Source organism: Halomonas sp. LMYGS-3 (genome assembly GCF_059509875.1).
In genome coordinates this window covers 55,474-98,475 of the sequence record NZ_JCAKFQ010000015.1, presented here as the reverse complement: position 1 = coordinate 98,475, position 43,002 = coordinate 55,474, and the positions used below count along the sequence as shown (strand labels likewise).

Genomic DNA, 43,002 nt, shown 5'->3' with positions numbered 1-43,002 from the left:
CGGTTGCTCCCCACCCCGCCTCGCGGCGACGCAGTTACCTTCGGCTACGGGGTCATGGCTTACCCCGGTGCGGACTCTCACCGCACTGTGTGCACGCCTTCACGGGCGCACTGGGAGCCACGCTCCGCGGGGCGATGCGGCGCGAAGCGGCGCTGAGCGGCTGTCGGCCATGCTGGCGGCTACCGCCAAGGCGCCTGGCGGCGCCAATCGCGCAGAAGATCTGCGCCCACAGGGCGGGCATCGGTTACGGCACCACGATGACCGGGACGGGGATACGGGCGAGCAGCTCCGGGTCCTGCTCGGCGAGGCGAGCAAGCTCGGGGCGGCGCAGCAGCAGCGCCCCGCTGCGCGCGCGGTAGAGGTGACGCTCCAGGGCGGTGGCGCCCAGGGCCGGCAAGGCCTCCACCCCGTCGAACAGCGGCACCAGTGCCGTCAGGTTGGCATCCTGAGCAGGAGAGTCCGACGCCGACATCAGCCGCAGGGGGCCACGGCTGGGCGGCAGGCGCTCGTCCCAGATGACCACGGTACAGGGGGCCTCCAGGATCAGCGCACGGCTCGTGGACCCCAGCCGCACCCCCCACTGGCCCGAGAGCCCGGCCTTGCCCAGCACCAACACGTCGCCGGGGCCGGCGAGCGCCAGCGCCTCACTGGTCACCCGGCCGCGGCTGACCTGCAGGCGATGGCGCACCTCGCGCCCGGCCACGGCGTCGGCCAGGGCCCGGCTGGCGCGCTGCACCTGACGCGCCAGGCTCAGCTCCAGCGCCTCCGGCGACAGCGGCCGGGCGAGACCCGATTGGGCCCCCACCTCACAGGAGAAGGGAAAGGCAGCGCTGTGCAGCAGGTCGAGGTCCTCGACAAACAGCGCCACCAGCTCGGCCTGGCGGCTGGCGGCGAGCTCCACCGCGGCGGTGAGCGCCGCCAGGCTCTGGCGCGAGGCATCCAGCAATGCCAGCACCCGCGCCGCCGCCGGCAGCCCGCCAGGCACCTCGGGAGGCATGCTAGTCTCATCGCTCATCATCGCTCTCCTCACCATTTCCGTTGCCACCCTCGTCCTTCGCCACCTCGGCCTTGTCGCCCTCCTGCTTGCCCCGGGCGGCCTTGACCGCCCGACGGAAGGCCGCCAGCCGCGCCTGCACGTGGCCGTTCAGGCTCGCAGCGGGGAAGTCGCCGTGCTCGTCGGCCTCGCCGAGTTCGAGACCGGTGAGCAGCGCCAGCGCCTCGTCCACATGGTGCATCGCATAGACGCGGAAACGTCCCGCCGCCATGGCCTCGCGTACCTTATCGTTGAGCATCAGGTGCTCGACATTGGCGGCCGGCAGGATCACCCCCTGGCCGCTCAGCTCGCCCCGGGCCCGGCAGACATCGAAGAACCCCTCGACCTTCTCGTTGACGCCGCCCACCGCCTGCACCTCGCCGTGCTGGTTGATGGAGCCGGTCACCGCCAGCGACTGGTCGAGCGGCACCCCGCCGATGGCCGACACCAGCGCGCACACCTCGGCCACCGACGCGCTGTCGCCCTCGATGCCGCCGTAGGACTGCTCGAAGGCGAGGCTCGCCGAGAGCGAGAGCGGGCGATCCAGCGCATAGCGATTGGCCAGGTAACGCGACAGGATCATCACCGCCTTGGAGTGGATGCGGCCACCGAGGCGCGACTCGCGCTCGATGTCCACCACCTGGCCGCTGCCGGGGCGCGCGGTGGCGGTGATGCGGGTCGGCTGGCCGAAGGCGAAGTCGCCGAGCTGCAGCACCGAGAGGCCGTTGACTTGCCCCGTCACGCGGCCCTCGGTGGCGATCATGTGGGTGCCGCGGGTGATCTGCTCGTGGCTGCGCTCGCGAATCCGTCCGGCCCGCCACAGTTGCTGCGCCACCGCCTTGTCGACCTGGGCCCGGGAGATCACCGTGACGCCGTCCTCGCCGGCCCAGTGGTCGGCCTCGAGCAGCAGGTCGTGGAGATCACGGTGGCGGGCGGTGAGCTTGCGCTGGTCGTCGGCAAGGCGGCTGGCGCGCTCGATCACCGCCGCCACCCCGCTGCGGTCGAGGGGGCGCAGCGCGGCCTCGCGCGCCAGGGTGGCGATCATCCGCGCATAGAACTCGTGGTGAGCCTCGTCGCGGTCGAGGTCGTCCTCGAGGTCGGCCTGCACCTTGAACAGCTCGAGGAACTCCGGGTCGTGTTCGCACAGCAGGTAGTAGAGCAGCCGCTCGCCGAGCAACACGATCTTGATGTCCAGCGGGATCGGCTCCGGCTCCAGGGTGACGGTGCTGATCAGCCCGTAGGCCTGCTCCAGCGATTCGGTGCGGATCTCGCCGGCACGCAGGATGCGCTTCAGCGTCTCCCAGGCACCGGGCTGGGTCAGCACACCGCGCGCGTCGAGCACCAGGTAGCCGCCATTGGCGCGATGCAGCGCGCCGGCCCGGATCAGCGAGAAGTCGGTGAGCAGGGTGCCGTTGTGCACATGGTGCTCGATACGTCCCACCAGGTGCTGGTGGCTGGGCAGGTCCTGGTACATCACCGGCGCGCCTTCGCTGTCGGCGTTGTCGACCAGCAGGTTGATCTGGAAGCGGCTGAACACCGCCTCGGGCGGAATGTCCGGTTCCTCGGCGTGGAAGGAGTCCACGTGCAGCAGGGTCGCCTCGCGGATCGCCACCAGATGGTCCAGTACTCCCTGCTCGTCGGCGTAGCGCTCCTCGAGCTCGGCCAGCGGCGTGCCGATCACCGACTGCAGCATCTCCTCGTTGAGCGCCCTGACCTGGTCGCGCAGTTCCTTGGCCAGCCGCGGCATCTGGCGGATCGCCTGGGTCAGCTTGCGCTGCAGGATCTCCACCGTGCGCTCGATGCGCTCGCGATCGTCCTTGGGCAGTGCCTCGTAGTTCTTCGGTGACATCATCTTGTCGCCGTCGGCCGGGGCGAAGGTGAAGCCGTTGGGGGTCGAGAGCAGGATGATGTCGTGCTCGCGGGCCTCGCGACGAACCGCCTCCACGGCGTCATTCTGGCGCTCGCCCATGGCCTGCTTCAGCTCGTGCAGGCGGTTCTGGTACTCCTCGCCCTCGAACACGGCGGGAATCGCCCGCCGCAGCTCGTCCACCAGCGCCTCGATGTCGGTGCGCAGCTGCCGGCCCAGCCCCGGCGGCAGCGCCAGCTGGCGGGGCTGGGCCGGGTCGTCGAAGTTGTAGAGGTAGCACCAGTCCGGCGGCGGCGCCTCGTCCCGCGAACGCTCGGTCAGAAAGCGTCCCACCAGCGAGTGCTTGCCATGGCCCGGCTGGCCAAGCACGAACAAATTGAAACCGTCGCTTCTGATCGCCGTGCCGAAGCTCAGGGCATCCCGCGCCCGGTCATGGCCACTGAGCAGATCCAGCGACTCCAGCTCGCTGGTCACGTCGAAGGCGAAGGCCTCTTCCGGGCAGGTCCGGTACACCTGCGCCACCCCCAGGGGTTCCACCATGGCATTTCTCCCGTGCAGTCACCGCCAGTATGGAAGATCGTGGCCCGAACCGCCTGATATGGATCAAGGTGCCCCCCCCGGCCCCGGCTCCTCCGAGGGTGCTATGCTGCAATCAGACACGGCTCACCCAGGAATAGCGAAGGATCGCCATGCCCTGCACTATCCGTCATCTGCTCAATGTCACCGAACACGGCCGGGGCAATACGCCACTGGTGATGGTCCACGGCTTCGGTTGTGACCAGACTGTCTGGAGCCGGATCGTGCCCGCCTTCGAAGCCGACTTCCGCGTCATCCTGTTCGACCTGGCCGGCTTCGGCGCTTCCGACCGCCGCGCCTTCGAGCCCGGGCGCCACGCCCGCCCCCGGGGCCATGCCGAGGACCTGGTCGCCCTGTGCGACGCCCTCGAGCTCGAGGACGCCCTGCTGCTCGGCCACTCCATCGGCGGCACCATCGGCCTGATGGCGTCCATCGACCGTCCCCGCGCCTTCCGCCGGCTGTTCCTGCTCTGCAGCTCGGCCCGCTACCTCGACGACCCGCCCGACTACCGCGGCGGGTACCGCCCCGAGGAGCTCGACGCCCTGCTGGCGCTGATGGAACAGAACTACCTGGACTGGGCCAACAGCCTCTCGACGGTGGCCCTGGGCGATGCCGCCACCCCGAGCTGGCACCACGACCTGCAGCAGCGCCTGCTGGCCGTCGACCGCACGGTGCTGCGCCCCCTGGCCCGCGCCGTCTTCCTCGACGACATCCGCCACCTGCTGCCCCGCGTGCCAGTGCCCAGCGTGGTCCTGCAGACGACCCGTGACGCCATCGTGCCGCTCGCCGCCGCCGAGTACCTGCAGCACCACCTGCCGGAGAGCGAACTGGAGCTGCTCGACTGTGCCGGCCACTACCCGCAACTCACCGACCCCGAGCGGCTGGCCCAGGCGCTGAAGTCCCGCCTGCCCTCGCCGACGGCCCGCTGACCCTGGTGCCCAATGATGCCCCACAAGGACGACCTCGCCCACTGGTGGAACCTCTCCCCCGACGGCCAGCTGGTGATCGACGCCGCCGGCCGTATCCTGGCGATCAACCGCACCTTCGCCGGCTGGTACGGGCAGCGTGCCGAGTCGCTGCTCGACCGCCCCGCCAGCGAGCTGCTCACCCCCTCGGCGCGAGTGATCTACCTCGGCCTGCTCGCCTTCCGCCTGGCCAACCGGGGCCACGCCGACGAGATCCACCTCGAGCTCGACCTGCCCGACGCAGTGCCGCTGCCGGTGGTGTGCAGCGCCACCACCCTGGCATACCAGGGCGCCCCGCTCACCCTGCTCGCCCTGACACCGATCCCGCGCAAGCATCGGCTCGAACGCGAGCTGGTCGCGGCGCACCAGGCCACCGAGCGCGCCCTGCGCGAGAAGGACGCCATCATCGCCGAACTCGAGACCCTCAAGGACCTGCTCGAAGGGCGCCGCGCCGAACTGGAGTGGCTCGACCGGCGGGCCACCACCGACCCGCTCACCGGCCTGCCCGACCGGCGCCGTCTCGACGACACCCTCGACCTGCTCTTCGCCGCCACCGAGCGCAACAGCACCGCCAGCGCCTTCACCCTGGCACTGCTCGACATCGACCACTTCGCGACGATCCACGCTCGCCATGGCCGCCCCCACGGCGACCGGATCCTCGAGGCCTTCGCCGACCTGCTGCGCGCCACCCTGCGCCGCGACGACCTCGCCGCCCGCGCCGGCGACGGTGCCTTCGTCCTGCTGATGCCCCACTCCGGGCCAGCTGCCGCCCGCAATGCCATGGAACGGCTGCGCCGGGCCGTCGAACGCCATCCCTGGTCGCCCGCCCCCGTCACCCTGAGCATCGGCCTGGCCGGTTACCGGCCCGGCGACACCGCCCGAACCCTCTACCTGCGCGCCGACCACGCCCTCGACACCGCCCGGCACGACGGCCGCAACCGGGTCTGTGAATGACGGGAGTCGGGCCGACCGCCGACGCCTTGGAGTCTGCCCCATAGGGGCGGGCCTCGGCGCTTTTATTCAGCGAACATGCCGTCATCATCGATAAGTTCGGCGGGATCCTCCTGGGCCAACCCACTGAGGGGGAGTCGCCCCGCCGCCCGCGGTCACCAGCCGTTGGTCTAGCCACGGATCAGGCTGGCGCCGCGCGGCACATGGTGGCGCGCGCAGCTCGCCGCACGGGCCGGGCGGCGGCTGGTGGCCCGGGCGGCGGTCGTGGTACCAGATCCGGCACTCCCCCGGCGGCGGCAAGTGCCCCTAGGGGATGCCGGCATCCGGCGCGTAGTAGCCGCCGTCACGGTGGCCGGGATAGGGCGGGCCATCCACTACCACACAGCCACCGAGACCGAGCAGGCCGACGCCCAGCACCAGGCCGCCCAGTCGCTTGATCGAGTGAAAGCTCATCGCCGTGTTCCTCTGTAGTGCGCCATGGCGCACAGGATAACAACCATCGCCACCGGCAAGGCCCCTCGCTCAATGCAGGATATCGCGCAGCACCCAGTCATCGAAGTGCCTGGCGATGCCGGGGGCCTGTGCCTGCCCCTGCCCGCGCCGGGGTTGGGGCGGCCAGTCCAGGGCGAACCGCTCGATCGAAAAGTCGGGGTAGCCGCAAAGGCACAACGGGAATAGCCGACCTTACGGTCTACCTATCCAGCCACCAAGATAATCGAGCCAGAAACTCATGGCGAAACCACTGATCAGGAGCGTATCCAGCAAGGTGGCCATCAGCTTGGCCTTGAAGCTGCGAATGTCCTCGTAGCCCACATTCTCTGCCTTATCAGGCGAGACTCGCCAGCGATAGCGGCACCACTGGAGTTCGATGAAATATCTCGGCAAGGAGACGAAGATCACACCGATCAATGTCACGAACAGTGCAGACACCCATAGATTGTTCGTCTCTCCTAGAGGCGAGGCGCTCCAGAGCAGGATGTTTATCATGTAGCAGAAGGTGAGCAGCTTGGCCAGAATGTAGGCCTCTGTGAAGGAGGCCAACCTGACCCTCAGGCATTCGAACTTTACATACTCGGCTGTTTCGGTGGTATCCAGCAGTCTGCCGATGACGAAAATGGACGAGAAGGCCATCATATAGAACATGATACTCAGCAAGGTGACGATGAGAAGCAGGAAATTCAGCAGGAAATAATAAACACCCAGCCCCTGCATGATTCTGACGCCCTCTGCCGTTCTTTCCACAAACCAGTAATCCACCGGCACCCTGACGGTATCATTGATCTCGTAGATGTAGTTCGAGATCGCAAACAGCGCGATAGCCAGAATCATGAAGCACAGTAGAAAGATCCGTACAAGTGACGACCTGTTGTTCTCGGCCTCGTTTCCCGTGAGGCTCTGCTTGCACTTGCCCACGTCGGCGGCGCCCTTCACCACCACGATCCACAACCAGACCCCCAGGCCGACATATGCCGGGCATACCAACGCATAGAGAAGCAGGTTGACCCAATCCCGGGAGAAATAGATGACATCCTCCCGCCCACCCGCAAAGGTACCCACCTGATAAGTCCAGACGGCAGGCACCACCAGGCACAGGGCAAAGGTACAGAGGGCGGCCACGGCACCGGCCTGCCATCCGAGCTGGCCCGTGGTACTCCGGCTCAGCCCTGCGGGTACATCGGGCGCAATGTCGACGAACACAAACCGAAGCACACGCTTCAGATGCCGAGCTCCCCAGAGTTCCGAAGCAGCGAGGAGATGCGCAAACACCCATACCCTGGGTTCTTCCGGAATGATCTTTTCTGGTTCTTCTCCTTTCATCACCACCCCGGTTCCCGTCGAGCCAAATGCCGGCGCCCCTTCTCGACAGGCCCGGTACCAGAACGAATTCTGGCTCAAACCTCGCCGGCATAACCGGCACGCAACGCTGGCCACCCAGTGCTCGGCAATAAGGACACCCGAATCTCTTATCACTTAGGATAGGCCAGTAATGGGCTGTCAGAACATACGGACCATCCTGGGGTGGTCGAGGCTGCCCGCAATGCCATGGAACGGCTACGCCGGGCCATCCCACGCCATCCAGGTCGACCTGGAGCCTGACCTCCGGCAATTCCCGAATATTTCTCGGCGATGGCAGCACGTTAGGGATAAGGAACAATATCCCACCCCTATAAGGCCAGCCCTCGGCGGTATTGAATCCGCTCGCCCCGTGCACAATGACAAGCCTGGCAACTCGGCCGGGGGCTGACCAAGGCAGGGTTAGGAGTGATCCTCGCCGGCACGGTAGAGGTTCTGGATGCTGGAGAAATCCAGGCCGCCGTTGCCCTGGGCGCTGTGCAGGGCGAAGAGGTTGCGCGCTTGGGAGCCCATGGGCACGGTCGACTTCGACCCCAGTGCCAGCTCCCAGGCGAGGCCGAGGTCCTTGGCCATCAGGTCGGTGAGGAAGCCGCCCTGGTAGTCGCGGGAGGCCGCCGAGCCTTCCATCACGCCGGGCCAGGGGTTGTAGACATTGAGCGCCCAGTTGCCGCCGCTGCTCTGCTTCATGATCTCGGAGAGCACCGCGGGGTCGAGGCCGTTCCTGACGCCCAGCGCCAGGGCCTCGGCCGTCCCCGACATCAGGATGCCGAGCAGCATGTTGTTGCAGATCTTGGCCACTTGGCCCGCGCCGACCTCACCGGCATGAAAGATGTTCTTGCCCATGCCCTCGAGCACCGGCTTGGCCTGCTCGAAGCCGGTATCACTGCCGCCGACGATAAAGGTCAGGGTGCCGGCCTTGGCGCCGCCCACGCCGCCGGAGACCGGAGCGTCGAGATAGGTCAGGCCCCGCTCGGCGGCGGCGGTCCCCACGATCCGGGCATCCTCGGGCGAGATGGTCGAGGCGTCGATGATCAGCGGCCTGGCCTCGAGTGCATCGAGCAGGCCCGCGGCCCCGTCGCGCCCCAGGTAGAGGCCCTTCACATGGGCCCCGGCCGGTAGCATGGAGATGACCACCTCGGCGCCCCGGGTGGCGGCGGCGGCGCTCTCGGCGCGTGTCGCGCCCTCGGCTTCCAGGGCCTGGGTGGCGCTCTCGACCAGGTCGAAGACACAGACCCGATGGCCGGCCTTGACCAGGTTGCTGGCCATGGGCGCCCCCATGTTGCCGAGGCCGATAAAGGCGATGTTCATTGGCGTTGCTCCCGTGTTCGTCGTGGCTTGTTCATTATTCATTGTAGGGGTCGAGCCGTGTGTCAGCCGACACGATGCCCCATGCCGAGATCGCGCAGCGGATGCGCCTCGTCGGACCACAGCGGCGTCATCAGCGCCAGGATATCCGCCTCGGGGACGCTGGCCGTATCCGCATGCCGCCAGCGGGGCCTCTTGTCCTTGTCGATCAGCAGGGCGCGCACGCCTTCGACGAGTTCGCCCCGACGGCAGCACTGCACCGAGAGGCTGAGTTCATCACGGAAGGCATCGGCCAGGCTGGTGTGAGCGTGCCGCTCGAGCATGCGCCACACCAGCTGGGCGCTCATCGGACAGCCCGCCGCGAGCCGAGCCCGGTTGGCGGCAAGCCAGGCGTCGTCGGTCTCGTCGCGCAGGATGCGCCGGACGGCGGTGGCGGCGTCCACCCGGCCGACCAGCGACTGCACGTGGTCCCGGTGCGGCCATACCTGCCCCGCGGGGGCCCGGCTGCGATCCTCCATGTCGTTGAGCACCACCTGGACGCCGGCACGCAGGTCGCGGGGTGTACGCTGGCCGTAGTCGGCCTCCTCGAGGGCACCGAGCAGTGCCTCGCGACGCTCGCGGGGGATAAAGCGATCGGCCAGGCCCAGGTCGAGGGCATCGCGGGCATTGAGCTGGGCACCGGTGAGCCCCAGGTAGGCCCCCACCCCGGACGGCATGCGGCCCAGGAACCAGCTGGCGCCGATGTCGGGGTATAGCCCGATGGTGATCTCGGGCATGGCGATGCGGGTGGTCTCGGTGACCAGCCGCGGGGAACCACCCGCCATCAGGCCGAGCCCGCCGCCCATGACGATGCCGTCGCCCCACACCAGTAGCGGTTTGGGGTAGGTGTGGATGCGGTAGTCGAGACGGTACTCGGCGCTGAAGTAGGTCTCGGCGAAGACGCTGTCGCGGCCCGCGCCGCGATTCTCGCCCTCCTCGGTCATCGAGCGGTAGAGGGCGACGACGTCGCCGCCGGCGCAGAAGGCCTTGTCGCCGGCCCCCTCGAGCCACACCGCCACCACGCTGCGATCCACCGCCCAGGCCTCGAGCTTGGCCTCGAGCTGACGGATCATCTCCAGCGACAGCGCGTTGAGGGACTTCGGGGCGTTGAGGGTGGCGACCCCGATGCACCCACCGTCCCGGGTCGGCAGCTCGTCGAAGAGCACTGCTAGATCCGACATCGAACGTTCTCCTGTTGGCTATTGAAGCGACTCGACCACCCCATCGGCCAGCAGCCGGCGGGCGACGATGACACGCATGATCTCGTTGGTCCCCTCGAGGATCTGGTGCACCCGAGTGTCGCGCACCATGCGTTCCAGGGGAAACTCCTTGAGGTAGCCGTAGCCGCCGTGGAGCTGCAGGGCCTCGTTGCAGACGGTGAACCCCATGTCGGTGGCGAAGCGCTTGGCCATGGCACAGTGGGCGGTGGCCTCGGGGTCGCCCTGGTCGAGGCGCCAGGCCGCCTGGCGCACCATCAGCCGCGCCGCGACGAGTTCGGTGGCCATGTCGGCGAGCTTGAACTGCAGCGCCTGGAAGCTCGACAGCTCGCGGCCGAACTGCTTGCGCTCACCGAGGTAGTTACGAGCCAGGGTGAGTGCCTGCTGGGCCGCCCCCAGCGAGCAGCTGGCGATGTTGAGGCGGCCGCCGTCGAGCCCCTTCATGGCCAGCTTGAAGCCTTCGCCCTCCGCGCCCAGGCGGTTGCCCACCGGCACGCGCACGCCGTCGAAGCTGACCAGGCGGGTCGGCTGGCTCTTCCAGCCCATCTTCTCCTCGTTCTTGCCGTAGCCGATGCCCTCGGCATCGGCCGGCACCAGGATCGCCGAGATCCCCCCCGCCCCGCTGTCGGGCTCGCCGGTACGCGCCATCACCACCAGCACGTCGTTGGCGCCGGCGCCGGAGATGAACATCTTGGAGCCGCTGATGACGTACTCGTCGCCGTCCCTCACCGCCTTGGTGCGCAGGCTGGCGGCATCGGAGCCCGCACCCGGCTCGGTGAGGCAGTAGCAGCCCAGGCACTCGCCGGCGACCAGACGGTCGACCCACTGTTCGCGCAGGGCCGCGTTACCCCAGCTGGCGACCATCCAGGCGACCATGTTGTGGATGGTAAGATAGGCGGTGGTAGAGATGCAGCCCTGGGAGAGTTGCTCGAAGATCAGCGAGGCATCGAGCCGCGAGAGCCCCAGGCCCCCGCGTTCCTCGGGAATGTAGATGCCGAGGAACCCCGCCTCACCGGCCCGACGAATGACATCGATGGGGAAGTGGGAGGTCGCGTCCCACTCGGCGGCGTGATCGGCCATCTCGGCCCTGGCGAAGTTGGCGGCCGCCTGGGTCAGCGCCTTCTGATCATCGGTCAGGGAAAAGTCCATGGAGGTATCCTCGTCTCGGCAATGAGTGGTTGGCGTGCGTGCCGGCCTGGTACCAACCTAGCACTTGCTAGGTTTTATCACACATCACCCCTTGGTCGACAAGCACTTTACGTTAACGTAAACCTCGGCTAGTGTTGCGAGTACGCGGCGGCCATCGCGACACGACCCGCCCAGCATAAGGAAGACGCCCATGAACAAGCGCACATCGGACCCTACGGATCCCGCCAACGTCGGCCTGCCTCGGCAGTGTCGTACTTTTACGATCGGCGAGCTGGCCCGGATGTTCGAGGTGACGCCACGCACCATCCGCTTCTACGAGCAGGAGGGCCTGCTGGCACCGGAGCGCCGTGGCCAGACCCGCATCTATCACGAGAAGGATCGAGTGCGTCTCAAGCTCACCCTGCGCGGCAAGCGGCTGGGCTTCTCGCTGGCCGAGATCCGTGAGGTGGTGGAGATGTACGACGCCATGCCCGACGGTAACGCGCGCCAGCTCAAGCGCCTGCTCGAGATCCTGGCCGACAAGCGGGCCAACCTGGAGCGCCAACTCGAGGACATCCGCCTGATGCACCGCGAGCTCGACGACGTCGAGAGCCGTGCCCGAGAGGTCCTGGCCAGCCTGGAGACGGCGTCGGTCGAACGCTAGCGGAGCGCCTGCCATCCCTTTGCAACACCACTTGCAACAACAAGAGACGGGTAACATGACACGCCAACACACTCCGATCAGTTATGTCAGCGGCATCAGCGACACGCCCCTGAAGGGCCAGACCATCGGCGACTGCTTCGACGACACCGTCGCCCGCGTCCCCGATCGTGACGCCCTGCTCAGCCTGCACCAGGGCCTGCGCTACACCTGGGCCGAGTTGCAACTGGCAGTGGATCAGGCGGCCCGCGCCCTGCTGGCAGTCGGCGTGAGCAAGGGTGAACGGGTCGGCATCTGGTCGCCCAACTGCGCCGAGTGGACCATCACCCAGTTCGCCACGGCCAAGATCGGCGCCATCCTGGTCAACATCAACCCCAGCTACCGCACCCACGAGCTCGAATACGCCCTCAAGCAGTCCGGTACCTCCACCCTGATCCTGCAGGGCGCCTTCAAGAGCTCCGACTATGTGGCGACCCTGGCGGAGCTGGCCCCGGAGCTCAATAAAGAGCTGGCCCCGGAGCTCAATAAAGAGCTGGCTCCGGAGCTCAAGGACGAGAAGGCCCCAGGCACCCTCTCCTGTGCCAGGCTGCCCGAGCTGAAGCGGGTGGTCTGCCTCGACGCCGACCGCGCGCTGCCCGGCATGCTCAGCTGGCAGGGGCTGCTGGCCTACGCCGGCAAGGTCTCCGCCGAGCGGCTGGCCGAGCTCCAGGCGACCCTGCAGTTCGACGAGCCGATCAATATCCAGTACACCTCCGGCACCACCGGCGCCCCCAAGGGTGCGACGCTGTCGCACCACAATATCCTCAACAACGGCTTCTTCGTCGCCCGCACCATGGGCTTCAGCGAGCAGGACCGCCTGGTGATCCCGGTACCGCTCTATCACTGTTTCGGCATGGTGATGGGCAACCTCGGCTGCATGACCCACGGCGCCACCATGATCTATCCCGGTGACGGTTTCGACCCGGAGGCGACCCTGCGCGCCGTGGCCGAGGAGCGCGCCACCGCCCTGTACGGCGTGCCGACCATGTTCATCGCCGAGCTCGAGCACCCCGACTTCGCAAGCTACGACCTCTCCAGCCTGCGCACCGGCATCATGGCCGGCTCGATCTGCCCCATCGAGGTGATGCGCAAGGTGATCGAGCGCATGCACATGCAGGAGGTCACCATCTGCTACGGCATGACCGAGACCAGCCCGGTAAGCTTCCAGACCCAGACCGACGCGCCGCTCGAGAAGCGCGTGACCACGGTGGGCACCATCCATCCCCACCTGGAGGTCAAGTTGGTCAGCCCCGAGACCGGCGCCGTGGTGCCCCGTGGCGAGACCGGCGAACTGTGCACGCGCGGCTACAGCGTGATGCTCGGCTACTGGGAGAACGAGGAGGCGACCGCCAAGTCGATCGACGGCGCCGGCTGGATGCACACCGGCGACCTGGCGACCATGGACGACGAGGGCTACGTGGCCATCGTCGGCCGCATCAAGGACATGATCATCCGCGGCGGCGAGAACATCTATCCCCGCGAGATCGAGGACTTCCTCTATACCCACCCGGCGATCTCCGACGTCCAGGTAATCGGCGTGCCCGACGAGAAGTACGGCGAGGAGGTGATGGCCTGGGTCAAGCTGAGCGAAGGCGAGTCGCTCACCGCCGACGAGCTCAAGGCTTTCTGCAAGGGCAAGATCGCTCACTACAAGGTGCCGCGCTACGTGAAGTTCGTCGACGAGTTCCCGATGACGGTCACCGGCAAGATCCAGAAGTTCAAGATGCGCGAGGAAGCCACCCATGAGTTGGGGCTCTGACCGGGGCTACGCCCCGGAGCCCCGAAGGGGCGGTCACAACCCCTTCGGGGCGAAGATCCCCGGGGCGTTGCGCCAGTAGCCCTTGTAGTCCATGCCGAAGCCGAAGACATAGCGGTCGACCACTTCCAGGCTGCAGTAGTCGGCCTTGAGCCCGGGCACCGCCTTGCGTTCGTGCTGCTTGTCGACCAGTACCGCGGTGGCGATGCTCGCCGCCCCCGCCTCGCGGCAGTAGTCGAGGATGGCGGCGAGCGTCGCGCCCTCGTCGAGGATGTCGTCGACGATCACCACGTGACGACCGGCCATGGGCACCTCCGGCGAGACGCGCCAGAACAGCTCGCCGCCGCGAATGCCGCCGCGGTAGCGGGTGGCGTGCAGGTAGTCGACCTCGAGCGGGAAGCCGAGCCGGGTCAGCAGGTGGCCAGTGGTGATCAGGCCGCCGTTCATCACGCAGCAGAAGACCGGTAGCTTGTCGCCGAGGTCGCGGGTGATCTCGTCGGCCATGCGGTCCAGGGCGCGCTCGACCTCCTCCTGGGAGATCAGACAGTCGGCGTTGTCCATGACGTCGCGCATGTCGGCCAGCGACGGGTGGAAATCGGCGTCGAGTTTGGGCATCGGATATCGGCTCGCAGTCGGCTTGTAAGGGTAGAACGTGTCGGGAGAAAACGAGAGGCGAACGGCCTCAATGGGACGCCATGGCCTCGAGGCGGGCATGCACACGGCGCCAGCGGGAGAGCGCCCCCAGGGCGGCGAGATCGGGTCGGGCGCGGCCGTAGCGCAGCTTCATCACGCGCCGTGCGACCTGCCCCTGGCAGGCGTCGAGCACCTCCAGCGCCGCGGCGCGGTCGTTGCACACCAGCAGCATGTCGCAGCCGGCCTCCAGGGCCGCCCGGGCCCGCTCGGCGGGGGAGCCGGCCGTTCGGGCGCCGGCCATGCTCAGGTCGTCGGAGAAGATCACGCCCTTGAAGCCCAGGCTCTCGCGCAGCATCCCCAGCCAGGCGCGGGAGAAACCAGCCGGGCGCGGGTCGAAGGCGGGATAGACCACATGGGCCGGCATCACGGCGTCGAGTCGTGACGCCAGGGCGGCGAACGGGATCAGGTCGTGGCCACGCAGCTCGGCGAGCGGCCGTTCGTCGCTGGGCAATGCATGGTGGGAGTCGGCCACTACTCCGCCATGGCCGGGGAAATGCTTGGCCACCGCCACCATGCCGGCCTCGTGCAGGCCGTCGACGAAGGCCCCGCCCATCGCCGCCACAGCCTGGGGGTCGGCGGAGAAACTGCGGTCGCCGATCACCGTGGAGCGCCCGCTGTCCACATCCAGCACCGGGGCGAAGCTGAGGTCGAGGCCACAGGCCGCCATCTCCATGCCCAGCAGCCAGCCGGCGTCCTGGCAGAGCCGCACGGTGACCTCGGGCAGCGCGGGAAAGTCGCGCCCCAGCCGTCCCATGGCGGGCAGCCGGGTGACGCCCTCGCGCAGGCGCTGCACACGGCCGCCCTCCTGATCGATGGCCAGCAGCAGCTCGGGCCGGACCCGGCGGATCTCGCTGCACAGCGCGCGCACCTGGTCGGCCGACTCGGTGTTGCGGGCGAACAGGATCACGCCGCCGACCTCGGGGCGGGCGAGCAGCTTGCGCTCGTCACGCGTCAGGTGAGGCCCTTCCAGATCCAGCATCACCGGGCCGAGGGTCTGGGTCATCGTCATGCTCCTTGACGTGGAAGGGGGCAGATTCTAGAACAAAGTCGCCCGCCGGGACAGCCGAGCGGGTGGCTCAGCCAAGGGGATGGCAGGCCGACTTCCTCATCGACTTGTACCCGGCGCCCCTCGCCATGTCCTGCGGCGATTGCCCTGGAGGCTCCGCTCAGTCGTGGAGCCAGACCGGTGTGCCGGGGACGGCCAGCGCGAAGACGGCCAGCAGGTCGGCGTCGCGCAGGCGGATGCAGCCATGAGAGCGGGGCTCGCCCATCGGCTGGTCGGGCGGCGTGCCATGCAGATAGATATAGCGGCGCTGGGAGTCGACGTCACCCCCACGGTTGTGGCCGGGCTCGAGGCCGCACAGCCAGAGGATACGGGTCAGGATCCAGTCGCGGCCAGGGTAGGCGGCGGCCAGCGCCGGGGAGAACACCTCGCCGGTGGGGCGACGGCCACGGAACACCGCGCCGGGCGGCTGGCCGTCGCCGATGGCGGCCCGCACGTAGTGCCAGCCCAGCGGGGTCTGGCCGCTGCCATCGCGCTGGCCGGTGCCGGCCACCCCGGTGGAGACCGGGTAGACGCCGCGCGACTCCCGCCCCCGCCACACCACCAGCCGCTGGGCGGCGGTGTCGATCTCGAGCCAGCACTCCCGCTCGGGCGGCAGCGCGTCGAGCCGCGGGGTACGCATCAGCTCGCCTCGGCCCTGGACTGGGCGAGCTCGGGCAGCGGCGCATTCATCGCCGAGACCACCACGGGGCGCAGGCGTCGGATCAGGTCGCGCACCGAGACATGCTCGCCGTAGTCCTTCTCGGCGATGTCGCGCAGCGCATCCAGCCCCGAGAGGGTGAAGATCACGGTGCCCAGCACGAAGTGCAGGCGCCAGAAGCGTTCGGCATCCGGCAGCTCCGGGGTGGCCAGGCGCACCAGCTCGGTGAAGCGGGTGAAGACGCTACCGTATTCCTCCTGGATATGGCGGCGCAGGTGCCCCTGGGCCTGGCTGTAGGCGAGCCCGAGCAGCCGCATGAACACCTTGAGGCTGTTGCGCTCGGCCGGCACCTCGAGCACGGTGCGGGCCATGGTCTCGAGCAGTGCCTCGAGGGGGATCACCTGCCCGGCGTAGCGGGCCTCGAGCTCGTCCAGGGCGAGGTGGAAGCGCTCGGTGAAGGGGTCCAGATAGCGTGAGAAGACCGCCTGGATCAACGACTTCTTGGAGCCGAAATGGTAGTTGACCGCCGCCAGGTTGACCCTGGCCTTGCTGGTGATGTTGCGCAGCGACGTTTCGGCGAAGCCGCGCTCGGCGAACAGTACCTCGGCGGTATCGAGGATCCGCGTGACGGTATCGGTCTGGGCCATGAGCGATGACACCTGGTTGGAAACAGTTGTTTTAAACGTGACAGGATTGTACGTCAGCCGAGCCCCCCCCCTCAATCCTAAACCGACGACCGGTGTTTCAAACGCGCGCCCGGCATGTCGGGCTTTTACTGGATGAACTTCCATGCTGTATACTTGACCAATGAATGGGCGATCCGGAGTCCCGCTCGCCCCCCACCGCCACACCGGAGGCCGTATGACACGCCCCCTGACCCCGCGCCAGCAGAACGTCCACGACTTCATCGTCAAGACCATCAACGAGCTGGGCTACCCGCCGACCCGTGCCGAGATCGCCCGTGCCCTGGGGTTCCGCTCCCCCAATGCCGCCGAGGAGCACCTGCGGGCACTCGAGCGCAAGGGCGTGATCCGCATGATCCCCGGCACCTCCCGCGGCATCCGCCTGCCCGCCCAGGAGCCCGAGGCCCCGGACGGCGAGGAGGCCGCCACCCAGGGGCTGCCGATCATCGGCGAGGTGGCCGCGGGCAGCCCGATCCTTGCCGCCGAGCATATCGACCGCTACTGCCCCCTCGCCCCGGAGTACTTCACCCCCCGTGCCGACTACCTGCTCAAGGTGCGTGGTCTGTCGATGAAGGACGTGGGCATCCTGGAGGGCGATCTGCTGGCCGTGCACCGCACCGACCGGGTACGCGACGGCCAGATCGTGGTCGCCCGCCTCGAGGACGAGGTCACGGTGAAGCGCTTCCATCGCCACGGGCATCGGGTCACGCTCCTGGCCGAGAACCCCGACTTCGCGCCCATCGAGGTCGACCTGCGCCATCATGAGCTGGAGATCGAAGGTATCGGGGTTGGGGTGATCCGCGGTGGTAATGGCCAGGCCCTCGGCTGAGCGCAAGATCCTTCACGCCGACTGCGACTGCTTCTATGCCGCGGTGGAGATGCGCGACGATCCCCGCCTGCGCGACATCCCGCTGGCGATCGGTGGCAGCCGCGAGAAGCGCGGGGTGATCGCCACCTGCAACTACCCGGCACGGGCCTTCGGCATCCATTCGGCGATGCCCACCGCTCGGGCGCTGCGGCTCTGCCCGCAGCTGACCCTGCTGCCCGGCGACTTCGAGCGCTACCGGGAGGTGTCGCGCCGGATCCAGGCGATCTTCCACGAACTCACCCCGCTGGTGGAACCGCTCTCGCTGGACGAGGCCTTCCTCGACGTCACCGCGGTCGAACGCTTCTCCGGCAGCGCCACCTGGATGGCGCGCTGGCTCAAGCAGGAGTGCCTGGCCCGTACCGGCATCACCGTCTCGGTGGGCGTGGCGCCGTCGAAGTTCCTGGCCAAGATCGCCAGCGACTGGGACAAGCCCGACGGCCTCACGGTGATCCCGCCGGCGCGGGTCGACGACTTCGTCCGCTCCCTGCCGGTCACCAAGCTGCACGGCGTCGGCCCGGCCACCGGGGCCCGGCTCTCCGCCCTGGGCATCACCACCTGCGAGGAACTGCGCGCCTTGCCACTGGAGCGCCTGCTCGACGAGTTCGGCAAGTTCGGCCAGCGGCTGTTCGAACTCTCCCGCGGCATCGACGAGCGTCCGGTGCGCATCGAGCGGGAGCGCAAGTCAATCAGCGCCGAGACCACCTTCGAGCGCGACCTGCCGGACCTGGACAGCTGCCGGGCGGCCCTGGTGCCGCTGTGCGAGCGACTCGAGGCACGCCTGGCCCGTCATGGTCACCCGCCGTTGGCGGGGGTCTTCGTCAAGGTGCGCTTCAACGATTTCAGCCTCACCACCCTGGAGAGCCGTGGCCTCGCCCCTGCCGCGCAGAGCTATGCCCGCCTGCTCGAGCAGGCCTGGGCCAGGGGCCACCGCCCGGTGCGGCTGCTCGGCGTCGGCGCCCGGCTGGTGCCGGAGGCCGAGCGTCGCCAGTTGGCCCTGCCGATCTGAGAGGATGGGCGCCTTGTGGGAGCCACGCTCCCACCGAGGGCGATGGTGGCCTTGTGGGAGCCACGCTCTGCGGGGCGATGGTGGCGCGCAGCGGCGCTGGGCGGTCATCAGCCCCGTTGGCGGCCACCGCCAAGGCGCCTGCGGCGCCAATCGCTCGGCGGAGCCAAGCTCCCACAGAGGGCGATGGCGGCGCGAAGCGGCGCTGGGCAGTCATCGGCCCCGTTGGCAGCTACCACCGGGCGCCTGCGGCGCCAATCGCTCGGCGGAGCCAAGCTCCCACAGGGGGCGATGGCGGCGCGAAGCGGCGCCAGCCTCGACGCCGGGGCTGACTACTTGGTGTCGATATAGCGGTGAGCGTTGAAGGTCGCTACCCAGCTCGGGTGGTAGACCATCAGGATGCTCAGCAGCATCCCGGTGATGAAGGCCTCGGAGGGCATCAGCAGCGGCAGGAAGCGGGCGTACTCCAGCGCCTGGTGCATGACCTCGGGGTCGCTCGCGCCGAGCGCCATCAGCCCCACCGCCGAGAGCCCCGCCGCCAGGGTGGCGAGCGCCGTGCCGAAGAAGCCGCAGACGAACAGGAAGACCATCAGGTTGTCCGGCAGGTGCCGGTCGACCAGCCGCCAGACCAGTACCATCACCAGTGCCGGGACCACCCCGGTGACCAGCAGGTTGACCCCGAGCAGCGGCCAGGCGACCCGCCCCAGCCCAACCATCGCCAGGTTGACCAGCAGACAGGAGAGCAGCGCCAGCGGTGCCTTGAAGAGCAGGGTCAACAGCGCGGTGAACATCAGATGCAGGGTCAGCCAGTCGACCGCCTGGGCGCGCAGTTGCCACATCAGCAGCACCGCCACGGTGGCGGCCAGCCAGCGGTGCTGCAGGGCATGGTCGGCGAACAATGCCTGCCAGGGGGGCTGGGCCAGCGCCAGGGCGACCGCCCCCAGCGACATCAGGGTGGCGACCAGCAGCAGCCAGGGCGAGATCACGAGTGCGGCGAACGACATCGTGGCTCTCCGTCAGGCGAACACCACCGTCTTGTTGCCGTGGATCAGCACCCGGTCCTCCAGGTGCCAGCGCAGCCCGCGCGCGAGCACCGCCTTCTCGACGTCGCGGCCGAAGCGCACCAGGTCATGCGGGGTATGGCAGTGGCTGACCCGATGGATGTCCTGTTCGATGATCGGCCCGGCATCCAGTTCCTCGGTGACGTAGTGACAGGTGGCGCCGATCAGCTTCACGCCGCGTTCGTAGGCCTGGTGGTAAGGTTTGGCCCCGGCGAAGGACGGCAGGAAGCTGTGGTGGATGTTGATCACCCGGCCGGCATACCGCTCGCAGAGCGCCGGCGGCAGGATCTGCATGTAACGGGCCAGCACCACGCTGTCGGCGCGGGCCTCCTCCACCAGGCGCTCCACCTCGGCGAAGGCCGCGGCCTTGTCACCGGCGGGCACCGGCACGTGGTGGTAGGGAATGCCGTGCCACTCCACCAGCCCGCGCATGTCCTCGTGGTTGGAGATCACGCCGGAAATGTCGCAGTCGAGCTCACCGGCCGTCCAGCGGTAGAGCAGGTCGACCAGGCAGTGGGACTCCCGGGACACCATCAGCACCACCCGCGGGCGGTGGCGGGTATCGGTCAGTGCCCACTGCATGTCGAACTCGGCGGCGATGGGGGCGAAGGCTTCGCGCAGGGCCTGGGGTGGCATACCGATGGAGTCGGCGAGGATCTCGTAACGCATGAAGAAGCGGCCGGCCTCCAGGTCGGAGTGCTGGCTGGCCTCGGTGATGGAGCCGCCATGGCCGGCGATGAAACCGGAGACCCGGGAGACGATCCCCACGCGGTCGGGGCAGGAGACCACCAGGCGATAGTAGTGTGACATCGAATGACCGTCGCTAGTCGGGAACCACTGGTAAAGGACGGCATTGTAGCGAAAGCCGCCGCCGCGGGCACGGCCGCGGGCGCTTCATTGTGGCCCTCGGCGACGATCCCGTATAGTGAAGCGCATACTCTCCACGGTTTGCACTCCCCCGATGCCCCAGCCTCGTGTCCAGATTCGTCCTCGCCGCCGCCCTCCCCTGCACTTCCTGCCCCTCGGCGGCTGCGGCGAGATCGGCATGAACCTGAGTCTCTACGGCTTCGAATCACAGTGGGTCGCGGTGGACTGCGGCATGATGATCCGCCAGGACCTGCCCGACAGCCCGCTGCAGGTACCCAACCTGGACGCCCTGATGACGCTCGGCATCACGCCCCGGGCGCTGATCATCACCCACGGACACGAGGACCATATCGGTGCCGCCGCCTGGCTCTGGCCCCGGTGGGATTGCCCGATCCATGCCACGCCCCTGGCCGCGGGCCTGCTGCGCGCCAAGTTCATCGAGCGCGGGCTCACCACCGACGCCATCCGGATCATCGACCCCGGCGAGGCCCTCGAGGCCGGCCCCTTCACCCTGCGCTACCTGCCGCTGACGCACTCGATTCCCGAGAGCTGTGCCGTGCTGATCGCCGCCGGCGAGCACCGGGTACTGCATACCGGCGACTGGAAGCTCGACCCCGAGCCGCTGATCGGTTCGCCGGTCTCGGCCTCGACCTTCCGGGCCATTGCCCCGGTGGACCTGGTGGTGGGCGACTCGACCAATGCGCCCCTGCCCGGCCATTCGCGCAGCGAAGGCGAGGTTGCCGTGGCGCTGGAACACGCCATCGCCCGCTGCGAGGGCCGCGTGGTGGTCTCCTGTTTCGCCAGCAACCTGGCCCGGGTGCTGGCCATCGGCCGCGCCGCGCAGCGCTGCGGCCGTCGGGTCAGCCTGATGGGGCGCTCCATGGAGCGCATGGTGGGGGTGGCTCGCGGGCTCGGCTATCTCGATGACTTCCCGCCGCTGGTGCCGGTGACCGACCTGGGCTACCTGCCTCCGGAGGAGGTGCTGGTGATCGCCACCGGCAGCCAGGGGGAGCCCCGGGCGGCGCTCAGTCGCCTGGCGAAGGGACGCCACCCGACCTTCGAACTGGGTCACGGTGACAGCGTGATCTTCTCGGCCAAGGCGATTCCCGGCAATGAACTGCTGATCGAACGCCTCAAGGCCGGGCTCAGGCGCCTCGACGTCGCGCTGCTCGACGAGTTCAACCACCCCGAGCTGCACGCCTCCGGGCACCCCGCCCAGGACGAACTGCGCACCTTCTACGGCTGGGTGAAGCCCGGCCACCTGCTGCCGGTGCACGGCGAGCCACGTCACCAGCAGGACCACCAGCGACTTGCCGAGTCGCTGGGGATCCGCTCCCCGCTGATCCCGACCAACGGCGACCTGATCCGCCTGGATGGCGACGGCCTGAGCCTGGAGGTACGGCATCCTCAGCCGCCCTGCATCGTCAGCCAGAACGCCGTGACGCCGTTGCCGGGACTCGGTGCCACAGGCGGCCCGCGGTCGCGCCACGGCAGTCTCTATCTGGCGCTATCGGTGACGGCCACCGAGGAGCGCGGCTGGACCCGTATCGGCCGGCTGATGCTCGATACCAGCCAGATGAGCCACCTCGATGAGGACGCCTTCGCCGACTGGCTCGACGTCCAGCTGGCCGAAACGAGAGCCGATACCCTGGCCGAACTGCGCCTGGCGCTGCAGCCCAGACTGCTGGCCTGGTTCGCCGATCATCTGCGCCGCGTTCCGGAAATTCACCTGCAGATCCTGGCGGTGGAGGCCCCCAGCTTCAGCGACCTCGACTGAGCGTGCCGGCGGCCCGCCCCCGGGTGACGCCCACAAAGGAGAGGCGAACCCGAAGGTTCGCCTCTCCATCATCATGCCATGCGCTTGCTGGCTCGTTCCCTCGACCCTTGCCGATCGAGGCGATGTCGTACACGACATCTCTTGTGACGTGCTTATGCCTTGCCTGCCTTGTTTGCCTTGCTGGCGTTCTTGGGTGGACGACCGCGCTTGCGACGAGGCTGTTCGGACACCAGGTCATCGAGCGAAAGACCGGCATCGTTGATCGCCTCGCGAATCTCGGCCAGTTTGCGCTCTTTCTGGGCTTCTTCTTCCTGACGCTGCAACTCTTCGTCCTTCTTCTGCTCGATGACCTCACCGATCACCTCTGCCAGCTTGTGGAGCTGTTCCATGCTCAACTGGCGTGCCGCGGCGCGAGCCACGTTCTTGTTTCGAGCGATGCGCTCCAGGGATTCGCTGGACATTGGCCCCCTCCATGCCGAATTAATGAAACGGTTACTCATGACACTGTACGTCAAAAGTATATGCAGACTTCGGGTCTTGGCAAGAAAATACATGCAATTATTTTCACCGAACAGTACCACAAACACCTCGACTCACCCGCAGGATCCCGACACGAAGACGGCGCCATCCTGGCGCCGTCTGGAAAGGGGACGCGAGTGAATTCGACGTTCAGCCGCCGGTCATGTTCATGAAGCGCACCACCTGGACATCGCCGTCGGTCGTGAAATGATGGCGTTCGGGCTTGAGCGGCATGGCCTCGACGATACATTGCTTCAGGGCGTCGATATCACCCGGGTGACGCCGCAGCACCGCCCTCAGGTCCACCGAGTGCTCATTGCCGAGACAGAGCAGCAAGCGCCCTTCCACGGTCACCCGAACCCGGTTGCAGGTGGCGCAGAAATTATGGCTGTGGGGCGAAATGAAGCCGACGCGGGAGTCGCTGTCGCCCATGCGGAAATAGCGTGAGGGGCCGAGCGTGCTCTCGGTGGTGGGGATCAACGCGTGGCGGGACTCGATGAGCGCCTGCACGTCGTCGCTGGAACAGTAGGTCTCGTCCCGACCGTGATCCGAGACGTCCCCGAGTGGCATCTCCTCGATGAAGCTGATGTCGAGCCCTTCCCGTCGGGCGAAATCGACCAGGTCGATCACCTCATCGTCGTTGCGCCCCTTGAGCACGACGGCATTGAGCTTGATGCGATCGAAGCCGGCATCCCGGGCGGCATGGATGCCGTCGATCACCTTGGCCAGGTCGCCGGTACGGGTCAGGCGCCGGAACCGCTCCGGGTCCAGGGAATCGAGGCTGATATTGAGCCGCTTTAGCCCGGCCCGGCGCAGCCGATGGGCGTACTTGCGCAGGGCCGCCCCGTTGGTGGTCATGGCGAAGTCCCTGAGCCCCGGCAAGGCACCGATATCCTCGACCAGGCGGTCGATATCGCGGCGCACCAGGGGTTCGCCGCCGGTCAGGCGCACCTTTTCCACCCCGAGTTCGACGAAGGCGCGGGCCACCAGGGCCAGCTCCTCCAGGGTGAGCACCTCGGCACGGGGCAGGAAGGTCATCTCCTCGCTCATGCAGTAGACGCAGCGAAAATCACAGCGATCGGTGACCGAGATGCGTACGTAACGCACCCGCCTTCCAAAATCGTCGATCAGCTCATCGGGTAGAGCCATGGTCATTTCTCCCAGCGGCGGGCATCCGTGTGGTCCGAGTCACGCTCGGCTACCCAGTAGTCGCCGTCGGTGGCGTGTTCCTTCTTCCAGAACGGAGCGCGGGTCTTGAGGTAATCCATGATGAAGTCGCAGGCCTCGAAGGCGGCGCGCCGATGGGCACTGGCGACCACTACCAACACGATAGGGTCTCCGGGGGCGAGTCGTCCAATTCGGTGGATCACCCGCACCCCATCGAGGGGCCATCGCGTCTCGGCCTCCTGCACGATATCGCCCAGCGCCGCCTCGGTCATGCCGGGGTAATGCTCGAGGGTCAGGGCCGTCACCTCCGGCCTTTCATTGAAGTCACGCACCAGTCCGGTGAAGCTGACCACGGCGCCGATATCGGTGCGCCCGGCCAGCAGGGCCTGCTGTTCGACGCCCACATCGAAGGGCGCCTCCTGAACGCGAATCATGCTCACCCTCCGGTCACCGGGGGAAAGAAGGCGACCTCGTCCTCGTTGGTGATCGGCGTGCTGTCGGCGGCCATGACCTGATTGACCGCGCACAGCACCCGCCCCTCCTCGAGCCGGGAGAAGCGCGGATCGAGCGCCTTGAGGGCCGCCTTGAGGCCGGCCACGTCGGCGCTCGGCAGGCTGTCGAACGGCACCGAGAGGTCGTCGACACCGAGCCGCTCACGCAGCTCGGCCAGGCACTTGACCCGCACGCAGGGCGAGGCGATATCGCAGCGGTTGCCTACCGACACCTCGCCGCCACTGCCTTCGCCGGTGACGATGGGAGCGGCCGGCACGACGGTGTCCCGGGCACGGCGATAGTCCCCGGACCGGCCGCCGCTCTTGGCGTCGAGATGGATGTCGCCGATCTCCATCTCCTTGTCCACTGCCTTGCACATGTCGTACAGCGTCAGGCAGGCCACGGAGACGGCGGTCAGGGCCTCCATCTCCACCCCGGTACGGCCGTTGAGCCGGCAGGTGGCGGTGACCTCGACGCAGGAGGCGGCCTCGTCGAGCCGGAAATCGACGGCCACCTTCGACAGCGCCAGGGCGTGACACAGGGGGATCAGCTCATGGGTTCGCTTGGCGGCCTGGATGCCGGCGATACGCGCCGTGGCCAGGACGTCGCCCTTGGGCAAGCCGCCCTCGGCGAGCAGCGCCAGGGTCGCCGGCAGCATCCGGATACGCCCGGAGGCACTCGCCTCGCGCCGGCTCTCCGGCTTGTCGGCGACATCGACCATACGGGCTTCGCCGCGGGCATTGAGATGAGTCAGGGACATGGAAAGCGCCTCATGGAAGTCGATGAAGGGGGTGGATGGTGACGGCCTCGCCGGGCGCGGCGACCTCGCGATCGGCGGCGACCTCGATCAGACAGTTGGCCATGACCATGGAAGAGAGGATGCCCGAGCCCTGGGCGCCGGTGCTGGCGACCGTGAGCCGGCCCCGCTCGTCGCCACGGTAGACGCCGCGCAGGTAGTCGACTCGCCCGATGCGGCTCTTGAGCTCATGCTCGGCCAGGGCGGTGAGGGTCGCGTGGCGTTCGTCACGCCCCTGCAGGCGGGCCAGCAGCGGGGCCACGAACTGCAGGAAGGTGACCATCACCGCCACCGGGTTACCGGGTAGCCCCAGGAAGGGCACGCCACGCTCACCCAGGCGACCGCAGGCCAGCGGGCGCCCCGGGCGGATGGCGATGCGCCAGAAGCCGAGCTCGCCGATCTCGGCGAGTGCCGCCCGGGTGAAGTCGGCCTCGCCGACCGAGACCCCACCGCTGGTGATCACCAGGTCGGCCCGCTCCGCGGCGTCGCCCAGCACCTCGACCAGGGCGTCCCGGTCGTCGGGCAGGATGCCGAGGTCGAGCACCTCGCCCCCCCGCTCCGCCACCAGGCCGCGGAGGGTGAAGCGGTTGGCATCGAAGATGCCGGCCGGGGGCAGCGGCGCGCCGGGGGCGGTGACCTCGTCACCGGTGGAGAAGATCGCGACCCGCGGCCGGCGAATCACCCTCGCCTCGGCCAGGCCGAGGGAGGCCAGCAGGCCGAGCTCGGCCGCCGACAGCCGGGTGCCCGCCGCCAGCGCCTGCGCGCCGCGGGCGATGTCCTCGCCGGCCCGACGTACGTTCTGGCCGCGCCGGACGCGCTCGGGGCGCTCGACGACCACCCGCTCGTCGCCGCGCACCTCGAGCTGCTCGCTCATGATCACGGTGTCCGCCCCCGGCGGCAGCGGCGCTCCGGTGGTGATACCCAGGCACTCGCCCGGCGCCAGCGGGGGCTCGCGGCGCTGCCCGGCGAACAGCCGGCCGACCCGCCGCCAGCACTCGGGCCAGGGCCCCGCCTCCGGCCAGGCCAGGGCGATGCCGTCCATGGCGGCGTTGGTGCTCTGGGGCACGTCGATGGGCGAGACGATCGCCTCGGCCAGCACCCGGCCGTGCAGCGCACCCAGGGCCACCGATTCGGCCGGCAAGGGCCCGGCGACCAGCTCGGCCAGAGCCGCGCCGGCCTCGTCCACCGTAAGCATCCGTTCGCCGAGATCGAAGCAGGAGAGCGTCATCTCGCCGCCTCCTCCGCGACCCCGCGCGGGAACCGCTCCCCCGGCCAGCGCGACGGCCAGGTGGCGATCCAGTCGGTGAGGGCCTCGAGGTCGTTGAGGTCCAGCGCCTCGACGCCCTCGGGCAGCGGCGGGGCGGCATCGCTCGCCACCGCCTTGACCCAGGGATCCTCGGCCGCCCGCAGCGACTTGCCGACTTCGGGGCGATAGAGCTCCAGCTTGGGCAACGGCCAGGCCTTGAAGCCCTCCACCAGCACCAGGTCCGGCGCCTGGGGCCGTACCATCTCTACCAGCTGTTCCAGGTCGGGCTCGTCGCGGCCCGGGGTCTCCATCATCAACGCCAACCGCGTCCGGGAGGCGACCAGCATCGGCATCGCCCCGGCCTGGCGCAGGCGATAGCTGTCCTTGCCGGGCTGGTCGACGTCGAAACCATGGTGGGCATGCTTGATCACCGCGACGCGCAGCCCGCGCTCGCCCAGCCGCGGCAGCAGCCGCTCGAGCAGGGTCGTCTTGCCGGTGCCGCTCCAGGCGGCGATGCCCAGCAGCGGCAGGCGCTCGTCGAGGCTCAGCCTCTCATGACGGGTCTGGCTCATGAGGTCGGGGACTCCTTGTACGACACGGCCTGCTCGAGGCGCCGCTTCTCGTCGTCGGTATTGAGGTTGGCGAAGGCCTCGGGGCAGTCGGAGAAGTCCACCTCGCACCAGGCATGGCGGGCGTACCAGCGGTCGATCTTGCGCTCGCCCCCGGTCAGGGCGGCGGCCAGGTCGTCGGCCAGGTCGGTGCGCATCAGCGCCACCACCGGATGCAGTCGCTCGCCATCATGGGCCACGGCGATATCGGCCTGGCCGATGCCGGCCACCAGCCGTGCGACCAGGTCATCGGGCAGCGCCGGGCTGTCGCAGGGCACCACCACCAGCCAGGGCGTATCGGCGGCTCGCAGGCCACTGTAGATGCCCATCAGCGGCCCCTGGAACCCCGCCTCGGCGTCGCTGATCACCCGATCGGCCAGTGTGCGGTAGTCGTCGAGGTGGCGATTGGCGTTGATCATCACCCGGGCCACCCGCCCGTCGAGACGCGCGATGACATGGGCGACCAGCGGACGCCCGGCGAAGGGTTCGAGCCCCTTGTCGCGCCCTCCCATGCGGCGCCCCTGGCCGCCGGCCAGGATCAGGCCACTGAGCTCGCCTTGCGTGATCATGGGTTCTCCTGCTGTCCCCGGGTTCGTTATCGAGAGTTGCTGCCCCTCATGATGCCTGAGCCGACCGGGCGGTGCCATGCCGCCAGGCGTCGCCTCTGATGCCGATCAAGACGGCGGCTTATCGACGGCCGACCGAGGGGGTATCATTGATGTCAAGGATCTTCAACGACCACAGTTTCCCCGTCGACAGGACACCCGATGCAAGGATTCGATGTAGGGGCTCGCCTGCGCCAGTTGCGCAGCGCCCGCGGCCTCTCCCAGCGCGAACTGGCCAAGCGCGCCGGCGTCACCAACAGCACCATCTCGCTGATCGAGCAGAACAGCGTCAGCCCCTCGGTGAGTTCGCTCAAGAAGATCCTCGATGCCCTGCCGGTGTCGATCAGCGCCTTCTTCGCCGGCGACGAACTGAGCCAGCCGCGCCCCTTCTACCCGGCCGACGAGCTCACCGAGATCGGCGACGGCTACCTCTCCTGGCGGCTGGTGGCGGCCAGGCGCCCCGACCGCAGCATGTCGATCATCCATGAGCGCTACCCCCCCGGTGCCGATACCGGCGAGGAGATGCTGGAACACGAGGGCGAGGAAGGCGGGGTGGTGATCTCGGGGACCGTCGAGATCACCGTGAACGGCGAGGTCGCGGTGCTCGGCGCGGGCGACGCCTACTACTTCGACTCCCGCCTGCCCCACCGCTTCCGCAACGTGGGCGAGACCGAGTGCGTGATCGTCAGCGCCAACACCCCGCCGACCTTCTCGGACGGCGGACAGGAGCTCCACCACGCCTGAGGCCATGGCTCTGGCTGTCTACCGTTGGATCCTGGGGAGCAGCCCAGCGCCGCTTCGCGGCGCATCGCCCCGCAGAGCGTGGCTCCCACCCCCAGTGTCAGGATGCGTGTTTTGGGAGAAATGCTAATAGTGAAAACCTACTTGTAAGACTCTGCTATAAATTGGTAATCAAGCCAGACCGGAATTGCCTCGTCGCCCTCCCACGCTAGATAACGGGTTAAGACACGATCAATTGCTTCTGGGCCACCTTCCGATGCGGCCTGTTCTACATCTTTTTCGAATTGCCCGAGCGAGCCTTCCAGAAGACTTGCACGTTTATCGGTAAATTCTGTCAGTGCCTTATCGAACGCGACCAATTTCTGGTAGGGCGTGAACAGCGAGTTAAAAGATTCTAGCCAAGAAAGACTGGCGTCCAATCCAGCCGTTCCAGACTTGATTGATTTAAGAGCGCCGATTTTCTGCTCGAAAGAGGCGTCGAGGATCGACTGACGCTTTTGATCAATGCGATCCTGAAAGGATTCGGCCACACTTCCGACAAGCAGTGATATCGTGGTATCGACCTCAGAGGCTTTTTGTTCCAATTGGATTAAGCCAGTTTCGTCGTGTGGCAAAGCCTCAATCTCAGCAAGATCATCTGACAGCGCGTCCTGTGCAAGCTCCGATTGCTGGTCTATCGCACGCGCCTTGAGGTTACGCATATTCCGCTCGTCGAGGTAGCGGTGATATTCTTCCTCGCCCTTCGCAATCTCCGTCAACGCAGAAAGCCGGGTTGGAAGATCGGATACATTATTGAAACCGGCGAGTTCACTCTCAACATCCTGAAGGGCCAAAGCCGCCACATAGTCGGAAATCTGGATTTCGCGGGCCTCAATTTCACTCGGCCAAAGCCGTTCACGATTGTTTTTCATGAAGGCCGATACACTCCGCGCCTTCGCGGCGGCATCGGCAGTATCAGTCGAGGCCAGGATTTCATTAATTTTCTGATCAAGAAGATGGCGCGTTTCCCTGATCTGGCGAATAGCGATATGGATCGCCGGCAGACCAAAACTGGTCAGCGGTCGGTTCATGTTCCCACTCAATCCGCGATCTAGCATTGAAAACTTGGAATAATCGTCGCGGTAGAACGGATCGTTGTAGCAAAGCTGTTGCGCTTCACTGCGTATCTCTCGGCGCTCGTTCAAAGGTGTGGCGTCAAATGGCTTGCCAAAGACAGGTACCCAATCGCTATCGGCAAAGAGCAAGACCAATTTGGGGTAGACGTTTTCCGACCGGCTTCCGCGCATCGGAACATTGGGGAATTCACGCTCAAACTTTTTTGGAAGTGCAATAATCTCTTCGCACCTGTCTTGTGGTCGCCGGTTGACGTAAAAGCTTCCTCCATCAGGGGCTTCCGTAGTCGGTATACGGGATAATGCCGTTTGATCAACGCGGGTTAGGTTAATATTACCACAACCCAAGCTTTCTTCTTTAATCGAGATCATGTCCTCACGATCACCACGCGCAATGTTGAAAGACTTAAGAGCAGCTCCCGCCCATTCCACTGCACCTTCGAATTCACCTTGCTGCGATGACTCGCGTAACTGTACGTTGAGGCTGGAGACTCCTCGAATAAGGGCATCCGGCGCTGCAATATCCAGTACACCGGAAAGCCGGCCGGATTGCAAGGCTTCTACTTTCAAACCGAAAAAAGTATCGCCATCCCGACATATCGACTCGCCTTCCCAATTTCCTGGGAGACTTTCAGCGAAAGAAACTTCGATGTTACCAGAAGACGCCTCTTCATCTTCCCGGTGGAGTTCTGCGTAAGAGCAACTTTCGGATTTTCCGATGAGGCTTTTGCTGCTTTCATCGTAGCTGATATTTAGCCCCTTAAGGCCGCCCCACTTATAGCCGTTTTCGCCGCTGCGCGTTGCGCGACCGCCGATAAGCGTCGTAAAAGTGTATTCTCCAGCACTGGCATTCCAAGTGCCGTAAAGATAGGATCGTCCAGGGTAGCTTTTTCCAGACCAGCCATGAGGATAAGCCTGGTGTTCCATATCAGCAAAGACGTTGCCCTGATGGGCCTTGTAGAGAGTGAGTTGTGCTTCTCCTTCAGAGCCTTCGCATGACTCAAGGACGCCAGTCCAATTCCCTTCGAGTTCGGGACGTGGAAAATTGGTGGCGTCTCGTTGGAACGATATATTTTTGCATTGACCGAAGTCTACTGAGAGGCGATCGTCAGAAACTGGGCGCATAATTAAGTGTCGCTGCCTAGGGATTCCAATTGAGTATTCATACTCATATTTAACATCACCCAACTCATTACGTGAACCTGCATTAAGAAGCGCATACCTTCGGGTCTGATTGTCCGTTCCATCCAATGCGGAATACTCAAAAAATGCTTGGGCCCCGTGCGCATCAAGAGTCAGCAATTGCGCTACAAACTGCTTAGGAGCGTTTCCCCAACGACACGAGAAGTGCGCAGACCAGACGCCAACAGGGATGTCACTCGCTGGAGAAGCTAGTTCGGCGGATTTTTCCCCAAGCTGCATCCCAGAACTAGAAAAGGCTGTCACCGATTCTGTTACTTCAACCCGGCCATCACGCACTGATAGAACGTGGCGTGCGGCAGGCTCGCTGTGCGTTCCTTTTAGATGTATACGAACCTCATAGACACCTTCCTTCACGCTCCGGAACGTGACCGTTCCTTCTGTGGTCCTGATCCACTTCCATTCGTGGTACTTGCCGTCAGGGGTCACCTGCGGAACCAGCGTGATCCAGTCATTACTGTTACCAGTCGAATTGCTGTAGTACACGCTAATGGCTTCGTCAGTCGCGTAGACGTCCTTGTCTGTGTTGATGTCCGGCGTGGCGGCAAAGACTGTAGTAGCAAGGAAAGCAAAGGCCACAATCGCTGCCAAGGCTTGCGCTTCGGCTCTTCTGCAAACAAAACTTGGGTGAGGTTGTGAATGATAAGGCCTGAGAGCCCTCAAAAATGCAAATGTTTGAATCAGTCGTTTCATGGGAAATCACCGCCCTTGGGCTCCTAGTTCTGGCAAGCGCGAAGAGCGCTGTGAGAAAAACGTTTACTTGTCTTGTCATCTGCGACAGGTGCGAAGATTTTCTCTCAATCCTTCATATTGGCGGGACAGAGATACGACGCTCTTGAATTCACTGCCGATCATTTTCCATTCTCCTTCGGTAATCTGTAACTCATCGAGCGCCTCAACCATACACAGACACATCGGCTCTTTTTCCCATTGCGCCAGACAGCTCGACGCTGCGTTTGTACGAAGAGATTCCTGGTAAGCCCGCTTAGCGTCCTCTGCCTCCCGCGCCTTGATACTTTGCTGCCTTTCTTCTTCTTCGGATGACAAGAGAGCCTCCTGCCCGAAGGCATAGGCGCGAATGTTGGCATAGACGCGTTTTGCGGTTTCACTTTGGCATCCGTGCCGTGCGATGAGACGAGCGGCATCAATCCCGCCTTTTTCTCCCAGTTCGTGTAAATTCTGTTGCGTGCCCACCCAGGAACCTATGCCGCCTTTTGACATATCCATTAGGAGTTCGCCCATCATTTCCCAACCGCGTTGCGATGCTTGATTCAGGCTGCTTTCCAGATCGCTGCCGGGGCTACCCATCATAAGCCTAACGACCTTGGCGTCGAGACTCTTTGTGATGCGGGGATCATAAAGAGTGACGCAAGCTTGATCCTTAAGGTTGACCGTTCCCGAGAACTCATTATGAAACGAGGCAACATAAATATGTGCATTTGAAACCCCGGCGTAATTAGTTTTTCCGACGCCTTGCGGATCAAGATCAGAGAGGTTCCCCGAGTAAAGTGCGCCAACCATTCTCGGCAGCGTATACTGATTTGGATCAAAGGCGACCTCTTGCTTTGCGATTACAGGTTGTGTCGACATAATCCGTTCAATGGGCTGCTGCAGAACTCTTGTATCGCCGTCTACAGAGAATGCGCGTTGAGACGTATCACCAGAACTGGATAAATCTAGAAGAATGTCGGCAGCGGGCAAGAACCCCTTTTTTGCGGCGATTTGGTAAAAGGCCACTCCGATTTCCTCGTCAGTCTCGATGCTGCCGAGGCCGTACATGTAGGCATCGGCCAAATATGCGTAGACTGGGCCGTATTCGAACTGTTCTTTAAGAGTGAGGAACACGTCTGTTCCTTCGTCAATCTGATTCGCCGCCCAGAGGGAGCGGCCAAGTTGGAAGGCAAAACGCGGCGTATCAGGATACTCATCTACCGCTTCGCGGCAGAATGTGACGGCGGGGCCCGGGATAATTTGGCTATCTTCTACGCCCGCCGCCCAACGGTGCGGGTCGCTCGGATGCGCAGCGTACCGGTCGCACTCGTGGACGTCCTGAAACTCCTCGGCGTTGGAAACGGCTGGGATTGCCAATGCCACTACAGCGGAAAGTGCTGCAAGACAAAACAGGTTTACGTGAACATGCATTTTATTTCACCATTCCGGAAAGAAACCCGCAAGTTCGTGAAAGAAAAATGACACGGCGTAGATGACCGCCACTGCAAACGCGAAAAAACCAGCAACCATCATGCCGAAAATCGAGAACACGATCATTATGTAGATAGCCAGGATTGTGGCCGTCGTGATAACTTTCAGTCCGACCAGCGCCAACCCCGCGCTAACCACGCCAAAGACCGCATTCGTCACAAGGTTCAGCAACAGGGACGGAAAGTCCGAGAGTTCGAAATAAATTGCCGACATGACACCAGCCAAGTCCCCGCCTAGGGCAACAGTCCAGAGGTGTGGGATGGTTGCTTTCTCCACCTTGAAGAGGACACGGAAACACCGCTCCAGCGATTGCCGGCTTTGTCTTCAAGGACCAGTGCCACCGGCACGCTACCGGCAAGTTCGTCGTCGGGTGCGAAGACCAGGACGGGCTGACGGATCATGTCCTGGTGTGTCTCCTGGAGACGGTCGTCTCCGGTACCGGTGTCGCTGCGCTCACCTGAAGAAGCCATGTCAGTTCCCTCCTTAATTCAGAGTATAGGAAGGATCAAACACCTTTCCACTTATTGGCAATCTCTCTCCAACGGTGTTTTCGCCCGCGGCCGAGCCGATGGCGGTCTCCTCGGGACTTAGGGCCTGAATTCAGGCTATCAAGAACTAGTATAAAACGTTAGCAAAGTAATGTGTGGAGCATCAAATATTTCATTAGTAGCTTTAGATTGTCTGCTTCTAGCTGGATACTAAACGAAAGGCTACGGTGATGGAAAGGACTCGGCAGCTGATAACCAAAAAACGCCAAACCGGCGAGGATGCTGAGATGTTGGCCAAGCGCCACGCCATCAATCAGGCGGCGCGTGAGAACCGCCCGGCTTGCTGGAGCGGGAAGATCCTGGAGCGGGAAGATCCGGAACTGGACGCCAGTGGGTACCTTCTCGCTCTACCCGGAGCGGGAGCTTCAGATCACCACGGCCGAGCCAGAAAAAAGGTCGCTTGAAAATACTCAGAGGCGACAGATTTCTCGATAACTACCGGCACGATAACCAGGCTCAAAATAAACTAGAAGGTCCTTGAAGAAGCATATAATGAAACTGTCCGCATTTTCTTATACCAGAGCGTTCTCATCTAGGGACCAGAAGGACATAAGTAACACTGCTCTTGCGCCAGAAAGAAGTTACACAGAGGGAGGGGGCTGCGCATGAGAATTCTTTCATATTTACTAAAGCCAGTTTCACTGGCGGCGTTTGCCCTCTTGGTTGTGGTGTCACCGCCTGCCATTTCGCAGGGTATAGACCTTAGGGGCGTCGTCGAAGGGCTTGCCAATGAAATTATTCGGCGAGAGACACAGAACCGTCAGTCGTCAGATCAACGAGAACCGGCACAACGAGAAAACCAGAGTGCTGAGAGATTGCCGTCGCAGCCTGTCGAGCGAGCTCCGGCACAGCAAGAAAATCCGAATGCGGAAAGGTTTCCGGCGCAAACAGTTCAACGGGCCCCGAGACAACAAGTCAACCCGAGTGCGGTACGGTCACCAGCGCAGGCGGTCGATATTCGCAGCATCCAGCAACATCTGGCGCGGCTGGGCTATAGCCCCGGTGTTGCCGATGGCCTAATGGGACCGAACACCAGACGAGCTATCCAGCAATTCCAGCTTGATCAAGGAATTGCTATCAATGGAGTGGCAAGCCCGCAGCTCCTTGAGAAATTAAGATCTGTGGTGGCAGCTCGGCCGTCAGGGGCAACCGTGGCGGGAAGCACTCCTCGCCCTAGCTTCGATTGCGCGCGCGCTAGCACCCCGACTGAATTCGCAATTTGCGCCAGCCCCACACTGTCACGGTTGGATCGCCAACTGGCCGAAGCTTATTCAACGGCGCGCGCGGACGCCTCGAACCCGTCCGCGGTCGTCAATGCCCAGCGCAACTGGGTTTCACGCCGAAATGCTTGCGGCGGCAATGCCGCCTGCCTTGCACAGACGATGCAGCAGCGGATCCGGGCGCTTGGCGGGACCTCCGCTTTCGCGTCTGGCTCCGACACGGGTGACGCTACCGGCACGCTCTTGGGCCAGGAGCAGATCCCAGCCGGCGCGGCGCTGGAAGGCGGGGATGCCTACTCTGCGCTGCTGGACCGTTACATCCGTGAGCATCCGGACGCTGCGCGGCACCCGGAGTTCCTTCTATATTTCGCCGGACTCGGCTGCAGGGCGGAGGGCTGGGGTCGCAAGCAACATCTGAACCCGTTCGAGTTGGCCGAAATCGAGAGCGCTGCACAGTCCCGCCTGGTTCGTAGGCTGGCGGAAGCAAGCGCGTCGCCCGCGGCCGAGCCGGCCCTCATAACCTTCCGAGCCAATCTCGCCGCTGGCGACTACGACATGGCGGAGGGTGTATTCCCGATCATGGCGGGGCGGGCGATCACGGCCAATATACGCCCCGACGATTTCTGTCAGAATGTCGCAAGGGCCAAGGGTCTCCGCCACCGATCGGTCTTCCCAGTCGATTTCCGTATCGCCGCCGCCGATGGGGCAACACTTGAAACGTCTCATGTCGTCGAGATGCTTGGCGGACAAGTCGCGATCGGGCCAGAGCGAGCGCGCTCGTTCTACGAGCGCGGCTTCCCGACGATCGTCGTCGAGGTCACCGGCCGGGTCCGCTCCGTCTCGCGCGCGAAAGCTGGCGTTGGGTTTGTCACACTCGAGCCTGTGCGGGCCACGCTCCGGACGATGGGCAATGCCCCGTATTCGCAGGAACTCGCCGTGCTGGGACCGGAGCAGCTCGCTTCGTTTGTAGCCGGCACCGAGGGCGAATCAGGGGCGCCGGATGGTGCGGATGCGCTGATGCGCTTCGACCGGGACGTCTATCTGATCGCGCCGAGTTCCCAAAGTGCCATTGTTCACTACAGCTCCGCGAATCTCGATGCATCCGAAGTAAAGGCCCTGACTGGCGCCATCACAAACGCTATCGGTGCCGACCCAATTTTCAGCAATCTTCCCCCCGTCGGCGTACAGGATCTGGCCGTCGGCGCGATCACTTTTGAAGCCTATGCACTGGTTGCCGGAGATTGGCGCAACAAGATCACCCATGCGTTCGAGTCCTACTTTCCGAACGTGGACTACAGTGTGATCCAGATCGCGCGCGCGGCCGGAGCCGCCGCAACGGACGAGACATCAGCGCCCCCGCAGGTGCCGTTGCCGGCCGCAGATTTCGGCCCTGACAAGATGCCTATCCTGCGCGCCTGGATCCCGCATTATCTCAACAAAACCTCTGACGCAGAGCAGATCGAGACGCTCGAACGATACATCCGACATCTGCAGGGAAACCGTGATTATGCTGCCAACGTGCTCTTCGCCGAGGGCGCGATCGAGGGCCGTCAGGCGGAATTTCTCGCCCGTTCAGTGCACGACCGTTGGCTCGCCGCCCTGGATGAGCAAAGTGTCGAGCCACCCTTCAACATGTCTGTTCAAGTGGAGGCGAGGAAGCTCGAATACGACTTCGAGAGTGGCGATCTGGTGCTGTTTTCCGGCCACGACGACAATGAATCGGCCATGTACAGGGCCTTGCGGAACGGAATCATCGAAGCCGGCGGCGTGGGTCAAGCGAGCAGATTTCTAGGAATAAAAGCGCCGCGATGGCCCGGAATCCGTATCAACGGGGGGAGAATCCCGGTCAGCTTTCCGATGGACGCGGCCCGCGTCGAAGAGATGATCGTCAATCGAGATATCGTTGTCTTCGACGTGGCACTCAGGATCGCCAGCGTCGACTATGTGGAGAACGAGCGTGGCGAGCATAGCCTTGCCCTACAGGCCGAGATTCTCGGCGTGAATGTGGCGACAGACGGCGGCACGCAACTCGCCGCCCTGGCGCCGGAGGACATGCTCCAGATCGCGCCGGAGCCGGTTACTGACGAAGCCGCGCCGGTCCATGACACGGTTCACCTTGCCCGGCCCCGGGACATTCTCGCCGCGATTGCCAAGGAAACCGAGGGCGACGCCACCGACTTGATCGCGTCGGTCTATCCCGCGACCTCTCAGGACGCCTTCGACAGGCGGGACGAGATCTCGAACCTCGCCGCCTCCGCACGCGACATCGATCTGGGCGGGTTCTGGATGTCGGGCTACGGCAAGTTGGCCGATTACGACTTCAACAGTGGAGAGTACGGATTCGATTATGTCCAGTTGACCTATCCGGACGGCGTATCGCGCAACGAGAAAGGCATCAGGCGTCACGAACTGCTGCGCCTGGCGAATGTCACCGAGGGATCGGGGGTCCGCTTCGCAATGCCCGAGGCAGAGGCACAACGTATGCGCGATGTCATGCGGGGGGATGCGACATTCCGAGCGCGGCTTGCAGTACAGCCGCCGGCAGCCGGTACGGGGACATCGGCATTTCCATTGACGGCAGACCTGGTGGAGCTCGTCGTGCTGCGCCCCGGCAGCGACCCGCAGGTACTCAACGACGACGAGGTTGTCGCGCGCATTAACTTGGAGCCTTTGTCGGTCGGTGATTCAGATGACACCGATGTCGCGCCGAGCAACGACGGGTCCGAGCGCGATGCGACGGCTGCGGGCTACGACATTCTCGGTGTGCGGGTGGGGCAGCCGATGCAGGCGGGCATGTCGCAGGCCGCAACTGAGTTTGAACCAGAGATGATCCTCTATGGTCGACGCGACAGCTGGAATGATGCGAACGTTTCGCCGAAGATCGATGCGACAACGCCTCTCGCGGAGTCGGTGATACTGGTGCGCAGCGACGGCCGTGATTTTCTCACGATCTTTCACGAACCGCTTGTTGGCGACGATCCGATCACTGGAATAGCCCGGACTATAATTTTTGTCGAAGGTTCTCGGCCCAGACCGGAAGCGATCCAGGATTTGCTGGTCGAGAAGTACGGTGAGATCGGCTACGAGAATGACAGTGCCTATCTTTGGAAAGAAACCCGACTTGTTACGACCTCAGATACGCAGGGAGAAATGAAAGAGCTCTTTGCCACGGAGCAACAACGAAGAAATCATTTGTACAGATGCCACAGCCAGTTGGAACATCGTGCCAATGAGCTCAATGGTGAAATAGAGAGGTCCCGTTTATACGGTATACCAGCATTTGATACCGACTACCCGGTGTTCGACGACTCTGGAGAGCGGTCACCCTATCCAAAGGCGCGACCCCTCTGGTCCCTTGGTATCGACTGGTCTCTTGTGAATGCAAGATGCGACACCGATATGGTCATGGCCGCGATCCAGAGGGACGACTCGGGCCTTGTTGCGGCACTGCGTGTCCTCGTGACGAGCCGGGCTTACGTCGCAACCATCGAGGAGGCAGCCCAGGCGGCTTTGCTCGAGCGTAATGCGGCCAAACAGGTGTCGCCAGAGATCCACTTCTAAGCTTCGTCTGAAAAGTTGGCGAGCGAACCAGGCAAGGCAAAAATCGGCGAAAAGACGGGCTGAGGTTATGGGGCGTATGAGTACTTTTAGCTGATTTTTAACGCCGTATGGTCGGGCGCAGCTAATTTTTGGACAGATCCTAATTTAGGTCAGATCATGGATGAGGGTTTGCTGCGTCATCATCACCGCGCATAGAACATCACGGAACATGCTCCGTTGCGAATGACTTCCAGAGAATTGCTGCCGGTGGGTTCGGCAGGCGGCTTATCCGCCCTATAGTACAGGCGCGCCAGCAGACCGTTATCGAGAACATGAAAGCCAACATAATTTGCGGGTTCATGCCCGCACTCAAATAAGGTCTCGTCTTGCGGCTCGATGATGCGAAAAACACTGCCGCCTTCGCGCACAGGTTCAAGGCGCGCCATCGGCCCCGCCTCGAAGCTCAGACGGTCAGATTCAACTGTCATCGCGCCGAGCCATAACGCCGGCATACTGTAAGGTTGCCAGACTCCACCGAAATCACCACCGGCGATCAGCGGACCGGACACGGCTATTGCAGTGGCGACACCAGTGGCATGGATAATTTCTTTCAACCAATCGCTCATGGCCGCTACTCGTTCTAATCCTGCTCCTGCCGTCTGGCATAGAATGTCATGACGGAATCCGCGGGGTGTGAATTGCCGGCTAAGTCCGTGCAAGTTCAGCGCGTTCGGTCGAACCGGTTGAAACTACCACCGCACCAGGTCCGCCGAAGAACGGCATAACTGCAAATTCCACATCCTCGAAGACACCCCAATACGCACCGGCGGACATCGCCATGACGCAGATAATCCCACCAACTGTCGCAAGCCAAGCAGGCAGTTGATATACCCTTTGCGAGGCTCCGGCTCCAGCTCCAGCTCCAGCTCCAGCTCCAGCTCCAGCTCCAGCTCCAGCTCCAGCCATGATGTTCGACGAGGCCTTCTATTTCTATCTTGGGGGCGATCGATGCCTAGTCACGTTACTCCTCCTCGGCCCCCGGCAACACCCAGTTCAGCACGATGCCCACCAGGGCGGCGAGGCTGACCCCCTGCAGGGTGAACTGACCGCCGCCGAACTGCATGCCGCCGATGCCGAACACCAGGATCAGCGAGACGACCACCAGGTTGCGCGGCGCGGTCAGCGAGTGGCCGGCGCGCACCAGGGTATTCATGCCGACCACGGCGATGGAGCCGAACAGCAGCGTCATGATGCCGCCCATCACCGGGCCAGGGATGGTCTGCAGCAGCGCGCCGAGCTTGGCGACGAAGGCCAGCCCGATGGCAAAACAGGCCGCCACCACCATGATCTTCGGGTTGAAGGCCCGGGTCAGGGTCACCGCCCCGGTGACCTCGGAGTAGGTGGTGTTGGGCGGACCGCCGAACAGCGCCGCGGCGGAGGTGGCCAGACCGTCGCCCAGCAGGGTGCGGTGCAGGCCGGGCTTCTCCAGGTAGTTGCGACGGGTCACCGAGCCGATGGCGATCATGTCGCCGATATGCTCCACCGCCGGGGCGATGGCCACCGGGATCATGAACAGGATCGCCGCCCAGTGAAAGCTCGGCGCGGTGAACGCGGGGATCGACACCCAGGCGGCCTCGTCGACCGGCGAGAAGTCCACCAGCCCCATGGCGAGCGCCAGGGCGTAACCGGTGGCGATGCCGCCCATGATCGGCACCAGCCGCAGCAGACCACGCCCGAACACCGCCAGCACCAGGGTCACCAGCAGGCTCGCCATGGAGAGGAAGAGCGCCGGGCCGTAGCCGATGTGGTCGCTGGTCTCGCCGGTGGCCATGCTCACCGCCACCGGCGCCAGCGCCAGGCCGATCACCATGATCACCGGCCCCACCACCACGGGCGGCAGCAGCCGGTGCAGCCAGGCGGTGCCCTTGAGGCGCACCGCCTGGGAGATCGCCACGTAGACCAGGCCGGCGGCGAAGAGCCCGCCGAGGGTGGCGGAGACACCGAAGCTCGCCACCGAGCCCTGGATCGGCGCGATGAAGGCGAACGACGACGCCAGGAACACCGGCACCGTCACCCGGGTCACGCCATGGAAGATCAGCGTGCCGATGCCGGCGGTGAACAGCGCCACGCTGGGGTCGAGGCCGGTGAGCAGCGGCACCAGCACCAGGGCGCCGAAGGCCACGAAGAGCATCTGGGCCCCGGTTAGCAGAGTCTTGAGCGGGGAATCGACCGGCACCGGGACGGCTGCCGTCTGGTTACTCATGGGGAGTCTCCATCGTTCGGGTCGAGGGGGCAGAAAACGCCCCGGACCGGCAATCTCGGGGGCGTGCCGTATGGGCGAGCGCAGCCAGGTTCCTGCCAAGAATCAGCGGGTGCCGAAGATCTTGTCCCCAGCATCGCCCAGCCCCGGCACGATATAGCCGTTCTCGTCGAGGTGGTCGTCCACCGCGGCGGTGTAGATCTCGATGTCCGGGTAGGCGTCCTGTACCCGCTTGAGGCCCTCCGGGGCCGCTACCAGCACGATCACCTTCATCTGCTGGCAGCCGCGATCGCGCAGCATGTCCAGGGTCGCCACCATGGTGCCGCCGGTGGCCAGCATCGGGTCGATAACGAGGGCCAGGCGTTCGTCGAGGTCGTTCGCGAACTTGGCGAAATAGGGCACCGGCTCGAGGGTCTCCTCGTCACGATAGAGCCCCACCACGCTGACCCGGGCGCTGGGAATCAGGTCGGTGACGCCGTCGAGCATGCCGAGCCCGGCGCGCAGGATCGGCACGATGGTGACCTTCTTGCCCTTGAGCAGCTTCACCGGGATCGGCTCGCCGCTCCAGCCGCCGATCTCCTGGGTTTGCAGCTCCAGGTCCTGGGTTGCCTCGTAGGTGAGCAGCTTGGCCAGTTCACCGGCCAGCTCGCGGAAGCTCTTGGTGCTGATACCGGCCTCGCGCATCAGTCCCAGCTTGTGCTGGACCAGCGGATGTTGGATGGCGTGAACGCTCATGAAGGGGCCTCTTGACGGCAATGGATCGGGAACGACCTTCGTCGGAGGGACGACACCGACAAATTGCGCGTCATTCTACCGCCATCCACCGTCGAGGGGCACCCCAGTCAGGGCGTGGCGGGCAGCGCCTCCTCGTAGACCTGTCGACGGATCAGCCCCGAGCCAACTGCGCGGCTCAGGGCATCTCGGGCAGCTGCCAGTCGATCGGCGTGCGACCACGCTCGGCCAGGAAGGCGTTGGCCCGGGAGAAGTGGTGGTTGCCGAAGAAGCCGCGGTGCGCCGAGAGCGGCGAGGGATGCGGCGACTCCAGCACCAGGTGGCGCGCGGTGTCGACCAGCGCCTTCTTCTGCCGGGCGTGGCTGCCCCACAGCAGGAACACCGAGGGCTCGGCGTGCTCGTTGACCGTGGCGATGGCGCGGTCAGTGAAAATCTCCCAGCCCTGGCCGCGGTGCGAGCCGGCGTTGCCCTGCTCCACCGTCAGCGAGGTGTTGAGCAGCAGCACGCCCTGGCGCGCCCAGTGCTCGAGGCAGCCGTGATTCACCGGCCGAAAGCCGACATCGGCGGCCAGCTCCTTGTAGATGTTGACCAGCGACGGCGGCACCGGCACGCCGGGGCGCACCGAGAAGCAGAGGCCGTGGGCCTGGCCGGGGCCGTGATAAGGGTCCTGCCCCAGGATCACGACCTTGACCCGGTCGAGCGGCGTGAGCTCGAAGGCACGGAACCAGTTCGAGGAGTGCGGGTAGATGACCTTCCTGGCCGCCTTCTCGGTGGCCAGGAAGTCGCGCAGGGCCTGCATGTAGGGGGCGGCGAACTCGGCACCCAGCCACTGCTGCCAGCTGTCGGGAAGCGGGCCAGTCATGGTTCAGCGCTTGATCTGGTCGGCCAGGGGCTCGACATAGGCGACGCCCATGTCCCAGGGGAACTGGATCCAGCAGTCCTGGGCCACCTCGGTGAGGTACTGGTCGACCAGCGGCCGCCCCTCGGGCTTGGCATAGACGGTGACGAAGTGCGCCTTGGGCAGCATCTCGCGCACCTTGCGGGCGGTCTTGCCGGTGTCGACCAGGTCGTCGACCAGCAGCCAGCCGTCGCCATCGTGATCCACGCCCTTCAGCACGTCGAGTCCGCCCTGGTCCATGTGGTCGTAGCTGCTGATGCAGACGGTATCGATCAGGCGCACGTTGAGTTCACGGGCGAACAGGGCCGCCGGGATCAACCCGCCCCGGGTGATGGCGACGATGCCCTTGAAGTCGCGCTCGACCAGCCGGTGGCAGAGCTCGCGCACGTCGCGGTGGAGCTGGTCCCAGGAGACGGTGAAATGCTGGTGGTAACGATGGGTACTCATGGCAGGGGACTCACTCATCCTCGGTGAAGGAACAGACCGCGAAGACACCGAAGCCGGCCTCGCGGATACGCTGCGCCCCGCCGAGATCCGGCAGGTCGACGATGGTGGCGGTCTCGACCACCAGGCCGCCACTACGGGTGATCAGCTTGGCGGCGGCCAGCATGGTACCGCCGGTGGCGATGAGATCGTCGACGATCAGGATGCGGTCGCCCTGGCGGAAGGCATCGGAATGCAGCTCCACCTCGGCCTCGCCGTACTCCAGGGTATAGGTCTCGCTGATGGTCTTGAACGGCAATTTGCCCTTCTTGCGCACCGGCACGAAGCTGCAGCCCAGTTCGTAGGCCAGCGGCGCACCGACGATGAAGCCCCGGGCATCGATGGCGGCGATGGCGTCGAGGTCCATCTCCTGATAGCGGTGCACGAAGCTGTCGATCAGCTTGCGGAAGGCCGCGCTGTTCTGCAGCAGCGGCGTGATGTCGCGGAAGTTGACCCCCGGCTGCGGCCAGTCGGGGACGGTGCGGATCACGGACTTGATGTAGTCGCCGTAGATGCTCATCGCGAATCTCGGTGGGTGAATGTCAATCGAGGAACAGGAACTTGGCAGCGAACAGCAGCGCCAGCAC

Annotated in this window: 39 protein-coding genes (1 of these 39 only partly in view); 9 read left to right on the top strand and 30 right to left on the bottom strand. The window is 65.0% G+C overall.

Annotated elements, in window-relative coordinates; all coding sequences use genetic code 11:
* Nucleotides 1–244 precede the first annotated feature (244 nt).
* The gene (locus tag AC5W54_RS14660) at nucleotides 245–1,015 is read right to left on the bottom strand and encodes a universal stress protein (protein WP_495962823.1); all 771 of its coding nucleotides are present in this window, start codon (nucleotides 1,013–1,015) and stop codon (nucleotides 245–247) included.
* The gene (locus tag AC5W54_RS14655) at nucleotides 1,005–3,440 is read right to left on the bottom strand and encodes a Lon protease family protein (RefSeq protein WP_495962822.1); all 2,436 of its coding nucleotides are present in this window, start codon (nucleotides 3,438–3,440) and stop codon (nucleotides 1,005–1,007) included. Before AC5W54_RS14655 ends, AC5W54_RS14660 begins: the two co-directional genes overlap by 11 nt.
* A gap of 149 nt (nucleotides 3,441–3,589) precedes the next feature.
* Between AC5W54_RS14655 and AC5W54_RS14650 the strand changes: the two genes are divergently transcribed.
* Both AC5W54_RS14650 and AC5W54_RS14645 read left to right on the top strand, forming a co-directional pair.
* The gene (locus AC5W54_RS14650) at nucleotides 3,590–4,405 is read left to right on the top strand and encodes an alpha/beta fold hydrolase (protein WP_495962821.1); all 816 of its coding nucleotides are present in this window, start codon (nucleotides 3,590–3,592) and stop codon (nucleotides 4,403–4,405) included.
* Nucleotides 4,406–4,420: 15 nt separating this feature from the next.
* Nucleotides 4,421–5,395, top strand: a complete 975-nt coding sequence (locus tag AC5W54_RS14645; protein WP_495962820.1) for a sensor domain-containing diguanylate cyclase — start codon at nucleotides 4,421–4,423, stop codon at nucleotides 5,393–5,395.
* Nucleotides 5,396–5,698: 303 nt separating this feature from the next.
* Here AC5W54_RS14645 and AC5W54_RS14640 read toward each other — a convergent pair whose 3' ends face one another.
* The 5 genes from AC5W54_RS14640 to AC5W54_RS14620 form a co-directional block, all read right to left on the bottom strand.
* Nucleotides 5,699–5,845, bottom strand: a complete 147-nt coding sequence (locus AC5W54_RS14640; protein WP_495962819.1) for a hypothetical protein — start codon at nucleotides 5,843–5,845, stop codon at nucleotides 5,699–5,701.
* 231 nt (nucleotides 5,846–6,076) lie between these two features.
* Nucleotides 6,077–7,210: a hypothetical protein gene (locus AC5W54_RS14635; RefSeq protein ID WP_495962818.1), complete on the bottom strand. Its 1,134-nt coding sequence runs from the start codon at nucleotides 7,208–7,210 to the stop codon at nucleotides 6,077–6,079.
* Between the two features lie 438 nt (nucleotides 7,211–7,648).
* Nucleotides 7,649–8,554 (bottom strand): 3-hydroxyisobutyrate dehydrogenase, encoded by a 906-nt coding sequence (gene mmsB / locus AC5W54_RS14630; protein ID WP_495962817.1) that lies wholly within the window; start codon nucleotides 8,552–8,554, stop codon nucleotides 7,649–7,651.
* Between the two features lie 62 nt (nucleotides 8,555–8,616).
* Nucleotides 8,617–9,771, bottom strand: coding sequence for an enoyl-CoA hydratase/isomerase family protein (locus AC5W54_RS14625; RefSeq protein ID WP_495962816.1), 1,155 nt, complete (start codon nucleotides 9,769–9,771; stop codon nucleotides 8,617–8,619).
* Nucleotides 9,772–9,789: 18 nt separating this feature from the next.
* A complete protein-coding gene (locus AC5W54_RS14620) occupies nucleotides 9,790–10,956 on the bottom strand; it encodes an acyl-CoA dehydrogenase family protein (RefSeq protein ID WP_495962815.1) in 1,167 nt (388 codons plus the stop codon).
* 190 nt (nucleotides 10,957–11,146) lie between these two features.
* Between AC5W54_RS14620 and AC5W54_RS14615 the strand changes: the two genes are divergently transcribed.
* Nucleotides 11,147–11,599: a MerR family transcriptional regulator gene (locus AC5W54_RS14615; RefSeq protein WP_495962814.1), complete on the top strand. Its 453-nt coding sequence runs from the start codon at nucleotides 11,147–11,149 to the stop codon at nucleotides 11,597–11,599.
* A 55-nt stretch (nucleotides 11,600–11,654) separates the two neighbouring features.
* Nucleotides 11,655–13,394, top strand: a complete 1,740-nt coding sequence (locus AC5W54_RS14610) for an AMP-binding protein (RefSeq protein WP_495962813.1) — start codon at nucleotides 11,655–11,657, stop codon at nucleotides 13,392–13,394.
* Nucleotides 13,395–13,427: 33 nt separating this feature from the next.
* Here the strand turns inward: AC5W54_RS14610 and AC5W54_RS14605 are convergent, their stop codons facing one another.
* The 4 genes from AC5W54_RS14605 to AC5W54_RS14590 form a co-directional block, all read right to left on the bottom strand.
* Nucleotides 13,428–14,006 (bottom strand): hypoxanthine-guanine phosphoribosyltransferase, encoded by a 579-nt coding sequence (locus tag AC5W54_RS14605; protein ID WP_495962812.1) that lies wholly within the window; start codon nucleotides 14,004–14,006, stop codon nucleotides 13,428–13,430.
* Nucleotides 14,007–14,073: 67 nt separating this feature from the next.
* On the bottom strand, nucleotides 14,074–15,087 hold the full coding sequence (gene nagZ / locus AC5W54_RS14600; protein WP_495962811.1) for a beta-N-acetylhexosaminidase: 1,014 nt from the start codon (nucleotides 15,085–15,087) through the stop codon (nucleotides 14,074–14,076).
* Nucleotides 15,088–15,250: 163 nt separating this feature from the next.
* Nucleotides 15,251–15,769, bottom strand: a complete 519-nt coding sequence (locus AC5W54_RS14595; RefSeq protein WP_495962810.1) for a L,D-transpeptidase family protein — start codon at nucleotides 15,767–15,769, stop codon at nucleotides 15,251–15,253.
* On the bottom strand, nucleotides 15,769–16,434 hold the full coding sequence (locus AC5W54_RS14590; protein WP_495962809.1) for a TetR/AcrR family transcriptional regulator: 666 nt from the start codon (nucleotides 16,432–16,434) through the stop codon (nucleotides 15,769–15,771). The genes AC5W54_RS14595 and AC5W54_RS14590 overlap by 1 nt, the downstream gene beginning before the upstream one ends.
* A 214-nt stretch (nucleotides 16,435–16,648) precedes the next feature.
* Here AC5W54_RS14590 and lexA point away from each other — a divergent pair, with 214 nt between their 5' ends.
* On the top strand, nucleotides 16,649–17,299 hold the full coding sequence (gene lexA, locus AC5W54_RS14585) for a transcriptional repressor LexA (RefSeq protein WP_495962808.1): 651 nt from the start codon (nucleotides 16,649–16,651) through the stop codon (nucleotides 17,297–17,299).
* Nucleotides 17,280–18,344, top strand: coding sequence for a DNA polymerase IV (gene dinB / locus AC5W54_RS14580; RefSeq protein WP_495962807.1), 1,065 nt, complete (start codon nucleotides 17,280–17,282; stop codon nucleotides 18,342–18,344). The genes lexA and dinB overlap by 20 nt, the downstream gene beginning before the upstream one ends.
* Nucleotides 18,345–18,673: 329 nt before the next feature.
* On the opposite strand, the gene AC5W54_RS14575 is transcribed toward dinB, so the two are convergent.
* Complete coding sequence (locus AC5W54_RS14575) at nucleotides 18,674–19,345, bottom strand: energy-coupling factor ABC transporter permease (RefSeq protein ID WP_495962806.1); 672 nt, start codon at nucleotides 19,343–19,345, stop codon at nucleotides 18,674–18,676.
* Nucleotides 19,346–19,357: 12 nt separating this feature from the next.
* Nucleotides 19,358–20,212 (bottom strand): formyltetrahydrofolate deformylase, encoded by an 855-nt coding sequence (purU, locus tag AC5W54_RS14570; protein WP_495962805.1) that lies wholly within the window; start codon nucleotides 20,210–20,212, stop codon nucleotides 19,358–19,360.
* A 235-nt stretch (nucleotides 20,213–20,447) separates the two neighbouring features.
* On the opposite strand from purU, the gene AC5W54_RS14565 reads away from it, so the two are divergent.
* A complete protein-coding gene (locus AC5W54_RS14565) occupies nucleotides 20,448–22,046 on the top strand; it encodes a ribonuclease J (protein WP_495962826.1) in 1,599 nt (532 codons plus the stop codon).
* 152 nt (nucleotides 22,047–22,198) lie between these two features.
* Here AC5W54_RS14565 and AC5W54_RS14560 read toward each other — a convergent pair whose 3' ends face one another.
* The 7 genes from AC5W54_RS14560 to mobA all read right to left on the bottom strand — a co-directional run bounded on the left by AC5W54_RS14560 (nucleotide 22,199) and on the right by mobA (nucleotide 27,443).
* Nucleotides 22,199–22,507 (bottom strand): H-NS family histone-like protein, encoded by a 309-nt coding sequence (locus AC5W54_RS14560; protein ID WP_495962804.1) that lies wholly within the window; start codon nucleotides 22,505–22,507, stop codon nucleotides 22,199–22,201.
* A gap of 208 nt (nucleotides 22,508–22,715) precedes the next feature.
* The gene (moaA, locus tag AC5W54_RS14555; RefSeq protein WP_495962803.1) at nucleotides 22,716–23,714 is read right to left on the bottom strand and encodes a GTP 3',8-cyclase MoaA; all 999 of its coding nucleotides are present in this window, start codon (nucleotides 23,712–23,714) and stop codon (nucleotides 22,716–22,718) included.
* Nucleotides 23,715–23,716: 2 nt separating this feature from the next.
* Entirely contained in the window at nucleotides 23,717–24,166 is a 450-nt protein-coding gene (gene moaE, locus AC5W54_RS14550) for a molybdopterin synthase catalytic subunit MoaE (RefSeq protein ID WP_495962802.1), read from the bottom strand.
* Nucleotides 24,167–24,168: 2 nt separating this feature from the next.
* Nucleotides 24,169–24,984, bottom strand: coding sequence for a cyclic pyranopterin monophosphate synthase MoaC (gene moaC / locus AC5W54_RS14545; RefSeq protein ID WP_495962801.1), 816 nt, complete (start codon nucleotides 24,982–24,984; stop codon nucleotides 24,169–24,171).
* Nucleotides 24,985–24,994: 10 nt separating this feature from the next.
* Nucleotides 24,995–26,248, bottom strand: coding sequence for a molybdopterin molybdotransferase MoeA (gene moeA, locus AC5W54_RS14540; RefSeq protein ID WP_495962800.1), 1,254 nt, complete (start codon nucleotides 26,246–26,248; stop codon nucleotides 24,995–24,997).
* Nucleotides 26,245–26,838, bottom strand: a complete 594-nt coding sequence (gene mobB, locus AC5W54_RS14535; protein WP_495962799.1) for a molybdopterin-guanine dinucleotide biosynthesis protein B — start codon at nucleotides 26,836–26,838, stop codon at nucleotides 26,245–26,247. The genes moeA and mobB overlap by 4 nt, the downstream gene beginning before the upstream one ends.
* On the bottom strand, nucleotides 26,835–27,443 hold the full coding sequence (gene mobA, locus AC5W54_RS14530; protein ID WP_495962798.1) for a molybdenum cofactor guanylyltransferase MobA: 609 nt from the start codon (nucleotides 27,441–27,443) through the stop codon (nucleotides 26,835–26,837). Before mobA ends, mobB begins: the two co-directional genes overlap by 4 nt.
* A 198-nt stretch (nucleotides 27,444–27,641) precedes the next feature.
* Between mobA and AC5W54_RS14525 the strand changes: the two genes are divergently transcribed.
* Nucleotides 27,642–28,223: a cupin domain-containing protein gene (locus AC5W54_RS14525; RefSeq protein WP_495962797.1), complete on the top strand. Its 582-nt coding sequence runs from the start codon at nucleotides 27,642–27,644 to the stop codon at nucleotides 28,221–28,223.
* Nucleotides 28,224–28,360: 137 nt separating this feature from the next.
* Here the strand turns inward: AC5W54_RS14525 and AC5W54_RS14520 are convergent, their stop codons facing one another.
* From AC5W54_RS14520 to AC5W54_RS14510, 3 genes are all read right to left on the bottom strand, one after another.
* A complete protein-coding gene (locus AC5W54_RS14520) occupies nucleotides 28,361–31,225 on the bottom strand; it encodes a hypothetical protein (protein WP_495962796.1) in 2,865 nt (954 codons plus the stop codon).
* 75 nt (nucleotides 31,226–31,300) lie between these two features.
* The gene (locus AC5W54_RS14515) at nucleotides 31,301–32,674 is read right to left on the bottom strand and encodes a hypothetical protein (RefSeq protein WP_495962795.1); all 1,374 of its coding nucleotides are present in this window, start codon (nucleotides 32,672–32,674) and stop codon (nucleotides 31,301–31,303) included.
* Between the two features lie 6 nt (nucleotides 32,675–32,680).
* Nucleotides 32,681–32,947: a hypothetical protein gene (locus AC5W54_RS14510; RefSeq protein ID WP_495962794.1), complete on the bottom strand. Its 267-nt coding sequence runs from the start codon at nucleotides 32,945–32,947 to the stop codon at nucleotides 32,681–32,683.
* Between the two features lie 940 nt (nucleotides 32,948–33,887).
* Here AC5W54_RS14510 and AC5W54_RS14505 point away from each other — a divergent pair.
* The gene (locus tag AC5W54_RS14505; RefSeq protein WP_495962793.1) at nucleotides 33,888–38,063 is read left to right on the top strand and encodes a peptidoglycan-binding protein; all 4,176 of its coding nucleotides are present in this window, start codon (nucleotides 33,888–33,890) and stop codon (nucleotides 38,061–38,063) included.
* A 182-nt stretch (nucleotides 38,064–38,245) separates the two neighbouring features.
* Here AC5W54_RS14505 and AC5W54_RS14500 read toward each other — a convergent pair whose 3' ends face one another.
* The 7 genes from AC5W54_RS14500 to AC5W54_RS14470 form a co-directional block, all read right to left on the bottom strand.
* On the bottom strand, nucleotides 38,246–38,668 hold the full coding sequence (locus AC5W54_RS14500) for a hypothetical protein (protein ID WP_495962792.1): 423 nt from the start codon (nucleotides 38,666–38,668) through the stop codon (nucleotides 38,246–38,248).
* Nucleotides 38,669–39,063: 395 nt separating this feature from the next.
* Nucleotides 39,064–40,305 carry a uracil-xanthine permease family protein gene (locus AC5W54_RS14495; protein ID WP_495962791.1) on the bottom strand — a complete coding sequence of 414 codons (1,242 nt, stop codon included), beginning with the start codon at nucleotides 40,303–40,305 and terminating at the stop codon, nucleotides 39,064–39,066.
* A 102-nt stretch (nucleotides 40,306–40,407) separates the two neighbouring features.
* Nucleotides 40,408–41,037, bottom strand: coding sequence for a uracil phosphoribosyltransferase (upp, locus tag AC5W54_RS14490; protein WP_495962790.1), 630 nt, complete (start codon nucleotides 41,035–41,037; stop codon nucleotides 40,408–40,410).
* Nucleotides 41,038–41,212: 175 nt separating this feature from the next.
* Complete coding sequence (gene ung, locus AC5W54_RS14485; protein WP_495962789.1) at nucleotides 41,213–41,896, bottom strand: uracil-DNA glycosylase; 684 nt, start codon at nucleotides 41,894–41,896, stop codon at nucleotides 41,213–41,215.
* Between the two features lie 3 nt (nucleotides 41,897–41,899).
* Nucleotides 41,900–42,379, bottom strand: a complete 480-nt coding sequence (gene gpt, locus AC5W54_RS14480; protein WP_495962788.1) for a xanthine phosphoribosyltransferase — start codon at nucleotides 42,377–42,379, stop codon at nucleotides 41,900–41,902.
* Between the two features lie 10 nt (nucleotides 42,380–42,389).
* Nucleotides 42,390–42,935 carry an adenine phosphoribosyltransferase gene (locus AC5W54_RS14475; RefSeq protein WP_495962787.1) on the bottom strand — a complete coding sequence of 182 codons (546 nt, stop codon included), beginning with the start codon at nucleotides 42,933–42,935 and terminating at the stop codon, nucleotides 42,390–42,392.
* 22 nt (nucleotides 42,936–42,957) lie between these two features.
* On the bottom strand, nucleotides 42,958–43,002 hold the 3' end of the coding sequence (locus AC5W54_RS14470) for an NCS2 family permease (RefSeq protein ID WP_495962786.1). It continues 1,260 nt past the right edge of the window; 45 of the gene's 1,305 nt are visible here — the last part of the coding sequence; its start codon lies off the right edge, out of view; its stop codon occupies nucleotides 42,958–42,960.

Bases quoted from the DNA above. Each gene is read 5' to 3' on its own strand.
- AC5W54_RS14660 (WP_495962823.1), bottom strand. From the start codon at position 1,015: ATGAGCGATGAGACTAGCATGCCTCCCGAGGTGCCTGGCGGGCTGCCG.
- AC5W54_RS14655 (WP_495962822.1), bottom strand. From the start codon at position 3,440: ATGGTGGAACCCCTGGGGGTGGCGCAGGTGTACCGGACCTGCCCGGAA.
- AC5W54_RS14650 (WP_495962821.1), top strand. From the start codon at position 3,590: ATGCCCTGCACTATCCGTCATCTGCTCAATGTCACCGAACACGGCCGG.
- AC5W54_RS14645 (WP_495962820.1), top strand. From the start codon at position 4,421: ATGCCCCACAAGGACGACCTCGCCCACTGGTGGAACCTCTCCCCCGAC.
- AC5W54_RS14640 (WP_495962819.1), bottom strand. From the start codon at position 5,845: ATGAGCTTTCACTCGATCAAGCGACTGGGCGGCCTGGTGCTGGGCGTC.
- AC5W54_RS14635 (WP_495962818.1), bottom strand. From the start codon at position 7,210: ATGAAAGGAGAAGAACCAGAAAAGATCATTCCGGAAGAACCCAGGGTA.
- mmsB (WP_495962817.1), bottom strand. From the start codon at position 8,554: ATGAACATCGCCTTTATCGGCCTCGGCAACATGGGGGCGCCCATGGCC.
- AC5W54_RS14625 (WP_495962816.1), bottom strand. From the start codon at position 9,771: ATGTCGGATCTAGCAGTGCTCTTCGACGAGCTGCCGACCCGGGACGGT.
- AC5W54_RS14620 (WP_495962815.1), bottom strand. From the start codon at position 10,956: ATGGACTTTTCCCTGACCGATGATCAGAAGGCGCTGACCCAGGCGGCC.
- AC5W54_RS14615 (WP_495962814.1), top strand. From the start codon at position 11,147: ATGAACAAGCGCACATCGGACCCTACGGATCCCGCCAACGTCGGCCTG.
- AC5W54_RS14610 (WP_495962813.1), top strand. From the start codon at position 11,655: ATGACACGCCAACACACTCCGATCAGTTATGTCAGCGGCATCAGCGAC.
- AC5W54_RS14605 (WP_495962812.1), bottom strand. From the start codon at position 14,006: ATGCCCAAACTCGACGCCGATTTCCACCCGTCGCTGGCCGACATGCGC.
- nagZ (WP_495962811.1), bottom strand. From the start codon at position 15,087: ATGACCCAGACCCTCGGCCCGGTGATGCTGGATCTGGAAGGGCCTCAC.
- AC5W54_RS14595 (WP_495962810.1), bottom strand. From the start codon at position 15,769: ATGCGTACCCCGCGGCTCGACGCGCTGCCGCCCGAGCGGGAGTGCTGG.
- AC5W54_RS14590 (WP_495962809.1), bottom strand. From the start codon at position 16,434: ATGGCCCAGACCGATACCGTCACGCGGATCCTCGATACCGCCGAGGTA.
- lexA (WP_495962808.1), top strand. From the start codon at position 16,649: ATGACACGCCCCCTGACCCCGCGCCAGCAGAACGTCCACGACTTCATC.
- dinB (WP_495962807.1), top strand. From the start codon at position 17,280: ATGGCCAGGCCCTCGGCTGAGCGCAAGATCCTTCACGCCGACTGCGAC.
- AC5W54_RS14575 (WP_495962806.1), bottom strand. From the start codon at position 19,345: ATGTCGTTCGCCGCACTCGTGATCTCGCCCTGGCTGCTGCTGGTCGCC.
- purU (WP_495962805.1), bottom strand. From the start codon at position 20,212: ATGTCACACTACTATCGCCTGGTGGTCTCCTGCCCCGACCGCGTGGGG.
- AC5W54_RS14565 (WP_495962826.1), top strand. From the start codon at position 20,448: ATGAACCTGAGTCTCTACGGCTTCGAATCACAGTGGGTCGCGGTGGAC.
- AC5W54_RS14560 (WP_495962804.1), bottom strand. From the start codon at position 22,507: ATGTCCAGCGAATCCCTGGAGCGCATCGCTCGAAACAAGAACGTGGCT.
- moaA (WP_495962803.1), bottom strand. From the start codon at position 23,714: ATGGCTCTACCCGATGAGCTGATCGACGATTTTGGAAGGCGGGTGCGT.
- moaE (WP_495962802.1), bottom strand. From the start codon at position 24,166: ATGATTCGCGTTCAGGAGGCGCCCTTCGATGTGGGCGTCGAACAGCAG.
- moaC (WP_495962801.1), bottom strand. From the start codon at position 24,984: ATGTCCCTGACTCATCTCAATGCCCGCGGCGAAGCCCGTATGGTCGAT.
- moeA (WP_495962800.1), bottom strand. From the start codon at position 26,248: ATGACGCTCTCCTGCTTCGATCTCGGCGAACGGATGCTTACGGTGGAC.
- mobB (WP_495962799.1), bottom strand. From the start codon at position 26,838: ATGAGCCAGACCCGTCATGAGAGGCTGAGCCTCGACGAGCGCCTGCCG.
- mobA (WP_495962798.1), bottom strand. From the start codon at position 27,443: ATGATCACGCAAGGCGAGCTCAGTGGCCTGATCCTGGCCGGCGGCCAG.
- AC5W54_RS14525 (WP_495962797.1), top strand. From the start codon at position 27,642: ATGCAAGGATTCGATGTAGGGGCTCGCCTGCGCCAGTTGCGCAGCGCC.
- AC5W54_RS14520 (WP_495962796.1), bottom strand. From the start codon at position 31,225: ATGAAACGACTGATTCAAACATTTGCATTTTTGAGGGCTCTCAGGCCT.
- AC5W54_RS14515 (WP_495962795.1), bottom strand. From the start codon at position 32,674: ATGCATGTTCACGTAAACCTGTTTTGTCTTGCAGCACTTTCCGCTGTA.
- AC5W54_RS14510 (WP_495962794.1), bottom strand. From the start codon at position 32,947: ATGTCGGCAATTTATTTCGAACTCTCGGACTTTCCGTCCCTGTTGCTG.
- AC5W54_RS14505 (WP_495962793.1), top strand. From the start codon at position 33,888: ATGAGAATTCTTTCATATTTACTAAAGCCAGTTTCACTGGCGGCGTTT.
- AC5W54_RS14500 (WP_495962792.1), bottom strand. From the start codon at position 38,668: ATGAGCGATTGGTTGAAAGAAATTATCCATGCCACTGGTGTCGCCACT.
- AC5W54_RS14495 (WP_495962791.1), bottom strand. From the start codon at position 40,305: ATGAGTAACCAGACGGCAGCCGTCCCGGTGCCGGTCGATTCCCCGCTC.
- upp (WP_495962790.1), bottom strand. From the start codon at position 41,037: ATGAGCGTTCACGCCATCCAACATCCGCTGGTCCAGCACAAGCTGGGA.
- ung (WP_495962789.1), bottom strand. From the start codon at position 41,896: ATGACTGGCCCGCTTCCCGACAGCTGGCAGCAGTGGCTGGGTGCCGAG.
- gpt (WP_495962788.1), bottom strand. From the start codon at position 42,379: ATGAGTACCCATCGTTACCACCAGCATTTCACCGTCTCCTGGGACCAG.
- AC5W54_RS14475 (WP_495962787.1), bottom strand. From the start codon at position 42,935: ATGAGCATCTACGGCGACTACATCAAGTCCGTGATCCGCACCGTCCCC.